This is a genomic window from Massilia sp. TS11, from assembly GCF_022012445.1.
Lineage (GTDB): Bacteria > Pseudomonadota > Gammaproteobacteria > Burkholderiales > Burkholderiaceae_D > Telluria.
In genome coordinates, this window is sequence record NZ_JAKLTS010000013.1 from 56798 (window position 1) to 114468 (window position 57671).

Annotated in this window: 50 protein-coding genes (2 of these 50 running past the window's edge); 31 read left to right on the forward strand and 19 right to left on the reverse strand. The window is 66.3% G+C overall.

From position 1 onward, the window contains the following. From LZ005_RS17590 to LZ005_RS17605, 4 genes are all read right to left on the reverse strand, one after another. Positions 1-625, reverse strand: the 5' portion of a protein-coding gene (locus tag LZ005_RS17590; RefSeq protein WP_237809805.1) for a PKD domain-containing protein. It extends 41 nt beyond the left edge of the window; 625 of the gene's 666 nt are visible here — the first part of the coding sequence; its start codon is at positions 623-625; its stop codon lies off the left edge, out of view. A 73-nt stretch (positions 626-698) separates the two neighbouring features. Continuing rightward, entirely contained in the window at positions 699-2282 is a 1584-nt protein-coding gene (locus LZ005_RS17595; RefSeq protein ID WP_237809806.1) for a hypothetical protein, read from the reverse strand. A gap of 281 nt (positions 2283-2563) precedes the next feature. After that, positions 2564-4000, reverse strand: a complete 1437-nt coding sequence (locus tag LZ005_RS17600) for a hypothetical protein (RefSeq protein WP_237809807.1) — start codon at positions 3998-4000, stop codon at positions 2564-2566. Further along, the gene (locus LZ005_RS17605; RefSeq protein WP_237809808.1) at positions 3997-4986 is read right to left on the reverse strand and encodes a serine protease; all 990 of its coding nucleotides are present in this window, start codon (positions 4984-4986) and stop codon (positions 3997-3999) included. Before LZ005_RS17605 ends, LZ005_RS17600 begins: the two co-directional genes overlap by 4 nt. 297 nt (positions 4987-5283) lie before the next feature. On the opposite strand from LZ005_RS17605, the gene LZ005_RS17610 reads away from it, so the two are divergent. After that, the gene (locus tag LZ005_RS17610) at positions 5284-6165 is read left to right on the forward strand and encodes a hypothetical protein (RefSeq protein ID WP_237809809.1); all 882 of its coding nucleotides are present in this window, start codon (positions 5284-5286) and stop codon (positions 6163-6165) included. A gap of 66 nt (positions 6166-6231) precedes the next feature. Here LZ005_RS17610 and LZ005_RS17615 read toward each other — a convergent pair whose 3' ends face one another. Next, positions 6232-6708 (reverse strand): hypothetical protein, encoded by a 477-nt coding sequence (locus tag LZ005_RS17615; protein ID WP_237809810.1) that lies wholly within the window; start codon positions 6706-6708, stop codon positions 6232-6234. 65 nt (positions 6709-6773) lie between these two features. Between LZ005_RS17615 and LZ005_RS17620 the strand changes: the two genes are divergently transcribed. Then, positions 6774-7466, forward strand: a complete 693-nt coding sequence (locus LZ005_RS17620) for an SGNH/GDSL hydrolase family protein (RefSeq protein ID WP_237809811.1) — start codon at positions 6774-6776, stop codon at positions 7464-7466. 6 nt (positions 7467-7472) lie between these two features. Here LZ005_RS17620 and LZ005_RS17625 read toward each other — a convergent pair whose 3' ends face one another. Together LZ005_RS17625 and LZ005_RS17630 are read right to left on the reverse strand one after the other, a co-directional pair. Then, the gene (locus tag LZ005_RS17625) at positions 7473-9362 is read right to left on the reverse strand and encodes a propionate--CoA ligase (protein ID WP_237809812.1); all 1890 of its coding nucleotides are present in this window, start codon (positions 9360-9362) and stop codon (positions 7473-7475) included. An 82-nt stretch (positions 9363-9444) separates the two neighbouring features. After that, entirely contained in the window at positions 9445-9999 is a 555-nt protein-coding gene (locus LZ005_RS17630) for a DUF695 domain-containing protein (protein WP_237809813.1), read from the reverse strand. Between the two features lie 61 nt (positions 10000-10060). Between LZ005_RS17630 and LZ005_RS17635 the strand changes: the two genes are divergently transcribed. The 3 genes from LZ005_RS17635 to LZ005_RS17645 all read left to right on the forward strand — a co-directional run bounded on the left by LZ005_RS17635 (position 10061) and on the right by LZ005_RS17645 (position 12727). Continuing rightward, positions 10061-10693: a GNAT family N-acetyltransferase gene (locus LZ005_RS17635; protein ID WP_237809814.1), complete on the forward strand. Its 633-nt coding sequence runs from the start codon at positions 10061-10063 to the stop codon at positions 10691-10693. Positions 10694-10757: 64 nt separating this feature from the next. After that, positions 10758-12158, forward strand: a complete 1401-nt coding sequence (locus tag LZ005_RS17640) for an L-cystine transporter (protein WP_237809815.1) — start codon at positions 10758-10760, stop codon at positions 12156-12158. Between the two features lie 89 nt (positions 12159-12247). Next, positions 12248-12727 carry a hypothetical protein gene (locus LZ005_RS17645; RefSeq protein WP_237809816.1) on the forward strand — a complete coding sequence of 160 codons (480 nt, stop codon included), beginning with the start codon at positions 12248-12250 and terminating at the stop codon, positions 12725-12727. A gap of 52 nt (positions 12728-12779) precedes the next feature. Here LZ005_RS17645 and LZ005_RS17650 read toward each other — a convergent pair whose 3' ends face one another. The 3 genes from LZ005_RS17650 to LZ005_RS17660 form a co-directional block, all read right to left on the reverse strand. Next, positions 12780-16025, reverse strand: coding sequence for an efflux RND transporter permease subunit (locus LZ005_RS17650; RefSeq protein WP_237809817.1), 3246 nt, complete (start codon positions 16023-16025; stop codon positions 12780-12782). Between the two features lie 3 nt (positions 16026-16028). Beyond that, positions 16029-17183 (reverse strand): efflux RND transporter periplasmic adaptor subunit, encoded by a 1155-nt coding sequence (locus LZ005_RS17655; RefSeq protein WP_237809818.1) that lies wholly within the window; start codon positions 17181-17183, stop codon positions 16029-16031. A 198-nt stretch (positions 17184-17381) separates the two neighbouring features. Further along, the gene (locus LZ005_RS17660; protein WP_237809819.1) at positions 17382-17792 is read right to left on the reverse strand and encodes a divergent PAP2 family protein; all 411 of its coding nucleotides are present in this window, start codon (positions 17790-17792) and stop codon (positions 17382-17384) included. Positions 17793-17866: 74 nt separating this feature from the next. Here LZ005_RS17660 and LZ005_RS17665 point away from each other — a divergent pair, with 74 nt between their 5' ends. Then, positions 17867-18910: a DUF475 domain-containing protein gene (locus LZ005_RS17665; RefSeq protein ID WP_237809820.1), complete on the forward strand. Its 1044-nt coding sequence runs from the start codon at positions 17867-17869 to the stop codon at positions 18908-18910. 155 nt (positions 18911-19065) lie between these two features. Beyond that, positions 19066-20871 (forward strand): alkaline phosphatase, encoded by a 1806-nt coding sequence (locus tag LZ005_RS17670; RefSeq protein WP_237809821.1) that lies wholly within the window; start codon positions 19066-19068, stop codon positions 20869-20871. 363 nt (positions 20872-21234) lie between these two features. On the opposite strand, the gene LZ005_RS17675 is transcribed toward LZ005_RS17670, so the two are convergent. Together LZ005_RS17675 and LZ005_RS17680 are read right to left on the reverse strand one after the other, a co-directional pair. After that, positions 21235-23577 (reverse strand): hypothetical protein, encoded by a 2343-nt coding sequence (locus tag LZ005_RS17675; RefSeq protein WP_237809822.1) that lies wholly within the window; start codon positions 23575-23577, stop codon positions 21235-21237. A gap of 160 nt (positions 23578-23737) precedes the next feature. Further along, positions 23738-24721, reverse strand: a complete 984-nt coding sequence (locus LZ005_RS17680) for a serine/threonine protein kinase (RefSeq protein ID WP_237809823.1) — start codon at positions 24719-24721, stop codon at positions 23738-23740. A gap of 93 nt (positions 24722-24814) precedes the next feature. Between LZ005_RS17680 and LZ005_RS17685 the strand changes: the two genes are divergently transcribed. Next, entirely contained in the window at positions 24815-24967 is a 153-nt protein-coding gene (locus LZ005_RS17685; protein WP_237809824.1) for a hypothetical protein, read from the forward strand. Between the two features lie 39 nt (positions 24968-25006). Further along, entirely contained in the window at positions 25007-25705 is a 699-nt protein-coding gene (locus tag LZ005_RS17690; protein ID WP_237809825.1) for a UPF0149 family protein, read from the forward strand. Here the strand turns inward: LZ005_RS17690 and LZ005_RS17695 are convergent. After that, positions 25702-26670, reverse strand: a complete 969-nt coding sequence (locus tag LZ005_RS17695) for a hypothetical protein (RefSeq protein ID WP_237809826.1) — start codon at positions 26668-26670, stop codon at positions 25702-25704. The two genes, LZ005_RS17690 and LZ005_RS17695, sit on opposite strands and share 4 nt — an antisense overlap. Before the next feature lie 79 nt (positions 26671-26749). Further along, on the reverse strand, positions 26750-27325 hold the full coding sequence (orn, locus tag LZ005_RS17700) for an oligoribonuclease (RefSeq protein WP_237809827.1): 576 nt from the start codon (positions 27323-27325) through the stop codon (positions 26750-26752). A 49-nt stretch (positions 27326-27374) separates the two neighbouring features. On the opposite strand from orn, the gene LZ005_RS17705 reads away from it, so the two are divergent. From LZ005_RS17705 to LZ005_RS17770, 14 genes are all read left to right on the forward strand, one after another. After that, positions 27375-28640 carry a M48 family metallopeptidase gene (locus LZ005_RS17705; RefSeq protein ID WP_237809828.1) on the forward strand — a complete coding sequence of 422 codons (1266 nt, stop codon included), beginning with the start codon at positions 27375-27377 and terminating at the stop codon, positions 28638-28640. Then, on the forward strand, positions 28637-29533 hold the full coding sequence (rsgA, locus tag LZ005_RS17710) for a ribosome small subunit-dependent GTPase A (RefSeq protein ID WP_237809829.1): 897 nt from the start codon (positions 28637-28639) through the stop codon (positions 29531-29533). The genes LZ005_RS17705 and rsgA overlap by 4 nt, the downstream gene beginning before the upstream one ends. 66 nt (positions 29534-29599) lie before the next feature. Beyond that, complete coding sequence (locus tag LZ005_RS17715) at positions 29600-32431, forward strand: ATP-binding protein (RefSeq protein ID WP_237809860.1); 2832 nt, start codon at positions 29600-29602, stop codon at positions 32429-32431. 118 nt (positions 32432-32549) lie between these two features. Continuing rightward, positions 32550-33581, forward strand: a complete 1032-nt coding sequence (locus LZ005_RS17720) for an ABC transporter substrate-binding protein (RefSeq protein WP_237809830.1) — start codon at positions 32550-32552, stop codon at positions 33579-33581. A 78-nt stretch (positions 33582-33659) separates the two neighbouring features. Further along, entirely contained in the window at positions 33660-34889 is a 1230-nt protein-coding gene (locus LZ005_RS17725; protein ID WP_237809831.1) for a cation:proton antiporter, read from the forward strand. Positions 34890-34937: 48 nt separating this feature from the next. Further along, a complete protein-coding gene (argF, locus tag LZ005_RS17730; protein ID WP_237809832.1) occupies positions 34938-35864 on the forward strand; it encodes an ornithine carbamoyltransferase in 927 nt (308 codons plus the stop codon). An 18-nt stretch (positions 35865-35882) separates the two neighbouring features. Continuing rightward, on the forward strand, positions 35883-37115 hold the full coding sequence (locus LZ005_RS17735; protein WP_237809833.1) for an argininosuccinate synthase: 1233 nt from the start codon (positions 35883-35885) through the stop codon (positions 37113-37115). 185 nt (positions 37116-37300) lie between these two features. After that, complete coding sequence (locus LZ005_RS17740) at positions 37301-39112, forward strand: methyl-accepting chemotaxis protein (protein ID WP_237809834.1); 1812 nt, start codon at positions 37301-37303, stop codon at positions 39110-39112. 4 nt (positions 39113-39116) lie between these two features. After that, entirely contained in the window at positions 39117-39560 is a 444-nt protein-coding gene (locus LZ005_RS17745; protein ID WP_237809835.1) for a chemotaxis protein CheW, read from the forward strand. Beyond that, entirely contained in the window at positions 39557-40750 is a 1194-nt protein-coding gene (locus LZ005_RS17750; protein ID WP_237809836.1) for a protein-glutamate O-methyltransferase CheR, read from the forward strand. Before LZ005_RS17745 ends, LZ005_RS17750 begins: the two co-directional genes overlap by 4 nt. Further along, positions 40747-41394 (forward strand): chemotaxis protein CheW, encoded by a 648-nt coding sequence (locus tag LZ005_RS17755; protein ID WP_237809837.1) that lies wholly within the window; start codon positions 40747-40749, stop codon positions 41392-41394. The genes LZ005_RS17750 and LZ005_RS17755 overlap by 4 nt, the downstream gene beginning before the upstream one ends. Beyond that, positions 41391-43589: a hybrid sensor histidine kinase/response regulator gene (locus LZ005_RS17760; protein WP_237809838.1), complete on the forward strand. Its 2199-nt coding sequence runs from the start codon at positions 41391-41393 to the stop codon at positions 43587-43589. Before LZ005_RS17755 ends, LZ005_RS17760 begins: the two co-directional genes overlap by 4 nt. Then, positions 43586-44599: a chemotaxis-specific protein-glutamate methyltransferase CheB gene (cheB, locus tag LZ005_RS17765; protein ID WP_237809839.1), complete on the forward strand. Its 1014-nt coding sequence runs from the start codon at positions 43586-43588 to the stop codon at positions 44597-44599. The genes LZ005_RS17760 and cheB overlap by 4 nt, the downstream gene beginning before the upstream one ends. Positions 44600-44636: 37 nt before the next feature. Continuing rightward, positions 44637-45653: a diguanylate cyclase domain-containing protein gene (locus tag LZ005_RS17770; protein ID WP_237809840.1), complete on the forward strand. Its 1017-nt coding sequence runs from the start codon at positions 44637-44639 to the stop codon at positions 45651-45653. Here the strand turns inward: LZ005_RS17770 and murB are convergent. Beyond that, entirely contained in the window at positions 45650-46660 is a 1011-nt protein-coding gene (gene murB, locus LZ005_RS17775; RefSeq protein ID WP_237809841.1) for a UDP-N-acetylmuramate dehydrogenase, read from the reverse strand. The genes LZ005_RS17770 and murB overlap by 4 nt on opposite strands. Before the next feature lie 143 nt (positions 46661-46803). Between murB and LZ005_RS17780 the strand changes: the two genes are divergently transcribed. From LZ005_RS17780 to LZ005_RS17790, 3 genes are all read left to right on the forward strand, one after another. Continuing rightward, positions 46804-47289 (forward strand): YajQ family cyclic di-GMP-binding protein, encoded by a 486-nt coding sequence (locus tag LZ005_RS17780; protein ID WP_237809842.1) that lies wholly within the window; start codon positions 46804-46806, stop codon positions 47287-47289. Positions 47290-47303: 14 nt separating this feature from the next. Continuing rightward, positions 47304-48560, forward strand: coding sequence for a nitronate monooxygenase (locus LZ005_RS17785; RefSeq protein ID WP_237809843.1), 1257 nt, complete (start codon positions 47304-47306; stop codon positions 48558-48560). Positions 48561-48632: 72 nt separating this feature from the next. Further along, positions 48633-49511: a GGDEF domain-containing protein gene (locus LZ005_RS17790; protein WP_237809844.1), complete on the forward strand. Its 879-nt coding sequence runs from the start codon at positions 48633-48635 to the stop codon at positions 49509-49511. Positions 49512-49653: 142 nt separating this feature from the next. Here the strand turns inward: LZ005_RS17790 and LZ005_RS17795 are convergent, their stop codons facing one another. Beyond that, positions 49654-50589: an exopolyphosphatase gene (locus tag LZ005_RS17795; protein ID WP_237809845.1), complete on the reverse strand. Its 936-nt coding sequence runs from the start codon at positions 50587-50589 to the stop codon at positions 49654-49656. Between the two features lie 210 nt (positions 50590-50799). Here LZ005_RS17795 and LZ005_RS17800 point away from each other — a divergent pair, with 210 nt between their 5' ends. The 3 genes from LZ005_RS17800 to LZ005_RS17810 all read left to right on the forward strand — a co-directional run bounded on the left by LZ005_RS17800 (position 50800) and on the right by LZ005_RS17810 (position 53787). After that, positions 50800-52059, forward strand: a complete 1260-nt coding sequence (locus LZ005_RS17800; RefSeq protein ID WP_237809846.1) for a sensor histidine kinase — start codon at positions 50800-50802, stop codon at positions 52057-52059. A 26-nt stretch (positions 52060-52085) separates the two neighbouring features. Beyond that, positions 52086-52850: a LytTR family DNA-binding domain-containing protein gene (locus LZ005_RS17805; RefSeq protein WP_237809847.1), complete on the forward strand. Its 765-nt coding sequence runs from the start codon at positions 52086-52088 to the stop codon at positions 52848-52850. Between the two features lie 151 nt (positions 52851-53001). Next, on the forward strand, positions 53002-53787 hold the full coding sequence (locus LZ005_RS17810; RefSeq protein ID WP_237809848.1) for a sensor histidine kinase: 786 nt from the start codon (positions 53002-53004) through the stop codon (positions 53785-53787). On the opposite strand, the gene LZ005_RS17815 is transcribed toward LZ005_RS17810, so the two are convergent. Both LZ005_RS17815 and LZ005_RS17820 read right to left on the reverse strand, forming a co-directional pair. Beyond that, the gene (locus tag LZ005_RS17815; protein ID WP_237809849.1) at positions 53784-54734 is read right to left on the reverse strand and encodes a porin; all 951 of its coding nucleotides are present in this window, start codon (positions 54732-54734) and stop codon (positions 53784-53786) included. The two genes, LZ005_RS17810 and LZ005_RS17815, sit on opposite strands and share 4 nt — an antisense overlap. 119 nt (positions 54735-54853) lie before the next feature. Then, entirely contained in the window at positions 54854-55492 is a 639-nt protein-coding gene (locus LZ005_RS17820) for an NAD(P)-dependent oxidoreductase (protein WP_237809850.1), read from the reverse strand. Positions 55493-55602: 110 nt separating this feature from the next. Between LZ005_RS17820 and LZ005_RS17825 the strand changes: the two genes are divergently transcribed. Further along, positions 55603-56508: a LysR family transcriptional regulator gene (locus LZ005_RS17825; protein ID WP_237809851.1), complete on the forward strand. Its 906-nt coding sequence runs from the start codon at positions 55603-55605 to the stop codon at positions 56506-56508. Here LZ005_RS17825 and LZ005_RS17830 read toward each other — a convergent pair whose 3' ends face one another. Next, positions 56509-57450, reverse strand: a complete 942-nt coding sequence (locus tag LZ005_RS17830; RefSeq protein ID WP_237809852.1) for a CysB family HTH-type transcriptional regulator — start codon at positions 57448-57450, stop codon at positions 56509-56511. 149 nt (positions 57451-57599) lie between these two features. Between LZ005_RS17830 and LZ005_RS17835 the strand changes: the two genes are divergently transcribed. After that, positions 57600-57671: the 5' portion of a nitrite/sulfite reductase gene (locus LZ005_RS17835; RefSeq protein ID WP_237809853.1), read on the forward strand. The gene runs 1617 nt beyond the window's last position; the window shows 72 of its 1689 coding nt (coding positions 1-72); its start codon is at positions 57600-57602; its stop codon lies beyond the right edge, outside the window.

Here is a 57671-nt window from a genome sequence, read left to right on the forward strand (position 1 = left end):
AATCAGGCTCTCCCTTGTGGGCAAGGATTGCATTGAACGTCGTGTTATAAGACTCTAGCGTGCAGTAATTGGGCAGCTTGATTGTCGAGGCGCCACAGACCATGCGATCCGGCGTGCTTTCGAAAAGATAATCAATCAGCCCGTCAGAACATAGACTGGTGGACAGGACGCGAACGTAGACCAGGTGCTGATCGATCGAATACGCCTGAATTTGGTATTGGCACGAGGCCTGTGTGAACTTCTTGACAAAGTCGTCCACAGGAATTTTAGCCGTGACCGTTCTCGATACCGATGGGCTTGTGGCGCTTCCGTCCCGAACTGACAAGGACACGGCATACGTACCCGCGATATCGGCCTTAAAGCTAGTTTGCTTCGATGTGACATCGCTAAGAACGGCAGCGCTGAGGTCTGGCTTGCTTGCTAAAACCCAGGAAAAGGTCAATGCGTCACCGTCCGGATCAGAACTCGCACTCCCATCCATTGTGACGACCGCGCCCGCCAGCACGGTCTGATCACTTCCTGCACTCGCTACAGGCGGATTGTTCTTGCGCGCCATACCGCCGCCGCAGGCAGCGAGGAGCAAGGAGACGAGCACTAAACAAAAGCCAGATGTTGATTTCTTCATGTCTTAACCCGGAAAAACACGCACAGCTTTGGCGGTGGACATCGCAGCGCGCATGTGAACGCAGACGGCGCGCCTAGGGGCGGGCACGCTCGGCCTGCCTGAGCGCGGCCTCCAATGCGGCGCGCGTGCTCACATACGGATTGGCTAGCCCGTTCAGGATACCCTGCCCGTTTGCGCCAAACCGACGCTCGCTGGAAAAATACAGCGTCTGTCCATCGCCGCTGAAGCTGGGCGTGAAATCGAAGCCGGGCCCGCTGAACGGTGCCGGCAGGCGTACCGGCTTGCCCCACTCGCCGTCGATGCGCCGCACGGCGTACAGATCTTCGTCCGCCTCGGCGTCCGCCTTGCACCAGTATATGGCCAGCTGCCCATCGGGCGAGAGTGTGAAGTCGCCTTGTGCCAGGCAGGCATTGAAGGGCGCAGCCAAAGGCACGGGGGCATCGAAGCTGCCGTCCGCACGCAGTCGGGCGCGATACAGTGCCATGCGCGCCGGACCGCCGGGCCGGCTGCTATTGAAGTACAGCCAGCCATCATGCAGTTCCGGCCCCAGTTCATACCCGTCGCTATTGACCTGCTCCAGATGCTCGATCCGCCCCCATCCCTGCGCCAAATTGACACGCCAGAGATCGAAGTCCTTGCGCGGCCCGCCCTCTCCGCTGCTGGGGCGGTCGGAGATGAAGTACATCCATTGGCCGTCCGGCGTCAGCCACGGATCCGAATCGCGATAGCGCGGATCGCTGAAGGGCGCCAATGCGGGCTCGCTCCAGAGCCCGCCGCGCCGGTAGGAGACATAGATTTTGGCCGCCATGAAGTCCGCCTCTGAGCGGGCAAAAACCATCATGTCGCCGGCCGCATTCAAGGACAAGTTGTATTCGTTCTTGTCGGTCGCGATCCAACCGGGCCCCACCAGGACTGCTCCGGCGCCTTCTGGCTTGGGCAAGTGCCGCGCTGCGGCGGCAAGCACGGGCATGTCCGGCGTGGCCTGCGCGCGCGCGACCAGGGCCGAGAATTCACCGCGCCGCACGGCCACACCGGATTTCTCGACGCGGAAAGCCATCGGCCAGACGAGCGCGCCGACCTGACGGTAGTCCAGTTCTCGCGCCACCAATTCGGGGCCGAAGTGATTGCTCATGATTCGGCAGGTGACCGGGTCCAATTCAATCGCAAACGCTTGTTCGCCCGTGGGTTGGACGCGCAGACGCAGCGGCGACTCGGCCACGGTGCTGGTGGACGGGTCCGCAAACAGGCTGAAGAAGTTGTATGCCATGGCTTCACGCACAGCGTCGCCGGCCGAGCCTTCCAGCATACGCAAGCCTTGTTCATCCTGCTCCCAACCCTGCTGACCATCCCACCAGCGCGTGCGGCCATCGCGCTGGATCCGCAACTGACGTGCCTTTGGCCAAAGCCGATAGTCACTGACACTGGTCTTGCCGTCGGCCGCGTGCATGGTCAGACGGTAGTCGAGCTCCGCCACCTGATCCAAGGCGGCGCCACCAAAGGCAGCACGCACCTTGGACCAATCACAGGCGGGACCGGCGGCATACACCAATCCGGATTGAAGGGCGAGTAAGACGGCGAGAAGACGAAGGCGCATGGCGGACCCTAAACAAATCACGGGGCGATCCTGCCATAGCAGCATGCGGAAGACCAGATGCATACGAGTGATTTGGTGGGGCATTCGGACGCCTTCATCCTGCCTTAATCCGCATGCACTACTTCACGCCTTATCGGCTGGAGCGACAGTCCGGATCGGGTCTTGCGATCCCGCTCGATTACGCTGAGATTTGCCTTCCATGTCACGCCGTCAAATTCACGCAAGCCTTGCCCGCGCAAGCACCTCGCAAGAATTCGGAGGACGAATTGCAGAGCCCGGCATGGCTCGCCGGGCTCCACAGAACAGCCGCCGCCGGACCGGCTTTTCGTGGGCCAGCAGCCGGCTTACAGGCGCACGTCCGGATAAGGCTCGGCGAGTCCGGCTTTGCGATAGGCAATGTTGGCCTTGATCTTCAGCGTGGGCAGCTCCGATTCCATCTGTGCGCGATTGCTCTCCTCGGTTTCATGGGCGATTTTGAGAAGCTTGGAATCCACTGCAGCCTTTGCTTCGGCCGCGGCAAGCAGCGCTGCATCAGCGGCGTCCGCCGCCGCCGACTGAAGCGCATCGTGATCTTCTGCCAGCTTTTTCTTAACCACGGCGGCCACATCGGTTTTCGCACCGCCCAACACCTCACCGACAAACTTCAGCAGTTTGTTCCCCGGCGCCGTTTCATTCAGCGTCACGTTCAAATTGAACGGCTGCAGCTCGTCGAGCGCAAAGACTTTGTTTTCATTCTTTGCGGCGGCACGCTTTTCATCCTCTGCAGCCCGCCAATTATCCAGGCGCAGCTTCTCGCGCTCCGCCTCCCAGCGCAGATTCTCATCGGCGATTTTCTTCTGCAATTGACTGACCGCCGCTCGATCCTTCGCAAGCTGCCGGGGACAGGCCTCGTCTTCCTTTTTCTCCTTGCTCAGGGTCGCGCACAAGGCCTCACTCGCGCGCTCCAGCGCACTTTCCAGCGGTCCGGATGGCCGTGCCGGCTTGGGCGCGGACAAGGCCAGATCGTTCGCCTTGCGGCTGGCCGCATATTCGAGCTCGTCCTTGATCAAGGCGTTCGTGCGCTCGGTCGGCGCGGGCAGCGCGAACCAGTGCGAGGCATGGCCGGCCAGATAGGCTTTGCGCAGAATCGTGCCGGGTTCCAGCCCCGGAAAAGCGATGACCGGATCGCCAAAGACCTTGTCCGCCCCGGGCAAGGTGAAGGACATGGCAACACTGACGCCGCGTTCGGCTGAGCGCAAGAACGAGGACGCGATCGGCGCACGATAATCGAGGTACTGGGGCACGATCCGGATATAGGCTCGGTCCGGCGTACGCTCCAGAATCGCTTCCATGTAGAAAGCCGGATGCCCGTTCAGTCCGGTCAGTGCGGCCACCGCGCCGATGCCAAGGTGGCTCCAGCCCTCAGGGGGCCGCTGCGCTTCGTTGCCGAAACTACCGCGCACAAAGACCAGGCAACCCAGCATCCGGTTCATGGCCAGGCGGCCTTCGTCAAAACGGTAGAGGTTGCCTTGCCAGGTCGCCAGGGCTGACTGCACGGTATCGTCCCGGCCAGCTTGCGTCGCCGCCGCTGCAGCGGCATCAATCGCCTTTTCCACCAGAACCGGTGCAATCACTTTGAGGGCGGCGCCCACCAGCGGCGCCACTTCGATCGATGCCGATTGCGTCACCGGACACTTCTGCGCGCCGAACACGCGCATTTCTTCGGCCGACTTCGCGGCAGCCGGCGCGTGGCAGGCGCAGGTCAGCAACGCTGCCCATACACAGAGCGGAATCGTCTTCATGGATGCACTCCTCTGAATTGATCGTTGATCGCTAAAGCGACGTTGCCGTAACCTTGCAAGCTCGGGGCCCGGCACTGGGTGCCATCCGTATCCACGCCTTCGATGTGGATGCCAAGGATAGACAGTGCGCCCGAGTCGGTCAGCGCCGGCCGGATGATCGGCGCGCCGCTGTATCCCCCGCCCGAATTGCAGTTGTGGAAGAGGCAATCGGCTTCGCGCTTCGCCACCGTGCAACCCTTGGGGTCGGCATCGGATAACAAGGCATTGGCGCGTCCGAATTCCGGCGAAGCACCGATCAGCACGACCTGATCGCCAAGCCGGAAGTCGGTCTCAAACCGAATCTTCGGCAAGGGCACATCCGCGAGCCGTGGCACCTTCAGCAGCAGCACGTCGCCGAGCGTCGAGAATGAGGTAATCGCCGCCTTGTCCGTGCAGGGCTGCGCGCCACAACTCAGTTCCGCAATCGCGTAATCCGTCGCTCGGCCCGCCATTCGGAATTGTGTTGTTGCGATGGTCCGCAGCGGGCTGCCCGTCGCGCGCTCAAAGTAGCAATGGCGGGCGGTCGCCACCCAAGTCTGCGAGACACGGAAGGCGGTACAGAAGGCGGCGCCCTTTTCGTTCACGAGCAAACCCAGTACCGACGCGAGGCTCTTTTCAAAGCCATCCACCGTCGTTGCGGCCAGGACGGGCGACCAGTCGCGCATGCATTCGTCTGCAAAACGCGCGCCCGCTTTGCTGTTTGGGTCGAATAGCGATGCGTTGACCACTTCATTGACGAAATTATCGCAATGCGAGACCAGCACTGGCTTTTTGGGATCGAGCTTTTGGGCAAACTCGCCTTTATTGACGAGTTTGTCCGTGTTGTTTCGCCCCAGCTTCAACTCTTTGAGGACCTTCGGTATCGACGGCGGTTCCTGCGCAAGCGCGGCTTGCGCAGCCAATGCGAGGATCAAGCCCAGGCTCATCCGGAGAAATCTGAATTGCATCATTACCTCCAGTTCGTTTTGACCTGCACCAATGATCCACCGTTTTTTTGCGAAAAAATTATTAAATAGTCACCATTTCGTGTATTTAACATTGTAGTTACGTCACAGTTTCATTGCGCCCGAGGGAGACAGGCATGCGTTCTGCTCCGGCCTTTCAATCTGCAGACCTCGAAAAAATTAACGAAATCGCCATAATCCGAGCATTTCTCCGCCTAAGTTTCAGAGCAGAATCTGGAATGTCGCGCCCGCCGCAGAGCGTGCGACGTCGTCGAAATCCTAAAAAAACGGGGGCAGAAAATGGCAGACAAAAAGCTCGCATTGGTCACCATCCACGGGATGGGCAAAACGGACCCGCACTACCAGAAACCGCTTGAAGACAAGCTCCGCAAGAAATTGGGCGCGGCGTTTGGGCAAGGCATTCTTCTCAAGCCGGTGTATTACCAGGGGATTCTTCAACCGAACGAGAATGAAATCTGGCTGCGCACCAAGAAGGCAAATGTCAACTATCAGGCCTTACGTGAATTTATCCTCTTCGGGTTTGGCGATGCCGCCGGCCTCGAGACGAACAAAGAGGAAGACGGGTCAGTCTATGAACTGGCCCAGGCCGCGATCGCTGCGCAATTGCTGAAAGCACGTGATGACTTTGGCGGCGCGAATGCGCCCGTGGTGTTCATCACCCATTCCTTAGGTTGCCAGGTCCTGTCCAACTACATCTACGACGCGCAAGTGGCAAAGAGCGCCGAGAATGGCGAGCATTCCGCGCCGAAGGCTGGCGTCTGGAAGTCGCGCGCCACGATCGAACAGCATATGGGGCGCACATTGAGCGAGGACGACATCCGTTTCCTGCGCGCCGAGACCTGTGCGGGATGGGTCTCCACGGGCTGCAATATTCCGATCTTCGTGGCGGCTCACCAACAGATGCAAATCAAGCCGATCGCTGCACCGACGACGGGCTTCAAATGGCTCAATATCTACGACCCCGACGACGCGCTCGGCTGGCCACTGCGGCCGCTGAAAGGTGGTTACGAAGACCTCGTCAAAGACATTGAAATCAATGCCGGCCAGGGTCTCGACCTGATCATCGATTCCTGGAATCCGCTCGCCCACAACTGCTACTGGGAGGACGACGATGTCGTGGGCGAAATCTGTCACTTGATCGCTGAGATTCTGGCGAATTGAACACCGGCAGCAACACGGCGCGGGCCCGCGACGACGCCAGGGCCTGCACCGCGAGAAAACCTCATCCTAGCCCGTGTAGCAGCTGTAGGACAGGCGCGTCAGCACGCCGCCGGCGCTGACCAAGCGTAGCGCGCCGGCCTCGCTGCCATAGGCGTGCGTCAGGCCCGTGTCGGTCTGCGCGGCCGGGCCGAGCGTGGCGCGCGCCTGCGCCAGCGGCTGGCCGAGGGCAAAAGGCAGCAGGCGGTTCCAGCGCGGATGGCTGATGTCGGCGCTGACGAGCAGCATGCGCGCCGGCTCTGCGGAAAAGCGGATCAGGTTCAGCGTCAAACCATCGAACACCAGCAGTTCGCGATAGGTGCCGGGCTCGTCCTCGGCGCGCGCGTGCCGCTGCAGCTTGCCCAGTGTCGACAGCTGGCGCGCATCGGCGGGCAGCTTCATCCCCTGCGGGCCGCCGACACAGGCAAACGTGGGCAGATACACTGGCTCGGCGCCCGCCGTGCGCAGGCTGAACAGCAGCAGGACCAGGGCGAGCAATGATGGCATTTTTGTCATACTGCCCACTATACCCTGCGCGGCCGTCTGTGGCGATCTCCTCTATACTCGCGGCCATGGAACTGATTGCCAAACTGAGTCTGGGACCGCTGCTGCTGGCGCAGGGGCGGCGCGTGCGGCGCACGGCCACGCGGCTGCCGGAGCCGCCCGGCGCGCGCGCGGGTGAAACGGGCGCGGGTCCGCTGCTGCGCCTGCTGGTGCTCGGTGATTCCTCGGCTGCGGGCGTCGGCGCGCCGCATCAGGATGCCGCGCTGTGCGGCCAGCTGGTCGCGGCCCTGGCCGCGCAGCGGCGCGTGCGCTGGCAGCTGCTGGCGCGCTCCGGGCTCGATGCGGCCGGCATCCGCGCGCTGCTGCCGGCGACGGCCGATGCGGTCGATGTGGTGGTGCTGTGCTGTGGGGTGAATGAGGTGACCAGCGGCGCGAAGGCCGCGCACTCGGTGGCGCAGATGGCGGCCCTGCTCGAGGATCTGCGCATGCGCCTGGGGGCGCCGCAGGTGCTGCTGTCGCCGGTGCCGCCGATGCACCTGTTCCCTGCCCTGCCCCAGCCGCTGCGCTGGTTCCTCGGCCTGCGTGCGCGCAAGCTGGACGCGGCGATCCGGCGCGCCCTGCCGCAGTGGCCGCAGGCGCGCCTGGTCGAGCATGGGGTGGCGCTGAGCGCGCAGACCATCGCCAGCGACGGCTTTCACCCGGGGCCGCAGGGCTACGCGGCCTGGGCCCGGGTGCTGGCGCAGACCATTCTGCGCCCCTAGCCTGGCTTACTTCATCGCCGCGGCGATCTGCTGCAGCGTGCTGGGGTCGTCGATGGTGGTCAGGTCGCCCGGATCGCGTCCTTCGGCCAGGGCCTGGATCGAACGGCGCAGCATCTTGCCCGAGCGCGTCTTGGGCAGGCCGTTGACGAAGTAGATGCGCTTGGGCCGAGCGATCGCGCCCAGCATCTCGTCGACGGTCTTCTTCACTTCCGCTTCCAGCACGGCGCGCGCTTCTTCGGTCGCGATGCGGCTGTTGTCCTTGACCACGGCGAAGGCGACCGGCTCCTGTCCTTTGACGGCGTCGTTCACGCCGACCACGGCCACTTCTGCAATCGCATAGTGGGCCTGCACGGCCTCCTCGATCTCGCGCGTGCCGAGACGGTGGCCGGCGACGTTGATCACGTCGTCGGTGCGGCCGAGGATGTAGTGGTAGCCCTCGTCGTCGCGGATGCCCCAGTCGAAGCTCGAGTAGACGAGCGGCTCCTTGAACAGGCTGAAATAGGTACGTTCGAAGCGCTCGTCGTCGCCCCACACGGTGGCCAGGCAGCCCGGCGGCAGCGGCGGCACGATGCCGACAATGCCCTTCTCATTCGGGCCGCACTCGCTGCCGTCCTCGCGGTAGATGCGCAGGTCGTAGCCATACACGGGGAAGGACGGGGTGCCGAATTTGATCGGCGTGTCCTCGACTCCGCGCACGGTCGACAGCATCGGCCAGCCGGTTTCGGTCTGCCAGTAGTTGTCGATCACGGGCAGCTTGAGTTCACCCATGATCCATTCGTGGGTCGGCTGGTCGAGCGGTTCGCCGGCCAGGAACAGGTGCTTCAGGCTGGACAGGTCGTACTTGTGCAGCCACTCGGGGTCCTGCTTTTTCAGCACGCGGATCGCGGTCGGCGCCGAGAACATCACATTCACCTGGTACTTCTCGACCAGGCGCCACCACACGCCGGCGTCCGGACGGATCGGCGTGCCTTCGTACATGATGGTGCACATGCCGGCGATCAGCGGGCCGTAGATGATGTAGCTGTGGCCGACCACCCAGCCGATGTCGGAGGTCGAGAACATGGTCTCGCCGGCGCCGCCGGTGAAGATATGCTGCATCGACGCGGCCAGCGCCACCGCATAGCCGCCGGTATCGCGCTGCACGCCTTTCGGCTTGCCGGTCGTGCCCGAGGTGTACAGGATGTAGGACGGATCGGTGCTGTCGACCCAGGTGCAGGGCACGTCGGCGTCCATGTGGGCGGCGCGCAGGTGGGCGTAGTCGACGTCGCGGCCGTCCACGCGCTCCCAGTTGTGGTCGATGTGGCGGTCCACCATCAGCACGTGCTGGGGCTTGTATTCGGCCAGGTGGCAGGCTTCGTCGAGCAGGTGCTTGTAGGGCACGGCCTTACCGCCGCGCATGCCGGCCTCGGCCGAGACGATCAGCTTGGGCTGGGCGTCGTCGATGCGGGTAGCGAGGCTGTTGGCCGCAAAGCCGCCGAACACCACCGAGTGGATCGCGCCGATCCGGGCGCAGGCCAGCATGGCGAAGGCGGCTTCGGCGATCATCGGCATGTAGATCAGCACGCGGTCGCCCTTGCCGACGCCAAGCGTCTGCATGATGGCGGCCATGCGCATGACCTCGGTTTTCAGTTCGGCGAAGGTGTAGACCTTCTCTTCGTTCGTCTCGGTCGACACGTACACGAGGGCGCGCGCGTCGGGACGGGTGGCAGCATGGCGGTCAACGGCGTTATGGCAGAGGTTGGTCTTGCCACCGGCGAACCATTTGACGAAGGGCGGGCGGGAGAAATCGCAGATCTGCTGGGGCGGGGTCTGCCAATCGATCAGCTCGGACTGCTCTTTCCAGAATTCGTCGCGCTGATCGATGGAACGACGATAGAAATCCTTGTAACTGGCCACAATGCGTCTCCGTAAGGGGGGAATTGTTTTCTGATGCTTATTCCCCTATTCAAACGCGGCGGCATTACATGAAACTGACAGTCTACTTTTTGGCGCTAACCGCCTCCCACTCCTTGGCGTACCACTTGCGCGTGGCGGCGTTCGGATAGAGATTGACGCGGTAGGTCTGCCAGACGCGGTCCATACGCACGGTCACGTAGCTCTGGCAGTTTGCGCATTTCTCTTTGTAGAAGGCCTCGAGCGCGGGCTTGATCTTGGTCGGGTCCTGGATATAGAAGAACAGGGCCTGCTCGCGGTTGTAGGTGAAGCTGCCCGCGTAAATCGCCTCGCCATTTTTCTTGACCAGGGCCACCGTGTCCTTGGCCAGCTGCTGCAGGCGCTCGACATCCTTGGGCGGCGGCAGGCCATCGGCCTCGCGCGATTTGGCGTAGTGCACGCCGGTGATCAGCAGCACCGGGTAGTCGTCGAGCGGGGCCTTGTCCATCAGAGCGATATTGACTTCGGTAATGCCGGGGCCCTGGTCGTAGCCGGCCTTGTAAGTCCACCAGTTTTCGCGCACGGCGGGTTTGGCGGCAAAGGCGGCACTGGCCAGCAGCAGGCTGGCGGCGGCGATCATAAAGCGGGTGGTGGTCAGCATGGCGTTGGCAGGACGAAAGTGCGAGCCGACATTGTACTGCGGCCAATGCTAGACTGGGGGGATGTCTGTCCCGCTCGCGCTTCTGGAGAATTGGCAGCGCGGCTGGTCGCTCGCGCGCGGCCTGCCTGCGCCCGTGCATGCCGACGGCGGCCTGGTGGTCGAGGTCGGCCAGCCGGGCCAGCTGCGGCGCCACCTGTTCTGCAGTGCCGGCCCTGCCCTGGCGGCCGTGGCCGCCCGTATCGACGCCCCCCATATCTTTTTGAAAGTCTGCGCCGCGCCCGAGGCCGTGCGCGCCGTCCTGCCCGCCCCCTGGGCCTTCGACCAGCCGCGCTTTTTCATGCAGTGCGTGGGACCGATGGCGCCGGGCCCGGCCCTGCCGGCCGGCTACCAGTTCAGCCAGACCCGGCTCGGCCCGCTCACGACGCTGCAGGTGCGCGCGCCCGACGGCAGCGTGGCGGCCAGTGGGCATCTGGTGCGCTTCGGCACGGTGGCCGTGTTCGACCGCATCGAAACAGCCGAGGCGCACCGGCGGCGTGGCCTGGCCAGCGCCCTGATGCGTGCGCTCGACCAAGGCGCCGCCGGCGCCGCGCAGCGTCTGCTGGTGGCCACCGCCGCCGGCCAGGCGCTGTATGCGACGCTGGGCTGGGACACGCTCTCGCCCTACACGACCGCCTTCCTGCCCGAGCCCGGCTGAGGGCGCCGTGCGCGGGGCCGCGAGTCCCGTTAGAATGCTTGCTCCTGATACAAATGAGGTGCCCATGTCGCTCGCCCTGATCGCCAACCTGCTCGCCGCGGCCGCCGGCTGCTTTGTGCTCTACCAGATGCACATCCGCCACGTGTCGTTTACGCGGCGCGTCTTTGCCGGTCTGGGTCTGGGTATCCTGCTCGGCGCCGCCTTGCAGAGCCTGTATGGCAGCGGCGCCCCTGTGCTGGGTCAGACCGCCGCCTATCTGGAAATCGTGGGCGAAGGCTATGTCAAGCTGCTGCAGATGATCATCATGCCGCTGATCATGGTGTCGATCATCTCGGCCATCCTCAAGCTCAAGGACGCCTCCTCGCTCGGCAAGATTTCGGCCCTGACCATCGGCACCCTGATGCTGACCACGGCGATTGCCGCCTGCATCGGCATTGCCATGGCCAAGCTGTATGGTCTGTCGGCCGTGGGCATGGTGAGCGGCACGGCCGAGGCCGCACGCGGCCAATACCTGCTGAATAAGCTCGGCGCAGCCAAGGAGATTTCGCTGCCGGCCATGCTGCTGTCCTTCATCCCCGAGAACCCCTTCCTCGACCTGACCGGCGCGCGCAAGACCTCGACCATCGCCGTGGTGCTGTTCTCGATCTTCATCGGGGTCTCGGCGACCGGCATTGCGGGCAAGAAGCCCGAAGTCTTCAGCAGCTTTGAGCACTTCATGCACGTGGCCCATGTGATCGTGATGCGCATGGTGACCCTGGTGCTGCGCCTGACTCCGTTCGGCGTGTTCGCGCTGATGAGCAAGATGGTCTCGACCGCCAGCCTGGCCGACATCCTCAACCTGATCCGCTTCGTACTCGCCAGCTACAGCGCCCTGATTCTGATGTTCGGCGTGCATCTGCTGCTGATCGCCGCGGTCGGTCTCAATCCGCGCCGTTACGTGCAGAAAGTGATGCCGGTGCTGGCCTTTGCCTTCAGCTCGCGCACCAGCGCCGGCGCCATTCCGATGAGCGTGCAGGCCCAGACCACGCGCCTGGGCACGCCCGAGGGCATCGCCAACTTCGCCGCCTCCTTCGGTTCCACCATCGGCCAGAACGGCTGCGCCGGCATCTACCCGGCCATGCTGGCCGTGATGATCGCGCCGACGGTCGGCATCGATCCGTTCACCGCCGCCTTCCTGCTGCCGCTGGTGGCGATCATCGTGGTCGGTTCGGTCGGCATTGCCGGAGTCGGCGGCGGCGCCACCTTTGCCGCCCTGATCGTGCTGTCGGCGATGGATCTGCCGGTGGCCCTGGCCGGTCTGCTGATTTCCATCGAGCCCCTGATCGACATGGGCCGCACGGCCCTGAACGTATCCGGCTCGATTACGGCCGGCACCGTGAGCAGCCGCCTGCTGGGCCAGACCGATCTGGCCGTCTTCAATGCCGACACCCTGGCCGACCTCGACGACGAGGCCCAGGTGGTTTGATCTGCATCAAATCCTCGATCGGGGCCTGAACTTGGGGATTTAAGCCCCGTCTAAGTTTCAGGCCCATTGATCCGATTGAGGAGGCGATAATGAAATTCCCCCAACATGCATTCTGGGGTGTGCTGGTTCTGACGGCGGCGCTGGCTGGCTGCCACAAGAACGAGCCCACCACGCCCACCACCACGTCACCGGCCACCGGCACCAGCGGCAGCGATGCCACCGGCACCAGTGGCACCAGCGGCACCGGCACCACCGGTAGCGGCAATACCGATACGGGCGCCGCCGGCGGCACCGGTACGGGAACTGGCACGGGCACCGGTACCGGCGGCACAGGTACTGGCACGGGCGGCACCGGCACCGGCACCGGCGGCACCAGCGGCACCGGCACCGGCGGTACGGGTACCAGCGGCACCGGTACTGGCGGCACCGGCACCACCGGCACCACCGGCACCACCGGCGGCGCCACGGGTACCACCGGCACCACGGGCAGCCCGCCGACCACGGGCTCGGACACCACGAGCAACCAGGCCGCCAGCCCGCCGCCGCACGGCAAGAGCAAAAAGCAGTAAGCAGAAACAACAAGGCCCGCTTGCGCGGGCCTTGTCACATCATCGCTACAGCTTACTTGTCCATCACCGGAGCGGGCGCCACCGATTTGCGCGGGCCCGGACCGCCGCGGCCGCCGCGGCCACGGATGAAGGCGATGGCCTTCATGATCATGCGGAACACGAAGCGGACCATCACCAGGGTCAGCAGCGCTTCGACCAGGGTCAGGAAGAAGGCAAAGCCCACATTCCAGCGGTCGGCGCGCAGGTGGAACTTCTTGATCATGCTGTCACGCTTGATCTCGATGCTGTCGTAGAAGGTCGGCACCACCAGCAGGGTCAGCATGGTCGAGGTGATCGTGCCGCCGATGATGGCCACGGCCAGCGGACGGTAGAAGTCACCGCCCTCACCCAGGCCCAGGGCCACCGGCAGCATGCCGGCGATCAGGGCGAAGGTGGTCATCAGAATCGGACGCAGACGCACACGGCCGGCGTGCATCAGCGCGTCTTCACGGCCATAGCCTTCCTCTTCACGCTTGCGGGCGGCGTCGAGCAGCAGAATCGCGTTCTTCGCCACCAGGCCCATCAGCATGATGATACCGATCATCGACATCAGGTTCAGGGTATTGCCCGTCACCGTCAGGCCGGTCACCACGCCGATCAGCGACAGCGGCAGCGACAGCATCACGCCCATCGGCGCCGTGAACGAGCCGAACTGGATCACCAGGATCAGGTACATCATGGCCACGCCCGAGATCAGGGCGATGATCATATTGGTGAACAGTTCCTGCTGGTCCTGGCCAGCGCCACCGAGTTCCAGACCATAGCCGGGCGGGAATTCCATCTTGCGGGCCAGTTCCATGGCTTCCTTGGTGACTTCACCGGCCGAGCGGCCCTGCACGTTGGCCGAAACCGTGATCGTGCGCTTGCCGTTCTTGTGCTCGATGCCCGAGGGGCCCTTGCCCATCGAAATACTGGCGATCTGGTCGAGCGGGACCATCTGGGTCGTGCCCGTGACCGAGATCGGCAGACGCTCGATGTTCTCGGCGGCCACACGGTCAGCCGGATGCAGGCGCACGGCCACGTCGCGGGTTTCGCCGGTCGGGTCGACCCAGTCGCCGACTTCGACGCCGGCGAAGGCCACGCGCAGCGACTGCGCCGCGTCGTTGATGGAAATACCCATCGAGCTGGCCAGGCCGCGGTCGAGCTCGATCTTGAGCTCGTTCTTCGGATCCTGTTCCGACAGGCCGACGTCAACCGCGCCCTTCACCTGGCGCAGCTTCTCCATATACGCCTGGGTCAGTTCGAGCAGCTTGCGCGAATCCGGACCGGTGAACTCGATCTGCACCGGCTTGCGGCCGCCATTGTTCAGGTCGTCCACGACCTCATACTCGGCGCCGACCAGGGGACGGATCTTCTCGCGCAGCTCGGCGGCGATTTCGCGCGCCGAACGCTTGCGCTCCTGACGCTTGCCGATGTCGACCGTGATCCGGCCGCCGCTGGCGCCGACGCGCACATTGGTTTCCTTCACTTCCGGGATCGTGTGAGCGATCTCGGCGGCCTTCATCATCTTCAGGCGCGCATACTCGACGCTCGAGGACGAAGGCGTACGCACGTCCATCGCGATGAAGCCGACGTCGGACTTGGGCAGAAACTCGGTGCCGCCCATCGTCATCTGCAGGGCCAGGGCGCCGACCAGGGTCAGAATGGTCAGCAGGGTCATCCAGATGCGGTGGTGCAGCGCCCATTCGATCACATAGCCGTAGCGGTCGGCCTGGTGGTCGAACCAGTCGTTAAAGCGCTGCAGCAGTTTGCCCAGGCCTTTTTTCGGGGCCGTGTGGTGGTCCGGCGGATCACCCCAGTAGGCCGACAGCATCGGGTCGAGCGTGAACGAGATCGCCAGCGACACCAGCACCGAGCAGGCCACGGTCAGCGCAAACGGACGGAACCATTCGCCGGCGATACCGGGCATGAAGGCCACCGGAATGAACACGGAGATGATCGAGAAGGTCGTGGCCGCCACGGCCAGGCCGATTTCGGCCGTGCCTTCGAGGGCGGCGCGGCGCCGCTCTTTACCCGACTGCATGTGACGCACGATGTTTTCCCGCACCACGATCGCATCGTCGATCAGCACGCCGATCGCCAGCGACAGGCCAAGCAGGGTCATGAAGTTGAGCGTGAAGCCGCACAGCCAGACCGCGATGAAGGCCGCCACCACCGAAGTCGGCAGCGACAGCGCCGTGATCAGGGTCGAGCGCCAGGAATTGAGGAAGGCGTAGACCACGAAGATGGTCAGGCCGGCGCCGAGCACGAGCGACTCGATCACATTGTTCAGGCTGCGCTGGGCCTGGTCGCCGCCGTCGCGCGTGACTTCCAGTTTGGTGCCCTTGGGCAGTTCCTTCTGCACTTCTTCGACCACGGCCTTGACCTTCTTGGCCACCGTCACGGTCGACGCGTCGCGCGAGCGGCTGACCCAGATCCCGACGTTCGGGCGGCCCGAACGGTAGGACAGGCTGGTCACCTCGGCGAAACCGTCCTTGATCTCGGCCAGCTGGCCCAGGCGCACCACTTCGTCGCCGCGGCGCTTGACCACGATCTGCTGGAAGTCGGCCGGCGATTCGATCCGGCCGACGAGACGGATGCTCTTCTCGTCGAGCGAGCTGGTCAGCTTACCGACGGGGGCATTCGTGTTCTGGGTGCGCAGGGCGGCCGTCACATCGGCCACCGAGACATTGTATTCACGCAGCTTGTCAGCGCGCAGCAGCACCGACAGCTCGCGCTTGAGCGAACCGCCGACCTGCACGGTCGACACGCCGTCGACGCCGCGCAGGCGGTCGGCCAGCACGTCTTCGGCAAAGCGCGAAATTTCGGCATGGGTCTGGGTGCTCGAGGACAGGGCCAGACTGATGATCGGGTCGGCCGCCGGGTCGAAGCGCTGCAGGATCGGCTCGCGCATCTCGGTCGGCAGCTTGTAGCGCACGGCCGCAATCGCATTGCGGATCTCGTCCGAGGCCTCGATCAGGTTCTTCGAGAAATTGAACTCGATGAAGAACTGGGCGCCGCCCTCGTTCGCGCTGGCATTCAGGCGCGTCACGCCGGAGATGCTGTTGAGCGACTTCTCGATGCGGTTGACGATCTCGCGCTCGACCGTGTCGGGCGAGGCGCCCGGATACGGAATCGAGACGAAGATGAACGGCACTTCGACGTCCGGGTTCTGGTTGACGCGCAGCTTGTTCAGGGCCAGCAGGCCCATGGCCATCATCGCGATGATCAGAACAATCGTCGCGACTGGCCGCTTGATACTGAAATCAGACAGGAACATGGTTTATTTCCCCTGGGCGGCGGCCGCGGCGGCCGGAGCAGCGCTGGCGACCTTGGTCGTGGCCATCGCCACGGCCTGGCCGTCCTTCAGATTCGAGCGCGGATTGCGGATCACATTGTCGCCAGCGGCCAGGCCGCTGGTGACTTCCCAGTTGCCAGTGCGCGGGTCGCGCACGCCGAGCTTGACCGGCTGCTTGACCAGGGTATTGCCCTTGATCAGCCAGGCATAGCTGGCGTCGCCGGCGCGCACGATGGCCGATTCGGCCAGGGTCAGGGCGGCATTCGATTCGGCTTCGATGCGGCCTTCGGCATACAGGCCCGAGACTTTGGGCGTGTCGCCGCTGAAGGCGACCAGCACTTCGACCTGGCGCGTGACTTCATTGGCCGAGGGGTCGACGCGCTTGATCACGCCGCGGAATTCCTGATTGCCATAGCCATTGATGCGGAAGGACACCGGCTGGCCGACCTTGACGGCGGCGATGCGGTCGGCCGAGACACGGCCTTCGAAGCGCACCGAGCTCGGGTCGATCACCTTCATCAGCTCCTTGCCGACGGCGGCGGTGTCGCCGGCCGACACTTTACGGTCCGACACCACGCCATCGAAGGGGGCGCGCACCAGGGTGCGCTGCAGCTGCTGGCGGGCGGTCGAGACGCGCGACTTGGCGGCCGACAGGTCGCTCTGGGCATTGTTACGGCGCACTTCGGCGTCGTCCAGGGCCTGGGCGCTGGTCATGCCCGATTCGCGCAGGGTCTTCTGGCGGGTCAGATTGCGTTCGGCCTGGTCGAAGGCGCGCGCAGCGGCGCGTTCACCTTCTTCGGCCGACAGCACGGCTTCGCGGATCGCGGTTTCGTCCAGACGGGCCAGGATGTCGCCCTTCTTGACGACATCGCCATTTTCCTTGAGCACCTGGAGCACCACGGCCGAGACTTCCGCGCGCAGGTCGGCGCGGCGTTCCGGCTGGATCGACCCGGTCACGACCGGGCCCGAGGCGATGCTGGCCGACTGGACCGCGGTCACGTCCTCAGCCGCCACCTGCAGCTGGACAGCCTTGGCGTTGGCCGAAGCCGACGCGCTGCCGGACGCTGCCGGGCCGTCTTTCTTGCCGCAGGCTGCGAGGGCCGAGGCGATGGCCAGGACAAAAAGGGTCTTGCGCAACATATGGGTTCTCCCGTGTGTATGGATTTTGTAGAAACTTCAACCCGTACAGTATTCCGAATGGTCTGTACAGCGTCAACGCAGGCAGGACTGAACGCCCGAAAGCGGGGGCTGAACTGCAGAAAAGCGGACCTGAACTGCATTTTCCCCGCGTGAGCGGGGACGTGGCGCACTCTGGTTAAAACAGCAAGATTTCCAGGCTTAGCGCGCGAACAGCATGGCAATCAGATAGCCGCAGGCGATGCCGGTCAGAATGCCGCCGCCGATCTCGACCAAGGTATGGCCCATGCGTTCGCGCAGCTTCTTCTCGTGCGGACGCAGGCTGTTGATGGCAGCGGCCTGGCGCCCCACATGCTGGCGCAGGCTGTTGGCGTCGATCATCACGATAAAGCAGAGCGTGACGGCCACGCCAAAGGCCGGGTGGCCGATGCCCTCGCGCAGCGCGATCAGGGTGGCCATGCTGGTCACCACCGCGCTGTGGTTGGACGGGAAGCCGCCATTGCCCACCAGATCAAAGGCCCAGCGCCGCGTGCGCGCGCTATTGATCAGAAACTTGACGGGGCCGACGGCCAGCCAGGTCAGAACCGGGGTGAGCAAATAAGCAAGATCCATGGGGCATCCTCGAAAGAAGCCGCGATTATGGCATGGCCTGCGGTAAGATGGCAGTTTTGACATTCACGCCGCCCATGAAGTCTTTCCGCCTGTCCATCGTGTTCACCGTGCTGATGCTGGCCGCCGCCGCGCTCTGGGGCTGGCACAAGGGGGGCCAGGGCGGCGCCCTGCAGGCGGCCTGGATCGCCTGCGTGCTCGGCGTGCTCGAAGTGTCTTTGTCTTTTGATAACGCGGTCGTCAATGCCACCGTGCTCAAGCGCTGGGACGCGTTCTGGAAAAAGCTGTTCCTGACCATCGGCATTCTCGTGGCAGTGTTCGGCATGCGCCTGCTCTTTCCCTTGCTAATCGTTGCAATTGCAACTAATTTATCACTCGCCGAAGTCTGGACCATGGCCGCCACCGCGCCGGCCGAGTACGCGCGCCAGTTGTCCGCCCACCACGACGAAGTGGCGGCCTTCGGCGGCGCCTTCCTGCTGCTGGTGTTCCTGAACTTCCTGTTCGACGAAGACAAGGAGCTGCACTGGCTGGGCCGCATCGAGGCCGAACTGGGCGAGCACGGCAATGCCGCCCTGGCCACCACGCTCGCGCTTGGCGCCGCGTTCGGCGGCATGGCCCTGGCCGAGGGCGGACAGGAGCTGCCGGTGTTTGCGGCCGGCGTCGTCGGCGTGCTCGTCTATGTGGCGGTCGACTGGGCCAGCGGCCTGCTCGGCGGCGGCGGCAAGCTGGCCGTCCAGGGCAGCCTCGGCGGCTTTCTGTACCTCGAAGTGCTCGACGCCTCGTTCTCCTTCGACGGCGTGATCGGCGCCTTCGCCATTTCCAACGACGTCGTCATCATCATGCTCGGCCTGGCCATCGGCGCCATGTTTGTGCGCTCGCTGACCGTCTACCTGGTCGAACAGGGCACGCTCGACGAATACGTGTTCCTCGAACACGGGGCCCACTATGCGATCGGCATCCTGGCCCTGATCATGTTCATCTCGATCCGGCACGAGATCCCCGAGTGGATCACCGGCCTGTCCGGCGTGGCCTTCATCGGCGTGTCGCTGTGGTCCTCGGTGCGCTACCGCGCCCGTCGCGCCCACGCCACAGGCGCCCCCGGCGGCGGCGAAGCGGACTAGACTCGCGCTGTCACCGGCCTGTCATCGCTGCCGATTAGGATGGCGTCTCCCGGTGGCGCGAAATCGCAAGCCCCTGGCGTGAAGGCGCAATACCGCCCTGCCCGCCTTGTTTAAGCTCGGCTTTCCCCGCCCACCACAACAACGAGACCAGAGACATGGACCGACGGAAATTCCTCAGCAGCGCGATGTACTTCACCGTGGCCAGCGCCACCGCCACCCTGGCCGCCTGCGGCGGCGGCAGCGACAGCACCCCCGAGATCTTCGGCCCGCCCGCCCCGGCCGGCGGCACCTTCAGCTTCCCGCTCGGCGTGGCCAGCGGCGACCCGAAAGACAGTTCGGTCGTGTTCTGGACGCGCTGCATCAGCAAGAACGGCGGCGACGTGCCGCTGCGCCTCGAGGTATCGCCGAGCAGCGACTTTTCCAGCAATGTCTCGACCGTGGCCCTGACCGCCAGCGACAAATACGACTGGACCGTGCGCGCCAAGCTGACCGGCCTGAGCCCGGCCACGCGCTACTACTACCGCTTCGTCGCCGGCCAGGACATCAGCCCGGTTGGCAGCACCAAGACCGCGCCCGCCCCGAGCGCCAGCCCCAGCCAGCTGAAATTTGCCTGGTTCACCTGCCAGGACTGGAGCGTCAACCACTGGGGCGCGATGGAGCTGATGGCCAATGAAGACATCGACTTCATGGTGCATCTGGGCGATTACATCTATGAAACCGTGGGCGCCAACTTCCAGGCCGGCGCGGCCGAACCCGCGCACGGCAGAATCAGCCTGCCCAACGGCGGCAGCACTGGCGGCGGCAAGGGCGGCCTCTACGCCACCACGCTGGACGACTACCGCACGCTCTACCGCACCTACCGCAGCGACGCGCGCCTGCAGACCCTGCATGCCAAGTTCCCGATGATCGCCATCTGGGACGACCACGAGTTTTCGGACGATTGCTGGCAGGACCACCAGACCTACACCAATGCCAATCTGCAGCAGACGGCGCGCCGGCGCGCGGCCAACCAGGCCTGGGCCGAGTACATGGTGGTCGACTTCGGCGACGTCTCCTTCGACCTCAGCAAGAGCAGCTACGACAACATCAAGATCTACCGCGACTTCAAGTTCGGCAATCTCATGCATCTGGTGATGACCGACGAGCGCCTGTACCGCGACGACCACATGATCGGCGAGGCCGAGCTGGCTTTCCTGCTCGGGCACGACCAGGTCAATGGCGACGATTCCACGGGGGCCCGCTATTTCGTGCCGCGCGCCCTGCTCGAGCAGTTCGAAGGGCTCGACACGGTCGACCTCAAGCGCGTGCCGAGCATGCTGGGCGCCGCCCAGACCCAATGGTGGAAGGACACGATGAAGGGTGCGAGCGCGACCTGGAAAGTGTGGGGTAATGAAGTGACGCTGAACCGCATGTGGGTCGACCTGCGCCAGATGGCGCCGGCGCCGTACAACCAGCAATACGTGGTCAATGCCGACTGCTGGGATGGCTACCCGTCGGCGCGCAAGGATCTGATGAGCTTCCTGAAGGCCCAGAACATTCAGAACGTGGTGGCGATCACGGGCGACCTGCATGCCTTCCAGTGCGGCGTCATCCGTGACAATCCCGATCCGGCCGTCGGCAGCCCGGTGGCCGTCGATTTCGTCGCGGCCGGCATCAGTTCCTCGTCCTTCTACCAGTACATCAAGGCGGGCGCGCAGGGCACCCCGCTGACGGCGCTGGTGGCCTCGCCGGCGACCTTTGACGGTCTCATCCGCGGCAACAATCCCGACTTCGCGTATGTCGACCACGACGCCCAGGGCTATGCGGTCGCGACGGTGACGCCGAGCGCGATGACGGTGCTGTTCAACAAGGTCAAGCCCCTGAACAGCGACGGCACCAAGCCAGCCGCCCCACTGCTGAAGCGCACCCGCATCACGGTCGCCGCCGGCAGCAACAAGCCCATCGTCGAAGACAACGTCTGACAAAATCGGGGTCAGACCCCATTTATCTGTGCGGACACGGCTGTTGCCTGCCAGATAAATCGGGGTCAGACCCCAATTTGTTTGCGCGGATATGGCTGTTGCCTGATGGGTAAATCGGGGTCAGACCCCGATTTGTTTGCGCGGATATGGCTGTTGCCTGATGGATAAATCGGGGTCAGACCCCAATTTGTTTGCGCGGATATGGCTGTTGCCTGGTGGGGAAATCGGGGTCTGACCCCGATTTGTTTGCGCGGATATAGTCGTTGCCTGGTGGGGAAATCGGGGTCTGACCCCGATTTTTCTAGGCGGCTAGGTTTGTTGTGCGGCGGATAAATGGGGGTCTGACCCCATTTTTTCTGGCTTTTATTTCCAGGCGCCGCCCTCGGCGGCTTCGGATAGGGCGGTCAGGCGCTCGAGGACTTCGCGCGCTAAGACTTCGCTCTTCTCCACCAGCGCGGGATCGTCCTCGGGCTGGGTCGCCGCCACCTCGGCCTGCATGGCGGCCAGTGGCGCCTTCTGCGCTGCCAGGCGGCTGGCTTCGCGCTCGAGCAGCAATTGCTTGGCCTTGGCCATGGTCTGGGTCGTCAGCGCGGCCTTCTGCTGGGTCTCGGCGACGGCTTGGGCCGTGGCCAGCAACACGCGCTGGGCATTGCGCTTGTCGATCGCGGCCTGGGCGGCGATCTCTTCGGCCACCTCGCGCTGGCGCGCTGCAATCGCGCGCTCTTCTTCGGCCAGACTGCGTTCGATGGCGGCGGCCACGATCGCCTGCTCGGCTTCGAGCTTCTCGGCCAGCGCGCGGTTGATGCGGGCCTCGGCCTCGCTCTTCTCGCGCAGCGCGCTCAGTTTCTGGGTCATCAGCGCCAGCATGGCGCGCTCGGTGGCGGCGGCCTGCTCGGCTTCTTCCTGCAGTGCGATCTCGGTCATGATCGCGGCTTCGACCTCGGCCAGGCGGGCCTGCTCGGCCGCTTCGCGCGCGGCTTCGGCGTCGAGCAGGGCCTGCTCGCGGGCGATGCGCTCGGCGCGCACGGCGTCGGCGGCGGCGGCCTTGGCCAGCGCGGCGTCGGCGAAGGCCTGGGCGCGCGCCTGTTCGGTCTCGGCCTGCTCGGTCAGGGCCTGTTGGGCGGCCATCTCGGCTTCGATGGCGGCTGCGCGCGCGCGCTCGGCCTCGGCCTGGCGCTCGAGCAGCGCACGCTGGGTTTGTTCGGCGAGGGCGCGCTGCTGGGCGGCGGCGGCGGCCGCGTGGGCCGCTTCGGTGCGTTCGCGCTCGCGCTCGAGGGCGACTTCTTCGGCGGCGGCGCGCTCGCGCTCGGCCTCGGCCAGGGCGGCGGCCTGGCGTGCCTTGGCCTGGGCGTATTCGGTCTGCTTGCGCTGCAGCTCGACCTGCTCTTCGAGGCGGGCGTTGGCTTCGCGCTCGGCCGCTTCGGCGGCGGCCATCAGTTCGGCCTGGGCGCGCTGCAGCAGGGCTTTTTCTTCGGCCAGCGCGCGCGCACGCTCCTGGGCGGCGGCTTCTTCGAGGGCGGCGGCGGCGGCCTTGCGGTCGGCTTCGGCGCGCGCTTCAATCGCCTGCAGCTCCTGCTGCTCGGCCTCGAGGCGGGCCTGCTCCTGTTCGATGGCGTTCTGCTCGGCGTTCAGACGCGCCAGCGCCACTTCGCGCAGCTGGCGGTCGACGGCGATGCGCTGCTCGGTGGCGCTGAGGATCTTCTGCTCGGCGTCGCGGCGCGCCACGGCGGCGGCGGCGGCCGTTTGTTCGAGGCGCTCGCGCTTGACGGCGGCTTCGCGCAGCTCTTTTTCGGCCTGCAGGCGCATGCGCAGCGATTCGGCCATCACGCGCTGCGAGTCGGCCTGGGCCTGGGCGATGGTTTCGCGTTCCTGCTCGAGATGGGCCAGGGCGCGTGCTTCTTCGAGCGCGCGCGCTTCGGCGGTGGCGCGTTTGAAGGCCGCTTCGAGCGCGGCCTGGTCGGCCTGCTCGCGCTGGCGCGTCAGGTCGAGCGCTTCCTGTTCGGCCGCGGCCAGCATTTCGGCGGTGGCGCGCGCGCCCTTGGCGTGGCGTTCGCGTTCGCGCGCCAGCGCGGCCACGCGCGCTTCGGCGCTGGCGATGTGCAGCACTTCGTCGTGCGCGGCCTGGACGGCGGCGACACGTTCGAGCGCCTGCTGGCGTGCCTGTTCGGTCTGGACCAGCAGGGCGTCGGCGGCCTGGGCGGCCTGCTCGGACAGGGCCGCTTCGGCCTTCATCTGGGCTTCGATACGTTCGCGCGCGGCTTCGTCGGCGCGGGTGCGCGCTTCGGCGGCCTGGCGGATCTGGGCTTCGGCTTCGGCGCGAGCGCGCAGTTCGGCCGTCTCCTGGCGCACGGCTTCGAGACGCTCGACGCTGGCCTGGGCGGCAGCGCGCAGCGAGGCGAGGCGGTCGCGGTGGGCTTCGATGGCGGCCTCGGTGGCCTGCGCATGTTCTTCGGCGGCGGCAGCGGCGGCGCTGTCCATTTCAGCGCGTTCGGCGGCCAGCGAACGCACGCGCGTTTCGGCCAGCTGGCGCGCTTCGGCAGCGGCGGCGGCGGCGTTCTGGGCTTCGGCCTGGCTGATCGCCTCGTGGATAGGCAGTAGCTCGGCGCGCACCGGCTGCGGCGTGTTGCACACCACCGGCTCGTTGGCGGCGGCGGGCGGCATGTCGATCAGGATGTAATCGTCAGCGAGGGCTTGGGCGTGTTCCATGGCGTTGACTCACTCGAAAAAGCGCAGAATGCCAGTGATTATCCGGCCCGCCGCGCGCGCACCGGGCCGCGAGCAAAGGGGTGTTTTGCCCCCATTTCGGCCCTTCGGCCCCGATTGACGGGCGGCGCCCAGCGCGTCTGTGATCCGGGCCGCCTGCGACTCAGACCTGCAGAGCCGGCTCGCTCATCAGGGCGATCTGTTCGCGTAGCTCGAGAATGCGCTGCTGCCAGTACTGCGGCGTATTGAACCAGGGGAAGGCAGCCGGAAAGGCCGGATCGTCCCAGCGCCGCGCCAGCCAGGCCGCGTAGTGGATCAGGCGCAGCGTGCGCAGCGCTTCGATCAGATGCAGCTGGCGCGGGTCGAAGGCGCAGAAGTCCTCGTAACCGGCCAGCACGTCGGCCAGCTGGCGCACCATGTCGCGCCGCTCGCCCGACAGCAGCATCCACAGGTCCTGGATGGCCGGGCCGCTGCGGCTGTCGTCAAAATCGACGAAGTGCGGACCGGCCTCGGTCCACAACACATTGCCGCCGTGGCAGTCGCCGTGCAGGCGGATCAGCGGCACCGTGCCGGCGCGCGCATAGCAGGCCGCCACCGCCTCCAGCGCCTGGGCGCTGACGGCGGCGTAGGCCGCTTCGAGCTCGGGCGGCAGCAGGCCGGCCTGCAGCAGGTAGCTGCGCGGCTCGTGGCCGAAACTGTCGATGTCGAGCGCCGGCCGGGCCGCAAACGGGCGCCGGGCGCCGACCGCGTGGATGCGGCCGATGAAGCGCCCCATCCATTCCAGCGTGGCCGGGTCGTCGAGTTCTGGCGCGCGCCCGCCGCGCCGCGGGAACACGGCGAACTGAAAGCCTTCGAAGGGATGCAGGGTGCGGCCGTGCAGGCGCTGCGGCGCCACCACCGGCACCTCGGCCGCGGCCAGCTCCTCGACGAAGGCATGCTCCTCGAGGATGGCGTCGGCGCTCCAGCGCCCGGGGCGGTAGAACTTCAGCACCAGCGGCGGGCCCTCCTCCATATTCACGAGGTAGACGCGGTTTTCATAGCTGTTCAGGGCCAGCAGGCGGCCGTCGCCATACAGGCCGAGCGAAGCGAGCGCGTCGAGCACCATGTCGGGGCCGAGCCGGGCAAACGGGTGGAGAGCATCAGTCATGCGGCCATTGTAAAGGCGCCCGCTACAAATCCCATACAAATTCGATGGCCCAAGACGGTGTATAGTGTTTCCTTCCAATTAACCAGGACTGCCATGAAAACGCTGACCGCCCTCCTCCTGCTCTGTTCCGTCCTCGCTGGCTGCGCCGCCATCCAACCGGCCGATTCGCCCTACGCCACGCGCGCCGAGGCCGCCGCCAACAACGACGACGCCCCGCTGACCGGTTCGCGCCTGCCGCGCAAGTAAGGGCGGTTATACTAGCGGCTTCTTTGAAAGAAGCCCGCTATGCAACTCGACCAGCCCCTGACCGAAAAAGAATTTAACGACCTCGACCAGTTCCTCCTGTCGGACCGGACGCCCGAGGATACGATGACCATGGACACCCTCCATGGTTATCTGACCGCCATCGCCATCGGTCCGGAACCGATCACGCCCGCCGAATGGCTGCCCAAGGTGTGGGGCGAAGACCCGCAACAGGGGCCGAAGTTCAAGAACGCCAAGGAAGAGCAGCGCATCGTCGAGCTCATCATGCGCTTCATGAACGAGGTGATGATCACCTTCGAGGTCGCGCCCAAGGAATTCGAACCGCTGTTCTGCGAACAGGAGGTCGACGGCCAGGCCCTGCTCGACGCCGAGGCCTGGTGCTGGGGCTTCTGGGAAGGCATGGAACTGCGCGAAGGCGCCTGGGACGCCATCTGGCAGTCGGAACAGGCCGCCCTGATGCGCCCCATCTATCTGCTCGGCGCCGACGAAATCGAGGAAGACGAGCTGCCCCTGGTGGAAGACCCGAAGCAGGCGCACGCGCTGGCGCTCGAGATCGAAGCCAATCTGCCGGCCATCGCCAAATTCTGGGTGCCGCTGCGCAAATCCCCGGTCACCACGCTCAAGCGCGAAGAACCCAAGGTCGGCCGCAATGACGACTGTCCCTGCGGCAGCGGCAAGAAATTCAAGAAGTGCTGCGGCGCCAACGCGCCCCAGGCTTAAGGTCCCTTCAGCTCACGCAGGCGCGCGGCGGCCTGGTCGCGCTGGCCGCGCGGCCAGTCGGCCGGGACGCGCAGCGCCTGTTCCAGCGCCTGGATGGCGCGCAGGCGGTCGCCCACGGCCTGGGCGCTGACACTCACGGCACTCCACACCTCGGGGCGCGGCTGGACGGCCAGCGCATTATTGAACAGCGCCAGCGCGGCCGCGTGCTGGCCGCTCGCCTGCTCCACCAGGCCGAGCCCGAAATAGCCGCGCCCCTGGGCCGGAAAGCGGCGCCGCAGCTCGCCGAACACACGGCGCGCATCGGCCGCACGGCCGCCATCGAGATAGGTCTGGCCAAGCGCCCACAGCAGGTCGGCCTGGTCCTGGATCACGGCTTCGGCCCCGGTCAGGTCCAGGGTCAGGGCCAGCTCCTCGGCCTTGGCCTCGCGCCCCTCATCGAGATCGCACCAGGCCTGGATCAGATTGCTGACGTCGGGATTCAGGCGGCCACTGTCGATGGCCTGCGCGCGCGCCCGGCTGGTCCCGCCGCCGAGCAGCCAGGGGCTGTCGAGCTGCAGCCGGGCCAGGCCCACGCGGGCCGGAAACAGGCGGGTGTCGTAGGCAATCGCCTGGGCAAATTCGGACAGGGCCGCGCGCGTGTCGCGCTGGCGCGCCAGCCAGCCGCCGCTGTCGCGCCGCGCCACCAGCACGCGCGCGCGCGCCAGGTGGCATTCGGCATTGCGGGCCTGGGATTGGATGCACAGATCGGCATAGCGCATGGCCTCGGCCACATAGCCGGGCGCGGCCTTGGCCAGCGCCAGCTCGACCGAGGCGGCCAGGGCGGCGGCGTCGCGCGGGTCCTGGGCCAGGCGCTGGCGCAGCGCCTGCTCGACTTCGGCAAAGCGGCGCTCGCTGATCAGACCACTGTACAAATGGGCCGACGCAGGGGCAGCAAGCAGGAACAGGCAGACAAGAAGGACACGCACGGCAGGCACGACAGGGGGATCACTCGTGCCCTACCTTAGCATGGGCAAGCGCGCGCAAAATACGCGCTTTGTCACGCGCTTACAGCTTGATGAAGTGCTCGCGGTAGTAGCGCAGCTCTTCGATCGACTCGACGATGTCGGCCAGGGCCGTGTGCTTCTGGTGTTTCTTGAAACCCGAGGCCAGCTCCGGCTTCCAGCGCTTGCACAATTCCTTCAGCGTCGACACGTCCAGATTGCGGTAGTGGAAGAAGGCTTCGAGCTTGGGCATGCCGCGCGCCATGAAGCGGCGGTCCTGGCAGATGGTGTTGCCGCACATCGGGCTCTTGCCGGCCGGGACAAAGTTCTTCAGGAAGGCGATCAGCGCGGCCTCGGCATCGGCTTCGGTCACGGTCGAGGCCTTGACCCGCTCGATCAGGCCGGAACGGCCATGCGTGCCCTTGTTCCAGGCGTCCATCTTGTCCAGGGTTTCATCGCTCTGGTGGATGGCAAACACCGGCCCTTCGGCCAGCACGTTCAGGTGCATGTCGGTGACCACGACGGCCACTTCGATGATGCGGTCATTGTCCGGGTCCAGGCCCGTCATCTCCATGTCCACCCAGATCAGGTTGTACTCATTGGGACGGTGCGTGGCGAGGGCTTCGGGGGCTTGTGACATAATTCTCTCTTGGCTTGATTCAATTTCCGACATTTTCTCACAGCACAGCATGGATTCACTCGGGTTTTCAATTTTGTTCGTCAGCTTCCTCCTGCTGACCCTGGTCTTGCGCTTCTGGCTGGCCGGGCGCCATCTGCGCCATATCGCCGCCCACCGCGCCGCCGTTCCCGGGGAGTTTGCCGCAACCATTCCACTGGCGGCGCACCAGAAGGCGGCCGACTACACGGCCGCCAAGACGCGCTTCGGCCTGTTCACGGTGTTCTTCAACTATGTGGTGCTGGTCGGCTTCACCCTGCTCGGCGGCTTGCAGGCGCTGTCGGCCGAGGTGCTCAGCCGCACCGGCCCCGGCATGGCCTATCAGCTGGTGCTGCTGGTGGCCTTCTCCGTGATCACCGGCCTGATCGACCTGCCGCTCGAGTACTACCGCCAGTTCAAAATTGAACAGGATTTCGGCTTCAATAAAATGACGCCCGCCCTGTTCATCAAGGACACGCTCAAGGGCACGCTGCTGTCGGCCGTGATCGGCCTGCCCCTGGTCTGGGTCGTGCTCAGCCTGATGGACCGGGCCGGCCACCTGTGGTGGCTGTGGACCTGGGTGGTCTGGAGCGGCTTTCAGCTGCTGCTGATGGTGCTCTACCCGACCGTCATCGCGCCGCTGTTCAACAAGTTCAGCCCGCTCGAGGACGCCAGCCTGAAAGCCCGCATCGAAGGCCTGATGGCGCGCGTCGGCTTTGCCGCCAAGGGCCTGTTCGTGATGGACGGCTCCAAGCGCAGCGCGCACGGCAATGCGTATTTTTCGGGCTTCGGCGCCAACAAGCGCATCGTCTTCTTCGATACCCTGATCGCGCGCCTGGCGCCGCAGGAAATCGAGGCCGTGCTCGCGCACGAACTCGGCCACTTCAAGCTGCGCCATATTCTCAAGCGCATGGTGTTCATGTTTGCGCTCTCGCTCGCCTTCCTCGCCCTGCTCGGCTATCTGAAGGACCAGGCCTGGTTCTACACGGGCCTGGGCGTGGCGCCGATCCTGAACGGCCAGGGCAACGACGCCCTGGCCCTGCTGCTGTTCATGCTGGTGCTGCCGGTGTTTACCTTCGTGCTCAAGCCGCTCAACGCGCTCAGCTTGCGCAAGCACGAGTTCGAGGCCGATGCCTTCGCGGCCAAGCACAGCAACGGCCAGGACCTGGTCACGGCCCTCGTCAAAATGTACGAGGACAATGCCTCGACCCTGACCCCGGACCCGCTGCACTCGGCCTTCTATGACTCGCACCCGCCGGCCGCCGTGCGCATCGCCCACCTGAAGCAGGCTGCCGCATGAGCGGGCCGATGCACGGCGTGATCGTCGCTGCCCATGGGCGCCATTACGTGGCCATGCTCGACGACGACAGCCTGCGCCAGTGCGTCACGCGCGGCAAGAAGACGAATGTGGCGGTCGGCGACGATGTCGACCTGAAAGCGACCTCGGCCGACCAGGCCGTGATCGAGGCCATCGCCGAGCGCCGCACCCTGCTGTACCGCTCGGACCAGTACAAGTCCAAGCTGCTGGCGGCCAATGTCAGCCAGCTGTTCATCGTCATCGCGACCGAGCCGAGCTTCTCCGACGACCTGGTCTCGCGCGCCCTGGTGGCGGCCGAGGCGGCCGGCGTTCAGGCCCATCTGCTGCTGAACAAGACCGATCTCGCGGACGCCCTGCCGCGCGCCCGTGAACGGGCCGAACTCTACCGCACGCTCGGCTACGACCTGCTCGAAGTGGCGGCCACCGGCGATCCGGACGCCACCCGCGCCGCCCTGCTGCCGCGCCTGGCGGGCCAGCGTTCGATCTTCATCGGCCAGTCGGGCATGGGCAAGTCTTCGCTGATCAATCTGCTGGTGCCGGACGCCGACATCGCCGTGCGCGAAATCTCCAGCGCGCTCGACACCGGCAAGCACACGACCACCTTCACCCGCCTGTACCGGCTGCCCGGCGGCGGCGAAGTCATCGACTCGCCCGGCTTCCAGGAATTCGGCCTGTACCACCTGTCCGAGGGCATGCTCGAGCGCGCCTTCCGCGAGTTCGCCCCCCATCTGGGCCACTGCCGCTTCTACAACTGCCACCACCTGCACGAACCGCAGTGCGCGGTGCTGCAGGCGGTCGAGGCCGGCCAGATCGCGCGCCAGCGCCACGCCCTCTACGCCCAGCTCGTGCATGAGTCGGCGCAGGTGCTGTACTGAGCGTGTGATTTTTCACATTTGCAGCTTACAATGGGCCGACACACTGGGCAGGAGCCGAACGTGAATATGTTCACCGTCAACGAGAGCGTGGCACGCTGGGAAACCCAGCTGCTGAGCCTGCGCGGCGAAGAACGCCTGCCGGTACTGCTCGAACTGACCTGGCATCTGCGCCAGCGCGACGCCGAGCGCGCGCTCCAGCTGGCGGCCGAGGCGCGTGCCCTGCACGCCGCCCATCCCGCGCTGCTGGCCCACAGCGCGATCGTGCGGCTCGATCTGGTCGAGGCCGAACTGGCCTGGCTGCGCGGCGAACTCGAGGCCGCGCTGGCGGCGGCCGACCAGCTGCTGGCCCGCTTCAGCGCCCTGGGCGACCTGGCCGGTCAGGCCGATACCCACTGGCTGCTGGCCTGGATCGCCGTCGACCGCGGCGACCATGGGCGCAGCCTGGCCGAATTCGTCGCCACCGCCGACTGCGCGCGCGCCGCCGGCGACCCGCTGCGGACCGGCATCGCCCAGGCCGCCAACGCGCGCTGGGAGGTGCTGCGCGACCGCGTGCGCGCCAAGGCCAACTGGGGCGAGCGCATCACGGCCAGCATGGCCGAGCTGCACCCCTCGCTGGCGACCTGGGTCTACGATTATCTGGCCCTGTCGGCCAGCCACGAGGGCGACTACGGCGGCGCCGCCGATGCCTTCGTGCGCTGCTACGAGTCGGCCCTGGAAACCGGCCAGATCCGCGCCGCCATCACGGCCGCGACCAATATCGGCGAAGACTTCACCATCGTCAACGACCACCAGTCGGCCCTCGAATGGATGCAGTGCGCGCTCGATCTGGCGCGCCCGACCGGCTGGCCGCGCAGCGTCGGCGCCTGCCTGATGCACACGGCCGACACCCTGCGCCGGCTCGGCCAGTTCGACGCCGCCCACGACATGCTGACCGAGGCCCTGCACGTGCTGCAGCCGCTGGCCAATGCGCGCAGCTATGCGATCGCCCTGCAGTACATGGGCGACCTCAAGCTGGCCATGGGCGACTGCGCCGGCGCGCTCGCGGCCTTCGAACAGCTGGAAGCGCGCGGCCACGCGCTCGACCAGGCCGACTTCCGCTCGATCGCCCAGCGCGGCAAGGCCCAGGCTCTGTCGCGCCTGGGGCGCACGGCGGCGGCCCTCGACGCGGCCCAGCAGGCGATCGACCTGGCCGACGGCCAGGGCCACAGCAATAACCACATCTCGGCCCTGCGCGCCATGGCCAGCGTGCACAGCGAGCATCCGGGCCTGCCGACGCCGCCCGGCATGCGCGAGCCCAACGCCGCCCTCCACTATCTGCAGCGCGCCCTGGCCGTCAGCCGCGGCATCGACGGCTACACGGTGCCGGGCGACCTGTACGATGCGATGGGGGTGGCCTATGCCCAGGTCGGCGACTATGCGCGCGCCTACGAGATGGCGGTGGCCGCCAGCGCCGCGCGCGTCAAGACCCACAGCGAAGAAGCCACCAACCGCGCCATCGCGATGCAGGTGCACCACCAGACCGAAGCGGCGCGCGCGGAAAGCCTGCACCACCGCCAGTTGGCCGCCTCCGAGGCGCGCCGCGCCGAGACCCTGGCGCGCACCAACACCATGCTGGAAAAGCTGTCCAAGATCGGCCAGGAGATCACGGCTCACCTGAACGCCGAGGCCATCTTCGCCACCGTCGAGCGCCACATCAATGGCCTGCTGCCGGTCACCACCTTTGCCATCTACCTGTGCGATAGCGAAGGCAGCAATACCCTGCAGCGCGCGTTTGGCATCGAGAACGGGCAGCCGCTGCCGGCCAATGCCATCCAGCTCAATAACCCGCTGTCGAACTCGGTGCGCGCCCTGACCCAGCGCACCGAAATCTTCATCGACGAGTGGCCGGGCGAGGTGCTGGCGCCGATCGTGCCCGGCACCGCAGTGACCGAGAGCGCGATGTTCGCGCCGCTGATCGTGGGCGAGCGCGCGTTCGGCGTGATGACGGTGCAGAGCACGGAAAAGCATGCCTACGGCGAGACCGAGCGCCTGATCTTCCGCTCGCTGTGCGCATACGGCGCGATCGCGCTCGACAATGCCCAGACCTACCAGCGCCTGACCGACGCCCAGAGCCAGCTGGTGGCGCAGGAAAAGCTGGCCGCCCTCGGCGCCCTGATGGCCGGCGTCGCCCACGAGCTGAACACGCCGATCGGCAACAGCCTGCTGATCGCCTCGACCCTGCAGGCCAAGACCGAGGACCTGGTCAAGCTGCTGGCCGGCCCCGGCATCCGCAAGTCCGACCTGACCAACTATGTGAACGACGCACAGAAGGCCGCCACCCTGGTCATGCGCGGCCTGCACAGCGCGGCCCATCTGGTGTCGAGCTTCAAACAGGTGGCGGTCGACCGCACCACCGAGCAGCGCCGCCAGTTCAATCTGCACCAGGTCTGCCATGAGATCGTGGCGACCATGATGAACCGCCTGCGCGCGGCCAAGCACAGCATCACGCTCGACATCCCCGAAACCATTGTGCTCGACAGCTACCCCGGTCCGTTCGGCCAGGTCATCACCAACCTGATCAACAACGCCCTGCTGCATGCCTTCGACGCGCGCGAACAGGGCCGCATGGCCCTCATGGCCGAGGCCGGGCCCGAGGGCCGGGTCCTGGTCCATTTCGAGGACGACGGCGCCGGCATCGACGAGGCCCACCTGGGACGCATCTTCGATCCCTTCTTCACCACCAAGCTGGGGCGCGGCGGCAGCGGCCTTGGCCTGTCGATCAGCTACAACATCGTGACCGGCCTGCTGGGCGGCCAGATCAGCGTGCACAGCCAGCCGGGCCAGGGCACGCGCTTCAGCCTCGACCTGCCGCTGACGGCGCCCGAACACGAGGCGCCGGCGCCGGCCATCATCTATTAAAACCGTTTCGATATTTTCCTCAGAGCAAAGAAAAATATCGACACATAAATACCTGGCGGTCTACAATCCGCGCTAACCGGCTGTTACGGGCCGGCACCCGCACAAGGATTCGACCCGCATGCACGCCTGGCGCTCGCGCAAGCTCGCTCTCTGGCTGGCCAGCGCCCTGGCCGGGACGGCGCTCGCGCTGGCCGCGTGGAGCGCCTGGCAGGCCTGGCGCGCGGCCCAGCAGCCGCCGGCGCGGCCCCTGATCGTGGCGGTCGCCACCCAGCTCGGCAGCGGCGCCCTGTATGTGGCCCAGGAACAGAAACTGTTCGAGCGCTACGGCCTGCGCATCAAGCTGCGCCCCTTCGTGCTGGGGCGCGAAGCCCTGCAGTCTGTCCTGAACGGCAATAGCGACCTGGCCGTGCTGGCCGACACCCCGCTCGCCCTGGCCCTGTTGCGCGGCGAAGCCCTGACCGTGCTGGCCACGCTGTATGAATCGACGACGGCGATGGCGGTGGTGGCGCGCACCGACCGCGGCATCCAGCATGGACAGGACCTGGCCGGCAAGCGGATCGGCACCGCCCATGGCACCAATGGCCAGTATTTTCTCGAACGCTATCTGGACGAACTGGGCCTGGGCCTGAGCGCCGTGCGCGTGGTCGACCTGGCGCCCGAACAATTTCTGACCGCCCTCGAGACCGGGGCCGTCGACGCCGTCACGCTCTGGTATCCGGACCGCGCGCGCCTGGCCCAGCGTCTGCCGCACGCGACCTTCACCCTGCAGCCGCGCCAGCCCTTCGTCTACCGCTTCGTGCTGGCCGGGCGCCCGGCCACCGTGCGCGCCGAGGAGGCCAGCCTGCGCCTGCTGCTGCAGGCCCTGCGCGACGCCAACGAGGCGATCCGCGCCGAACCGGACCAGGCCCAGGCCCAGATCGCCCAGTCCAACGGCCTCGACCCGGCCGCCCTCGGTCCCGCCTTTCAGCCGGGCGACTATGTGCTGAGCATGCAGCCGAGCCTGCTGACGGCGCTCCAAGACCAGGCCGACTGGGCGCGCGCGCGCGGCCTGGTGCCGGAGCGCCCGCGCCCCGATTTCCGCGCCAGCCTGGACCCGCGCCTGCTGGCCAGCGTGGCCCCGGCCGCGGCCAGCCTGCCCCCGCCCCATTGAGCGCAATTACAGTGCTTTTTGGCAGTTTCAGACTATAATCCCCAGAAATGTAGTCAAACAACAAATGGGGACCGCCACATGAGCACGACTGAAATTTTCCTGATCGCCCTGCTGCTGATCTTCAGCGTGCCCTATCTGATCTGGCGCCTCGGGCGCACCGACTACTATGCGCCGCTGGTGGTGGTGCAGATCATCACCGGGATTCTGCTCGGCCCCGGCGTGCTCGGCGCCGCCTTCCCCGACTACTACCAGTTCGTCTTCAACAAGAGCGTGATCACGGCCCTGAACGGCATCGCCTGGTGGGCCGTGATGCTGTTCGTGATGCTGGCCGGGATCGAGCTCGACCTGGCCGCCGCCTGGCGCCACCGGCGCGAAACCGGCATCACGGCCGGCCTGGCGCTGGGCGCGCCGCTGGCGTTCGGGGCTGTGGCCGGCCTGGTGCTGCTCGGCCTGCCCGGCTGGATCGGGCCGCGCGCCAAGGACTGGCAGTTCGTGCTCGGGATCGGCATGGCCTGCGCCGTCACCGCCCTGCCGATCCTGATCCTGCTGATGGAAAAGCTGGCCCTGCTGCGCACCGCGCTCGGCCAGCGCATCCTGCGCTATGCGAGCCTGGACGACATCCTGATCTGGGGCGTGCTGGCCCTGATCCTGCTCGACTGGGAGCGCGTCGGCCGCCAGGGCGCCTTCCTCCTGCTGTTCGGCGTGGCCACCTGGGGCTTTCGCCGGGTGATGACGCGGATTGCGGCGCGCGACCGCTGGTATGCGCTGCTGATCTGGCTGGCCGTGGTCAGCTTCGCGGCCGACTGGGCCGGCCTGCACTTCATGGTCGGCGCCTTCCTCGCGGGCGCCGTGGTCGACGCCCACTGGTTCGACCAGGCCCAGCTCGACGCCCTGCGCGGCCATGTGCTGCTGGTCATCATGCCGGTATTCTTCCTCTCGACCGGCCTGCGCACCACCTGGGAAGTCGGCGGCGTGGCCGTGTTCGCGGCCGCCGCCTTCCTGCTGGCGGCCGCCATCGGCGGCAAGCTGATCGGCGTACACCTGGCCGGGCGCATCCTCGGCTGGGCCCCGGGCGAAGCCAGCATCATCGGCTGGCTGCTGCAGACCAAGGCCCTGATCATGATCATCTTCGCCAATGTCCTGCTCGACAAGGCGATCATCACCAGCGCCAGCTTCACCGCCCTGCTGCTGATGGCGGTCGGCTCGACCATGCTGAGCGTGCCGATGGTGCATCCGATGTTAAACAAATTGAAAGAACAGACGGGGACCGAGGAATCAGCTTTACGCTCTGCAACATCGGTGCGCTAAAACCCTTATAATGGGTCGGCTATACCTCCCGCATGGCCGGTCTTTATCATGTCCAACGCAAAACCGATCAAACACTTTCTCCAGATCTCGGATTTCACCCGCGACGAATACGATTACCTGCTTGAGCGCGCTGCCCTCATCAAGCGCAAGTTCAAGAATTACGAGATCTATCACCCGCTGATCGACCGCACCCTGGTCATGGTGTTCGAGAAAAACTCGACCCGTACGCGCCTGTCCTTCGAGGCCGGCATGCACCAGCTCGGCGGCGCGGCGATCTATCTGAACACGCGCGACTCCCAGCTCGGGCGCGGCGAGCCGGTCGAAGACGCCGGCCAGGTGATGAGCCGCATGTGCGACATCATCATGGTGCGCACCTTCGGCCAGGACATCATCGAGCGCTTCGCCGCCCATTCGCGCGTGCCGGTGATCAATGGCCTGACCAATGAACACCACCCGTGCCAGATTCTGGCCGACATCTTCACCTACTGGGAACACCGCGGCTCGATCACCGGCAAGACCGTGGCCTGGGTGGGTGACGCCAATAATATGCTGTACTCCTGGCTGCAGGCGGCCGAAGTGTTCGGCTTCCACGTCAACGTGGCCACGCCCAAGGGCTATGAAATGGACATGTCGCTGGTCTCGACCGACCGCTACACCCTGTTTGCCAACCCCGGCGATGCCTGCGCCGGCGCCGACCTGGTCAACACCGACGTCTGGACCTCGATGGGCTATGAGGAGGAAAACGCGGCCCGTCTGCAAGCCTTCGCCGGCTACATCGTGGACGGCGCCAAGATGGCGCGCGCCAAGCCCGACGCCCTGTTCATGCACTGCCTGCCCGCCCACCGCGGCGAGGAAGTGGCCGCCGAAGTCATCGACGGCCCGCAGTCGGTGGTCTGGGACGAGGCCGAGAACCGTCTGCACGTGCAAAAGGCCCTGATCGAGTACCTGCTGCTGGGCCGCATCGACACCCAATAAATCACAGAGGAAATCACCATGAGCGATATTAAGAAAGTCGTCCTCGCCTATTCGGGCGGCCTGGACACCTCGGTCATCCTGAAATGGCTGCAGGACCACTACCACTGCGAAATCGTCACCTTCACCGCCGACCTCGGCCAGGGCGAAGAGCTGGAGCCGGCGCGCGCCAAGGCCCTGAAGTTCGGCATCAAGCCGGACAACATCTACATCGACGACGTGCGCGAAGAATTCGTGCGCGACTTCGTCTACCCGATGTTCCGCGCCAACACCATCTACGAAGGCGAATACCTGCTCGGCACCTCGATCGCGCGTCCGCTGATCGCCAAGCGCCTGATCGAGATCGCCAATGCGACCGGGGCCGACGCCATCTCGCACGGCGCCACCGGCAAGGGCAATGACCAGGTGCGCTTCGAGCTCGGCGCCTACGCGCTGAAGCCGGACGTGAAGATCATCGCCCCCTGGCGCGAATGGGATCTGCTGAGCCGCGAGAAGCTGCTCGCCTATGCCGAAGACGCCGGCATCGAGATCGACATGAAGCACAAGAACGGCGGCGCGCCCTATTCGATGGACGCCAACCTGCTGCACATTTCCTACGAAGGCCGGCACCTGGAGAACCCGGAAGCGGAAGCCGAGGAATCGATGTGGCGCTGGACCGTCAGCCCGGAAGCGGCGCCCGACGCGGCCGAATACCTGGACGTCGAATTCGAGCGCGGCGACATCGTCGCCCTCAATGGCCAGCGCATGAGCCCGGCCACGGTGCTGACCGAGCTGAACCGCCTGGGCGGCAAGCACGGCATCGGCCGCCTCGACCTGGTCGAGAACCGCTATGTCGGCATGAAGTCGCGCGGCTGCTATGAAACCCCAGGCGGCACCATCATGCTCAAGGCCCACCGTGCGATCGAATCGATCACCCTCGACCGCGAAGTGGCGCACCTGAAGGACGACCTGATGCCGCGCTACGCCTCGCTGATTTACAACGGCTACTGGTGGTCGCCCGAGCGCGTTGCCCTGCAGACCCTGATCGACCACACCCAGCTCAGCGTTAATGGCTGGGTTCGTCTGAAGCTGTACAAAGGCAATGTCATCGTCGTGGCCCGCGATTCGAAGAGCGATTCGCTGTTCGACAAGACCATCGCCACCTTCGACGAAGACGGCGGCGCCTACAACCAGGCCGACGCCGGCGGCTTCATCAAGCTCAACGCCCTGCGCATGCGCATCGCCGCCAAGGCGCGCGCCGCACGCGGTAAATAAGCGCGGGTTTTCCGCGCCCGCCGATCGGGGTCAGCCCCCGGTTTCTCCCGACGCCAAGTCGAGAAACCGGGGCTGACCCCGATTTGTATTGGCACCCAGGTTTCGTGGACACCAAGTTTGTTTTTTTGAGCAGGGCCGCGCCGGCGGTGCTACATTGACGGTGCGGAGTCTTCGGGAGCTCGTTCATGCTGAACAACACCAGCGTCAAGCGCAAACTGTATGCCGGCTTCGGCCTCGTGATGGCGATCGCCGTCGGCCTGCTCGGCTTTGCCTATGTCAACGCCCAGCGTCTGGTCGCGGCCAGCGACCTGGACCGCCACACCCTCGAGGTGCTGGTCGAAGTCAACCGCATCACCAATGCCGTGCTGCAGATCCAGACCAGCACACGCGGCTTCATGCTGACCGGCGAGGAAAGCCTGGTCGACCCGATCAATGAGGAAGAAAAAAACCTGGCCACCCTGATCGGCCATGTGCGCCGTCTGACGACCGACAATCCGGCCCAGCAGCAGCGCCTGACCCAGCTCGAACCGCTGGCCATAGGCTGGGTCAAGGACGTCATCAATCCCCTGATCATCAAGCGGCGCGAGATGAACAAGAAGCTCGGCGTGTCGCAGCAGGTGGCCTCGCGCGACGATGTGGTCAACGGCGCCGCCACCGTGGCCGCCATCCGTGGCCTGATCAATGACATGAATGGCGAGGAAAACCGCCTGCTCGGCCAGCGTTCGGCCGCGCGCGCCGAGGCCCAGCTGGCCCAGCAGACCCTGCTCGGCGCCGGCCTGATCCTGATGCTGCTGGCCGGGGTCGGCATGGCCATGCTGCTCGGGCGCGCCGTGGTGATGCCGGTCGACGCCCTGCTGCACGCCGTGCACCGGATCGGCGGCGGCGACGCCGGCGCCCGTGCGACCGTGCTGGCCAATGATGAACTGGGCCAGGTCGCCACCGAATTCAACCGCATGGCCCAGAGCCTGCAGGACACGGCCGCGCGCGAAAAGGCCGCCAGCGACAGCCTGCGCAGCGCCGTCGAACGCCTGCAGGCGGTGGTTGCGCGCGCCGCCCGCGGCGACCTGACCGGGCGGATCGACATCAGCGGCGAAGACGTCATCGGCCGCCTCGGCGAAGGGATCGACGCCATGGTGCGCAATCTGCGCCAGCTGATCCACGAAGTGCAGCAGGCCGGGATCCAGGTCACCACCTCGGCCACCGAAATCGCCGCCGCCGCCAAGCAGCAGGAGGCGACCGGCATGGAGCAGGCCCAGACCACGGTGGAAGTGCTGTCGACCACGCGCGAAATCTCGGCCAATACCTCGGAACTGCTGAAGGCGATGGAACAGGCCACCGGCGTGGCCGACTACACGACGCGCGCCACCGCCGAGGCCCAGGCGAATCTGGGGCGGATGGACCTGGGCATGCAGAACATGGTCAGCGCGACCGATGCGATCTCGGGCAAGCTGGCGGCGCTGTCGGAAAAGGCGGCGAATATCAACAGCGTGCTGGTGACGATCACCAAGGTGGCCGACCAGACCAATATCCTCTCGCTCAATGCCGCGATCGAGGCCGAAAAGGCCGGCGACGCCGGGCGCGGCTTTGCCGTGGTGGCGACCGAAATCCGCCGTCTGGCCGACCAGACCGCCGTCTCGACCTGGGACATCGAGCAGATGCTCAAGGAAATGCAGAGCGCCGTCTCGGCCAGCGTGATGGGCATGGACAAGTTTGCCGACGACATCCGCCGCAATGTCGGCGAAATGCGCCAGGTGGCCAGCCAGCTGTCGGGCGTGATCGACCAGGTGCAGAAGCTGCCGTCCCAGTTCGACCTGGTGCTGCAGGGCATGCAGTCGCAGGCCGTCGGCGCCCAGCAGATCACGGAAACCATGACCCAGTTGAACGATGCGACCCAACAGACGGTCGAATCCCTGAAGGCGACCAGCGAGGCCGTGCGCCAGCTGCAGTTCGCCGCCAATGGACTGCAAACCAGTGTGACCCATTTCGCCACCACCTGATGCCATGCGCGCCCTGGTGTTCCTGATTGGGGGCGGGCGCTATGCCCTGGCCCTGAGCGCCCTGCGGCGCGTGCTGCCGGTGATGGCCCTGCAGCCGCTGCCGGCCGCCCCCGAGGGCGTGGCCGGGCTGATGAATCTGCATGGGGCGGTGGTGCCCGTGCTCGACCTCGAGCGCATGGCCGGCCTGCCGCCGGCCGCGCCCTGCTTCGATACGCGCATCCTGCTGGTCGACTATCCGGGCGCCGACGGCCGCCTGCATCTGCTCGGCCTGCGCGCGGCCCATGTGCTGGGCATCGAGGAGGTCGACGGCAGCGCCCCGGCCGGCGTGCAGGCGGCCGCCTTCCTCGGCCCGGTCACCCACGATGACAGCGGGCTGATCCATTGGATCGCCCTGCCCCAGCTGATCAGCCCGCAAGTGCAGGCGGCCCTGTTCGCGGAGGCCGCATGAATCTGCAGGCCCTGCTGCGCGCGCATGCCGGCCTCGATCTGGACGAGGCCGATCTCGAGCGCGCGCTGCGCCAGCGCATGCAGCTGCTCGGCCTGAGCGAGCGCGCCGACTACCTGGCCGGCCTGGCCGGGGCCGAGCTGCAGGCCCTGCTCGAACTGGTGGTGGTGCCCGAGTCCTGGCTGTTCCGCGATCCGGGCGCGTTTGCGCTGCTGGTGCGCCACGTCCAGCAACACGCGGGGCCGGCGCGCCGCCTGCGCCTGCTGAGCCTGCCCTGCGCGAATGGCGAAGAGCCGTATTCGATGGCCATGGCCCTGGTCGACGCGGGCGTGCCGCCGGCCTGGTTCAGCATCGAGGGCGTCGATCTGTCACAGGAGGCGATCGCGCGTGCGCGGCGCGCCGTGTTCCCTGCCTATGCCTTCCGCGGCGGCGACGCCGGCCTGCGCGCGCGCCATTTCGCCGAAGTGGCGGGCGGCTACCAGCTGGCGCCGCAGATCGCCAGTCTCGTCAATTTCCGCCAGGGCAATGTGCTGAACCTGCACAGCGACGTCCCGTATGACGTGATCTTCTGCCGCAATATGCTGATTTATTTCGACGGCGCCAGCACCGCCGCCGCGCTCAGCCGCCTGAGCGCCCTGCTCACGCCCGATGGCCTGCTGTTCGTCGGCCATGCCGAGCTGCCGGCCCTGGTGCGAGCCGGGTTCCAGGCCGTGGCCGAGCGCGCCAGTTTCGCCGTGCGCAAGGGCGGTCCGGCCCCGCTGCCGCCGGCCCCGCCGCCGGCGCCGCTGGCCACACCAGCGCCGGTGCCGCGTCCGGCGCCCGCGCTGGCTACGCCGCTGGCCAGCCCGCCCGTCCCCCATGCGGCCGGAGTGCGCCTGCACCAGGCCCACGACTGCCTGCAGCGCGGCCAGCTGGCCGCCGCCCAGGCCGTGTGCGAAGCGGTGCTGGCCGACGCGCCCGACACGGCCGATGCCCATTTCCTGCTCGGCCTGGTCGCCGACGGCCGCGCCGACCGCAACGCCGCCGAGCAGCACTGGCGCGCCTGCCTGTATCTGGAGCCGGCCCACTACGAGGCCCTGTGCCATCTGGCCCTGCTGGCCAGCCGGCGCGGCGACGCCAGCGCCGCCGCGGCCTGGCAGCGCCGCGCCACCCGCGTGTATGCGCGCAGCCACAGCGGCGGAGGACGGGCATGAGTACCCCGTGCTGGCAAACGGTCGGCGTGCGCGGCGACCATTCCTGCCCCGAGCTGCCCCAGTACGGGCACTGCCAGTACTGCCCGCGCTTTGCCGAGGGCGCGCGCGCCAGCCTGCGCCGCCCGGTCGACGGCGCCTATCTGGCCGCCGCAGCAGCCGAGGCCGCCACGGCGCTGGCGCCGACCGAACATGCGAGCGCCAGCCTGCTGGTCTTCCGGGTCGGCCCCGAATGGCTGGGCCTGGACCCGCTGCGCGTGCGCGCCGTGCTGCCCACGGCGACACCGCAGCGCCTGCCGCACCGGCGCACGCGCGGCCTGCTCGGCGTCGTGCATGGCGACGGCCTGCTGCACCCGGCCGTGTCGCTGGCCGAACTGCTCGGCAGCGGCAGCGGCAGCGCGCGCCCAGGCCGGCACGCCTTTGCGCGCCTGCTGCTGGTCGACGCCGACGGCCTCGACCTGGCCCTGCCGGTCGACGAGGTCGACGGCCTGCTGCGCTATGCGCCGGCGCGCGTGCAGCCGGTGCCGGCCACCGTCGGACATGGCCTGGCACCGCTGCTGGACGGCCTGGTGGCCGATGGCGCGCGCCATATCGGCCGCTTCGACAGCGCGGCCCTGATGCGCCAGTTGCGGGAGCTGCTGCGATGAGCCCGGTGCACGGCGGCGAACTCGGCCAGCTATCGATGCTGGAGCTGTTCCGCATGGAGGCGGAGGCCCAGGCGCGCACCCTGACCGAAGGCCTGCTGCGCCTCGAACAGGGCGCGCCCGGCCAGGAGCTGCTGGCCAGCCTGATGCGCGCGGCCCACTCGATAAAGGGCGCCGCCGCCATCGTCGGGCGCGATCTGGCCGTGCAGATCGCGCACGCGCTCGAAGACGCCTTCGTCGCCGCCCAGCAGGGCCGGGTCGCGCTCGGCGCCGGCGCCATCGATGTGCTGCTGGCCGGGGTCGACCTGCTGCGCCAGTGCGCCCAGCACGACGAGGCCGGGCTGGCCGCCTGGCTCGGCGCCCAGGGCGCGGCCCTGGCCGACGCGCTGCAGGGCCTGCACCAGCTGGCGCGCGGCGATCTGCCGGCCGCGGCGCCGGCGCGGCCGGCCCCGAGCGCCACCCCGGCCCCGACCCCGGCCGCCGCCACCCGCGCCGCGCCCGACCGTCTGCTGGCCCTGGCCGGACAGGCGCGCATCCAGGCCCACCAGTTCACCCCGCTGCTGCAGGACCTGCAGCGCCTCAAGCGCCAGCAGCGCACGCTCGACCAGGCGCTCGACCAGCTGCTGGCCAGCGCCGGCGAGCGCGCCGACAGCGCCCTGCTGGCCCAGGTCAGCCTGGCCATGCAGGCCGCCCTGGCCGTGCGCCAGGGGCTGCCGGCCGCGCTGGCCGAGGCCGAACAGCTCGAACGGCGCCAGCAGCGCCTGGCCGGGCAATGGATGGACGAGGTGCTGCGCCTGCGCATGCGCCGCTTCGGCGACGGCGTGCACGCGCTGCCGCGCATGGTGCGCGACCTCGGCCGCCAGCTCGGCAAGAATGTGCGCCTGAGCATCAGCGGCGAGGCCACGCCGGTCGACCGCGACATGCTGCGCGCGATCGACAGCGTGCTCAGCCAGCTGCTGCGGAATGCCGTCGACCATGGCATGGAAACGCCCGAGCAGCGCCGCGCGGCCGGCAAGCCCGAGCTCGGCGAGATCCGCCTGAGCGCCAGCCACCGCGGCGGCATGCTGGTGATCGAGCTGGCCGACGATGGCTGCGGGGTCGACCAGGCGCGCGTGCGCGAGCGCGTGCTCGAACGCAAGCTGGCCACCGCCGCCATGGCCGCCCAGATGTCGGACAGCGAGCTGCTCGACTTCCTGTTCCTGCCCGCCTTCAGCCTGCGCGACACGGCCACGGCCGTGTCCGGGCGCGGTGTCGGCCTCGACCTCGTGCAGCAGGCCGTGCGCGCCCTGCAGGGCAGCATCGCGCTGCACACGGCGCCCGGCCAGGGCCTGCTGGTGCGCCTGACCCTGCCGCTGACCCAGTCGCTGCTGCGCGCCCTGGTGGTGCGCATCGCCGGCGACCTGTACGCGCTGCCGCTGGCCAAGGTCGAACGCGTGCTCGAGCTCGGACCGGAGGCGATCCGCACGCTCGAAGGCAAGCAGTACATCGCGCATGGCACGGCGGCCGTGGCCCTGGTACCGGCCGCGCCGCTGCTGGGCCTGGGCGCGGCCGCCGCCGGCGAGCGCGTCACCGCCCTGCTGCTCGGCCAGGGCGAGCGCCAGGTGGCGCTGGTGGTCGACGCCGTCGTCGGCGAGCGCAATCTGGTCGTGCAGCCGCTCGAACCGGCGTTTGGCAAACTGCGCGACGTGGCCGCCGGCGCCCTGCTCGAGGACGGCGCCTCGCTGCTGATCCTCGACGTGGCCGACCTGCTCGCCTCGCTGGCGCGCCTGCTCGACGCCGGCAGCCTGGCGCCGCTGGCCGGGCCGCCGCCCGAAGGCGGGGCGCGCCGCATCCTGGTGGTCGACGATTCGCTGACGGTGCGCGAGACCGAACGCCAGCTGCTGCAGGCGCGCGGCTACCTGGTCGACACCGCGGTCGATGGCATCGACGGCTGGAACCGCCTGCGCGAGGGCCAGTTCGACCTGCTGATCACCGACATCGACATGCCGCGCATGGACGGCATCGCCCTCGTCACCCAGGTACGCGCCGACGCCCGCCTGGCGCGCCTGCCGGTGATGGTGGTGTCCTACAAGGACCGCGGCGACGACCGCGCGCGCGGCCTGGCTGCCGGCGCCGACTACTACCTGACCAAGGGCAGCTTCCACGACACCAGCCTGCTCGACGCCGTGCAGGACCTGATCGGCGAGGCCCGCATATGAGAATCGGCATCGTCAACGACCGTCCGATGGCCGCCGAGGCCCTGCGCCGCGTGATCGCCGCCACCGCCGACCACCAGGTCCACTGGATCGCGCGCAGCGGCGAAGAAGCGCTGCGCCTGTGCCTGAGCCAGCGCCCCGACCTGGTGCTGATGGACCTGGTCATGCCCGGCATCGACGGGGTCGAGGCGACGCGCCAGATCATGGCCCAGGCGCCGTGCGCGATCCTGATCGTGACCAGCAATCCGCAGGACCAGGTCGGCCAGGTGTTCCGCGCGCTCGGCGCCGGCGCCCTCGATGTGACGGCCACGCCGGTGCTGGCCGGCGCGCCCGGCGGCGAGGCGGCCCTGCTGGCCAAGATCCGCACGATCGGCAAACTGGTCAAGGCGGCGGCGCCGGCCCGTGCCCCGCTGCCGAGCCGCGCGCCGACTGCGCCGCCGAGCGTGCCGCCCCATCTGCTGGCAGTCGGCGCCTCCACCGGCGGACCGCTGGCGGTGGCGCGCCTGCTGGCCGGCTGGACCCTGCCGGCCAGCGCCTGCGCCGTCGTGGTCCAGCATATCGACGCCCACTTCGCCGACCTGTTCGCCAAGTGGCTGGGCGAACAGATCAGCAGCCCGGTGATCGTGATCGAGCACGACAGCCTGCCGCGCGCCGGCCACGTCCACATCGCCCGCACCAATGACCATCTGGTGCTCGACGGGCGCTGCCACTTCGGCTACACGGTCGAGCCGCGCGACTATCCGTTCCGGCCCTCGGTCGATGTGTTCTTCCAGTCGGTGGCGCGGCATTGGCCGGGCGCCGTCACCGCCGCCGTGCTGACCGGCATGGGACGCGACGGCGCGGCCGGCCTGCTGGCCCTGCGCACGGCCGGCCACACGACCCTGGCCCAGGACCAGGCCAGCAGCGCCGTGTTCGGCATGCCGCGCGCGGCCCAGGATGTGGGCGCGGCTCAACATGTGTTGCCAATTGAATCCATGAGTCAGCTTATCCGCGCTAGAATGGATCTGTTCTAAATCCAGCGTGCATGCTCTCATGCCCCCCTTGAGCCAATTGGAAGCAACTGTCGGTCACACCCTGCACAGCCTGCAAACCCAGCCACGCCGCGCCACCGTGCTGCTGGTCGACGACCAGCTGATCATCGTCGAGGCCGTGCGCCGCCTGCTCGAAGGCGAGCCCGACATCGTATTCCACTACGAGACCGATGGCGGGCGCGCCGCCGCCACCGCCGCGCGCCTGCAGCCGACCGTGATCCTGCAGGACCTGGTGATGCCGAACGCCGACGGACTGGCCCTGATCCAGGCCTACCGCGCCCAGGCCGCCACCGAGGCCACGCCGATCATCGTGCTGTCGGCCAAGGACGACGCGGCGATCAAGGCCCACAGCTTCGCCGCCGGCGCCAACGACTATGTGGTCAAGCTGCCCGACCGGCTCGAACTGCTGGCGCGCCTGCGCTACCACTCGCAGGCCTATCAGCACCGCCTGCAGCGCGACGAGGCCTTCCGCTTCCTGCGCGAGAGCCAGCAGAAACTGGCCGAGGCGAATATCGAACTGCACAAGCTGGCCGCGCTCGACGGCCTGACCGGCATCGCCAACCGGCGCCGTTTCGACGAGGCCCTGCGCAGCGAATGGGCGCGCGCCGCGCGCGAGCAGCAACCGCTGTCGCTGCTGCTGTGCGATGTCGACTGCTTCAAGGCCTATAACGACCACTACGGCCATCCGGCCGGCGACATGGTGTTGAAGAAGGTGGCGGCGATTCTGACCGAGCACCTGAAGCGCCCGGCCGATCTGGCGGCGCGCTATGGCGGCGAAGAGTTTGCGATTCTGCTGCCCGACACCCACAACCCGGGCGCGCTGACGGTGGCCGAATCCTGCCGCGCCCATCTGGCCAGCCTGCGCATGGAGCATGCCAGCGCCAGCCACGGCCGCTATGTCACGCTGTCGATCGGCGTGGCCACCTTCCTGCCCTCGCCCGCCTACACGCCCGAGATGCTGGTCGAAGCGGCCGACCAGGCCCTGTACCAGGCCAAGCAGGCCGGGCGCAATCGCGTGCTGAGCGCCCCGATTTAAAGGAAGACCGGCTCGGCCTCGAGCTGCACGCCGAAGCGCGCCAGCACCTCGGCCTGGATCACGTGGGCCAGGGCCAGCACTTCGCGCCCGCTGGCGCCGCCGCGGTTGACCAGCACCAGGGCCTGCTTTTCATAGACGCCGGCGCGGCCCAGATCGCGCCCCTTCCAGCCGCACTGGTCGATCAGCCAGCCGGCCGCCAGCTTGGCGCTGCCGTCGGCCTGCCAGTGGTGGACCAGGGTCGGAAAGCGCGCCAGCAGGTCCTCGCACTGGGCGCGCGTGACCACCGGATTTTTGAAGAAGCTGCCCGCATTGCCGATCACGGCCGGATCGGGCAGCTTGCGCTGGCGGATCGCCACCACGGCCGCGCTGACAGCCGCCGGCGTCAGCGGCGAGAGGCCTGCCACGGCCTGGGCCAGCTCGGCATAGCGCAGGTTCGGCGTCCACGCGCACGGCAGCGCAAAGCAGACATCGAGGATGATCAGGGCGCGTCCCTCGGCGTGTTTGAACACGCTGTCGCGGTAGCCGAAGCGGCAGGCCGCCGCGTCCAGCGTCACAACCGTGTCGCTGGCCGGGTCATAGGCGCGCAGGCTATGGAACACGTCCTGGATTTCGGCCCCGTAGGCGCCGATGTTCTGGATCGGCGCGGCGCCCACCGTGCCCGGAATCAGCGACAGGTTCTCCAGTCCGCCCAGACCCTGCGCGATGGTCCACTGCACGAACGCATGCCAGACCTCGCCGGCGCCGGCGCGCACCAGTTCGCGCCCGTTCTCCTGGCCCAGCCGTTCGCGTCCGCGGATGGCCATGTGCAGCACCAGGGCCGGCAAGGTGTCGCGCACCAGCAGCACATTGCTGCCGCCGCCCAGCACCACGCGCGGCAGATCGGCCACGGCCGGGTCGGCGCAGGCGGCGCGCAGATCATCGAGGCAGTGGATCTCGGCCAGGGCTTCGGCGGAAGCGGCGATACCAAACGTGTTCAGGGAGGCGAGGCTGGCGTGACGACGGATCATGGGTGCGGTGTTCCTTTTGACGCATTATAGAAGCAAACCCATATAAAACAGGTGGGTAAGGGCGGAACGGGCCGCCTTGTCAGCTAAAATATCGGCATTTTGAAAATCGGGCGCTTGGCGCCCGCGTCCCAGAAGGAGTCCCCATGCCATCTTTCGATGTCGTCTGCGAAGCCAACATGGTCGAGGTGCGCAATGGCGTCGACCAGGCCAGCAAGGAGATCAGCACCCGCTTCGACTTCAAGGGCACCGATGCCCGCGTCGAGCACAAGGAACACGAGATCACCTGCTATGCCGATGCCGACTTCCAGCTGCAGCAGGTGAAGGACGTCCTGACCAATAAACTCGCCAAGCGCAGCGTCGATGTGCGCTTCCTCGATGAAGGCAAGGTCGAGAAGGTCGGCGGCGACAAAGTCAAGCAAGTCATCAAGATCCGCAACGGCATCCAGACCGAGGACGCCAAGCGCATCGTCAAACTGATCAAGGAATCGAAGATGAAGGTCCAGGCTTCGATTCAGGGCGACGCCGTGCGCGTCAGCGGCGCCAAGCGCGACGATCTGCAGGCGGCCATCGCCCTGCTGCGTAAGGACGTCAGCGACCTGCCCCTCGAATTCAATAACTTCCGCGATTAAGGCTGTGCCCCGAAATGAAATGTGTTGATGATTTCCGCCTGCGCTTCGGCACCGAGGAATATGTGCCGATCATGATCGGCGGGATGGGGGTCGATATCTCGACTTCCGAACTGGCGCTCGAGGCGGCGCGCCTCGGCGGCATCGGTCATATCTCGGACGCCATGGTGCACGACGTGGCCGACCGCAAATTCGATACGTCCTTCATCAAGGACAAGACCCGGCAGTACAAGTACAACATCAATAACATGGACAAGGCCGTCGTCCAGTTCGATCTGGACAAGCTGGCCGAGGCCACCCGACTGCACGTGGCCAGCACCATGCAGGCCAAGCAAGGCAAGGGCCTGATCTTCGTGAACTGCATGGAAAAGCTGTCCATGAACGCGCCCAAGGAAACCCTGCGCGTGCGCCTGGCGGCCGCCCTCGACGCCGGGATCGACGGCATCACCCTGTCGGCCGGCCTGCACCTGGGTTCCTTCGCCCTGATGGCCGACCACCCGCGCTTTCGCGAAGCCAAGCTCGGCATCATCGTGTCCTCGGTGCGCGCGCTGCAGCTGTTCCTGCGCAAGAACGCCAAGCTCAACCGCCTGCCCGACTATGTGATCGTCGAAGGTCCGCTCGCTGGCGGCCACCTCGGCTTCGGCCTCGATGACTGGCAGGAGTACGACCTGCACACCATCATGGACGAAGTGATCGCCTATGTGCGCGAGGAAGGCCTGAACATCCCCGTGATCGCCGCCGGCGGCGTGTTTACGGGCAGCGATGCCGTCAGCTTCCTCGAAAAAGGCGCGGCCGGCGTGCAGGTGGCGACCCGCTTCACCGTCACCAAGGAATGCGGCCTGCCGGACGACGTCAAGCAGGAATACTTCAAGGCCTCCGAGCAGGACATCGAAGTCAATGGCGTCTCGCCGACCGGCTACCCGATGCGCATGCTGAAGAACACCCCGGCCATCGGTTCCGGCATCCGCCCCGGCTGCGAAAGCTATGGCTATCTGCTCGACGCCAGCGGCCAGTGCTCCTACATCAATGCCTACAACCGCGAAATCACCCTGCATCCGGACGCCAAGGACATCAAGGTGATGGACAAGACCTGCCTGTGCACGCACATGCGCAACTTCAATTGCTGGACCTGCGGCCACTACACCTACCGCCTGAAGGACACGACCCACAAGAAAGCCGACGGCAGCTACCAGCTGTTGACGGCCGAGCACGTGTTCAAGGACTACCAGTTCAGCAAGAACAATGAAATCGCCCTGCCCGCGCGCGAAGACTGAAGCCGCCCGGTCTGGCCAGGACGGCGCCTGCGGGCGCCGTTTTTCTTGGCGAATCGCTTATCATCGGACACCATGTTCAAACCCCTGCGCCATCTGATCCAGTCCTTCGAGCGCCTGCCCTATGCGGTGCGGCTGCTGGCCCTCGTCCTCGGCGTGGTGGTGCTCGGCGTGGTCGACCTGGCCCTGCCGCCGTATGTGATTCTGTCGGGCTTCTACTATCTGCCGATTTTTCTGGCCGCCTTCACCTGCTCGCGCCAGGCCGCCTACCTGGTGGCCCTGCTGGCCTGGGCCATCAATGCGGTCGCGCTCGAGCCCAACTACCCCGAGCATGCGAGTGCGCTCGAGCACCTGGTCTCGACCCTGTCGCTGGGCCTGAGTTTCCTCGCCTTTGTGGCCGTGTCCGACTGGACGCGCCAGCTGGTCAGCCAGCTGATCGAGGAGAACATGTTCGACTTCACCAGCGGCGCCTACAACCAGCGCGCGCTCGAACGGGCGCTGCGGCGCGAGACGGCGCGCTTTCGCCACAGCCAGGTGGCGTTCGGCCTGGCCGTGCTCGACATCGACCATTTCGCCCGCCTGAATTTCCAGTACGGCCAGCGTTTCGGCGACATCGCCCTGAGCGACATCGCGCGCGCCATCCAGCGCGGCCTGCGCGACATCGATGTCCTGACGCGGCTGCGCGACAACCGCTTCGTGATGGTGCTGCCGCATGCCGACCTGGCCGTGCTCGACAGCGTGCTGGCGCGCGTGCGCGCGCAGGTGGTGCAGGCCATGGCCATCCACGACCCGCAGGTCACGGCCAGTATCGGCGCCGTGCTGGTCGACCAGCTCGACGACGGCGACGACGAACCGACCCTGCTGCGCCTGGCCGAGGACCGCCTGGCCCAGGCCAAGCGCCAGGGCAAGAACTGCTGTGTCAGTCTCAGCCTGCGCGCCCTGCGCCACGCCTGAGCCAAACTTTCCCACCAAACAAATCGGGGTCAGACCCCATTTATCCACCCAGAAAAATGGGATCAGACCCCATTTTTCTTTCGAGATAAATGGGGTCTGACCCCGATTTTTCTTTGGCGCCTTTTTTGGCGGGCGGGTTGCCTCAGCCTTCGGTGGTGATGCGCTGGATCAGCGCGCCCAGCACATCGTCGGCCATCTCATTGTCGACCTGGCAGGTGCCGGCATTCTCGTGGCCGCCGCCGCCGTATTCGAGCATCAAGGCGCCGATATTCGTCTTCGACGTGCGGTTCAGAATCGACTTGCCGGTGGCGAAGACGGTGTTCTGGTTTTTCAGGCCCCACAGCACGTGGATCGAAATATTCTGCTCGGGGAACAGCGCATAGATGATGAAGCGGTTGCCGGCAAAGATGGTTTCCTCCTTGCGCAGATCGAGCACCACCAGATTCTTGTGCACGGTGGCGCAGCGGCGGATCTGCTCCTTGCATTTCTCGGCGTGATCGAAATACAGGTCCATGCGCTCCTTCACGTCCGGCAGGCGCATGATCTCCTCGATCGTGTGGTTCTTGCAGTAGTCGATGAGGTCCATCATCAACTGGTAGTTCGAGATGCGGAAGTCGCGGAAGCGGCCCAGGCCGGTACGCGCATCCATCAGGAAGTTCAACAGGTCCCAGCCCTTGGGATCGAGCACTTCCTCGCGCGAGAAGCGCGCCGAGTCGCCCTTGTCGACGGCCGCCATCATGTCGTGCCAGGAAGCGGGGAACTTGTCGGCGCCGTAGTGCTTGTAGACCACCCGCGCAGCCGAGGGCGCATCGGGCTGGATGATGTGGTTGCTGCGCTCGCCCGTATTGCGGATCGTCTCGGACAGGTGGTGGTCAAACGCCAGATGCACCCCGGCCACATAGGGCAGATTGGTCGTGATGTCCTGGTCCGTGATCGCGATCTTACCGTCCTGCATGTCTTTCGGATGCACGAACAGGATGTCATCGATCATGTCCAGGTGCTTGAGCAGCACCGCGCACACCAGGCCGTCGAAGTCGGAACGGGTCACCAGGCGGAATTTTTTGGCTTCAGCAGACATCGCAACACCCTTCAAGGAAAGAATGACAAGACCGTTGCCGGACTGGCATGTCCGGACGGACAATCATACCAAGCCCGCGCCCCCCTGCACAGTGGCAAATCCTTGCAGTCCAGTCGGCTTTTTGTGCAGCCCATCGCAAACGCCGCCCAGGGGCGCGCGCAGGCCCTATACTGGCAACCTCGCACCCACCGTAGAGAGAGAAGAGCCCCGATGGAAGCCCGGCGATCGCCCCAAGCAATGCTTTCGACCAGCCTTGGATGGCTGCATCGCGCCTTTGACGCCACAGCCGACTGGGTGACCCAGCTATCGTGGTGGAAATTCCTGATCTTCGCGGCCGTGTCCCTGATCGCGGCCAGCATCGTCCAGGAGGAATTGTTCTCGGGCGCCGACGAGGAAGTGGTCCAGCAGACCAGCAAGAAGCCGAAGCGCGGGCGCGGCGAGGCCAATATCCAGATCGACGACAGCGGCATCCACTTCATCCCGCGCAATGCCAGCGCGCCGCCGGTGCTCAATCCGCCCTCGGCGCCGTCGGTGCCGGAGGCGCCCAAGGGCCGCGAGCTGTCGCCCGCGCATACGGAAAACGGCTCCGAAGTCCACATCGAGCTGCCGCCCCAGATCTCCGAGGAATTGTCGAACGCCATCGAAGTGGCCGTCGAGGACGCGGCCGAGCAAAAGTCCAACCGCTACCACAAGCAGGCCTCGACCTGGTTCAAGAGCTTCGTCTCGCTGCTGATCCTGGCCCTGTTCGGCACCAAGGCCCTGATGGGCGGGAAAAAGCGCGCCGAGGCCGAAATGGCCAGCGCCACCGCCGCCGCCGAGCGCGAATCGATGCACCGCCAGCTGTCCGAGGCGCGCATGCAGATGATGCAGGCCCAGGTCGAGCCCCACTTCCTGTTCAATACCCTGGCCTCGGTCGAATACCTGATCGAAACCGACCCGCCGCGCGCCTCGGCCATGCAGCGCGCCCTGATCCAGTACCTGCGCGCCGTGTTGCCGCAGATGCGCGAAGCCTCGCCCGAAAGCAATCTCGGGCGCGAGGCGGAGATGGTCAAAGCCTATCTGAAGCTGCTGAAAATGCGCATGGAGGACCGCCTGACGGTCGACTTCGACGTGCCCGACGGCCTGCGCTCGGCCGCCTTCCCGCCGATGATGCTGCAGACCCTGGTGGAAAACGCGATCAAGCATGGGCTCGAATGCAAACCCGAGGGCGGCACCCTGAGCGTGCAGGCCGAGGTGGCCGACAGCAAGCTGCGCGTGATGGTCAAGGACGATGGCGTCGGTTTCGGCGTCAATCCGAGCAAGGGTACCGGCCTGGGCCTGACCAATACGCGCGAGCGCCTCAAGCTTTTGCATGGCGAGCGCGCCAGTCTGTCCATCACGCCCAATGTACCGAGCGGCGTGATCGCCACCATCGAGGTGCCCTACCAGCTCGCCTCCGTTGATAAAAACGCCAAACCCATGAATAATTGAGCGCGCCTATCCACCACGACACCACCATGACCACTGCCATCATTGCCGACGACGAAAGACTGATGCGCGAACAGCTGCGCATGCGCCTAGCCCAGGTCTGGCCCGAGCTCGAGATTCTCGGCGAAGCCACCAATGGCGAGGAAGCCGTTGCCCTGGTCGACGAGCTCAAGCCCGACCTGACCTTTCTCGACATCCGCATGCCCGGCAAGACCGGCATGGAAGCTGCCGCCGAGATCGGCGACGCCAGCATGATCGTGTTCGTCACCGCCTATGACCAGTACGCGGTGGAAGCCTTCGAAAAGGGCGCGATCGACTACATCCTCAAGCCGACCGAGCCCGAGCGCCTGCAGCTGACGGTCGAGCGCCTCAAGCAGCGCCTGGCCAAGCCGGCCGCAGGCGGGGCGATCAACGAGAGCGTGACGGCGATGCTGTCCCAGCTGGCCGAAAAGATCACCAAAAAGCCGAACTACCTGCAGTGGATCCAGGCCAGCATTGGCCAGGACCTGCGCATGATTCCGGTCGAGGACATCCTGTTCTTCCGTTCCGACGAAAAATACACGTGCGTGCAGACCGAGAAATTCGAAGCCCTGATCCGCAAGCCCGTGCGCGATCTGGCCGAGGAGCTCGATCCGCAGCTGTTCTGGCAGATCCACCGCGCCACCCTGGTCAATGTCAACGCGATTGAAGGCGTGACGCGCGACATCCGCGGACGCCACCTGGTGATGATCAAAGGCCGCCCCGAGCGCCTCGAAGTCAGCCGCTCCTTCTTGCACCTGTTCAAACAGATGTAAGCCAGAAAAATCGGGGTCAGACCCCATTTTTCCGTCCGGATAAATGGGGTCTGACCCCGATTTGTTTGGGCGGAAAGACGCTGGGGCGGCGCGCGTAAACATTGAGGAATATCAAGCCGGACATCCGGAACACGCGCTAGGCTGCGGCCCTATGGCCCTGTTTTCTCGTTTCGGCGCGTGGCTGCGGCGCCAGTTGCTGGCGCCCGCTCCGCGCTCCCGGGTGGGGCGGCGCGCCACGGACTGGCCGGCAGCCGGTCTGCGCCCTCACCCGCTCACCCACCGTCTGCGGCGCTCCTCGTCCCGCCTGCGTGAATTGTCGAATGCCCTGATCAGCATTCGCGAAGAGGAACGCACGCGCATCGCCCGCGAATTGCATGATGATCTTGGGCAGCTGCTGGCCGCCCTGCGCATGGACGTGGCCCTGCTGCGCGAACAGCCGCAGCGCGCGGCCGAATTGGCCCATGGCATGGATGAACATCTGCTGGCCGCGATCACCTCGCTGCGCCGCATCGCGGCCGGCCTGCGCCCGCGCGCCCTCGACGAGGGCGGCCTGTTCTTCGCCCTGCAGGGCCTGCGCAAGGAATTCGAGACGCGCCATGGCATCGCCTGCCGTCTGTACGCGGAGGAAACCGATCTGCCGCAGGATGAACGCCGCAGCACCGCCATCTACCGCCTGGTGCAGGAGGCGCTGACGAATATCGCGCGCCACGCGGGCGCCCAGCATGTTCTGGTGAATGTCGACCGGATCGACCATCAGCTGCTGCTGACGATCCAGGATGATGGCCGCGGCATCACTGCCGCGGACCTGGAGAAGCCGGGCTCGCTCGGACTGGTCGGCATGCGCGAACGGGTCTGGGCGCTCAACGGCGATCTGCACATCGCAGGGGGCGATGCGCGCGGGACGCGCATCGATATCACCCTGCCTGTGTCAGATTAGAAGCGGTGCGTCATGCCGATCTGGATGACGTTCTGCGATTTCACCTGCTCGCGGCCGTACTGGGCGTACAGGTCGCTGCGCTTGGACAGGTGGTACTCGTAGCCGGCGTTGATGGTTTTCACCATGTCCTTGTCGCTGTACTTGTTGTTGCTGTTTTTCTGACGCAGGATCGACAGCTTCAGGTCGCCCTGGCCCAGCGTGTAGTTGGCGCCGAACTGGTTGGCCTTGTACTCGCCGGTGGCCGCCACGTGGGTGTCGCCCGAAGCGTGGGCCGCCGACAGACGCAGGTCGCCGAACTTGTAGGCACCGCCGAACATCCACATCGACGGTTGATCGGTCGTGGTGGCGGCTGCCTGGACGGCTTTCTCGTAGCCGGCGTGCAGGTAGACCGGGCCGTCTTCGTACTGGACCAGCAGGTCGTAGCCGGCCTTGGCGCCCGACACTTCCGACGCCACGTACTGGGCCGAGAAGGTCACGCCGGCCGTTTTCGGGGCGACATAGGTCAGCGCGTTCGACACGCGCGAGGACGACACGCCGACGCGGAAGGCGGCTTCATTGATCTTGCCGAGGTAGCCGTCAGCACCGAAGGGCTCGATTTTGCCCTGGGCGCCGTCGACGATATTCTTGGTGCGGCCCAGGTAGACGGTACCGAAGTCACCCTTCAGGCCGACCCAGGATTGACGGTCGAACAGGTTGCCCTTCTGGGCGCCGGTGTCGGCCAGGATTTCCTGTTCCAGGTTGAACACGGCCGACAGGCCGCCACCCAGGTCTTCGGTGCCGCGGAAGCCGAGGCGCGAGGGGTGATTTTCACGCTCGATCAGCGACTGGCCGCTGATTTTGGCAAAGCCGAGGTCGACCAGACCGTAGATCTGGACATTGGTGCTTTGGGCCTGGGCCGAAGCGGCGAAGGCGGACAGGATCAGGGCTGCGAGAGTAATCTTTTTCACTTGAATGCTCATGGTTTGTTGAAGAGGAACTACTGGCCGCGCATTCTGAACAGAAATTGCTTCAACAATGTGACATGTTGCACTGCAAGGAAGATTACCCTCACAAGCCTTGGGGAATATCAATACGCGACGCTGAAGCGTTGGCGCAGGTGGCGGCCCTGCTCCAGTTCGTCGACCATGGCGGCCGCGTAGTCGGCCACCGAGACCTGGCTCTCGCCCTTGGCGTCGACCAGCAGCTGATCACCGCCGAGGCGGAACTGGCCAGTGCGCGGACCGGGCACGAGGTGGGCGGCCGGGCTCAGCATGGTCCAGTCGAGCGCCGTTTGCGCCTGCAGCAGGGTCAGCGCCGTGCGCGCGCCCTCGGCCGTGCCCTTCCATTCGGCCGGGAAGGCGGGCGTGTCGACCAGTTGCAGGCCGGGCGCCACTTCGAGACTGCCGGCCCCGCCGACGACCAGCAGGCGGCGCAGGCCGGCCGCGCGGGTGGCATCGATGATGGCGCGGATGCCGCGCACGTAGTAGCCGTAGACATCGGCCTGGGCATGGCCGGAGAAGGCGCTGATCACCGCGTCGTGCCCGGCCAGCTGGGCCGCCAGCGCCGCGCTGTCGAGCACATCGGTTTTGAGGGCCGTCAGGCCGGGCTGCGCCGCCAGGCGCTCGGGACGGGTGACCAGGGCCGTCACCGCGTGGCCACGGTGCAGCAGCTCATCGCGCAGCGCGCTGCCAACAAAGCCGGTGGCGCCAATCAGGGCAATTTTCATGATCTTTCCTTTCAAGGTGGTCAATAGATGACGCCATCTTGCCGAAAACGATTGATTAGATAAACGATAGAACACATAATTCATTCATCTGTTTTTCTTAATAATTACCCATGTCCCTGCCCGGCCGCCCCGACCTCAACGACTTGGCCGTCTTCGCTGCCGTGGCCGACAGCGGCGGTTTTGCGGCCGCGGCCCAGCGCCTTGGCGTGGCACCGGCCAAGGTCAGCGTCGAAGTAGCGCGTCTGGAAAAGCAACTGGGGCTGGCCCTGTTCACGCGCACCACGCGCAAGGTGGTGCTGACCGAGGCCGGCGCCGCCCTGTATGCCGAGGCGGCGCCCTTGCTGAGCCGCCTGTGGGACGCGATGGAGGCCGCCCCGGGCGCGCCGGGCGTGCTGCGCGGCAGCCTGCGCATCGCCACCTCGGTCGAGCATGCGGCGCAGTCGCTGGCCCCGGCCGTGGCCGCGTTCGCGCGCCTGCACCCGGAGCTGCAGATCGATCTGCGCTCGAGCGACCGGGTAGTCGATCTGGTGGAGGAAGGCATCGACGTGGCGATCCGCATGGGCTGGCTGCGCGATTCGAGCCTGCGCGCCGTGCGCCTGCGCGACTTTGAACAGTATGTGGTGGCCGCGCCCGCCTATCTGCAGGGACGGCCGCTGCCGCAGCGCCCCGAGGACCTGCTGGCCCTCGACTGGCTGGCCCTGAGCCTGCTGCGCACGCCGCTCAGCTGGACCTTCAGCGCGCCCGATGGCAGCAGCCAGGTGCTGCACCTGCGCTCGCGCCTGCGCGTCGATTCGCCGTCGACGCTGCGCGCCCTGCTGGCGGCCGGCGCCGGTGTCAGTGTGCTGGAGGAATTCAGCCTGAAGGCGGCCTTGGCCTCGGGCGAGCTGGTGCGCCTGCTGCCCGCCTGGCGCCTGCCGACCGGCGGGGTGTTCGCCGTGTTCCCGCCCGGGCGCCAGCTGCCGCGCAAGGTACAGGCCTTCGTCGACTTCTACCGCGCCTGGCTGGCCCAGGCCTGATCAGAGTTCGTAGTTGTCTTTGCTGCCGTGCATGGCCGACTCGACCATCTTGCGGTTCAGCGTCGGGGCCAGCAGTTCGATGAAGGTGTAGACATAGCTGCGCAGATAGGCGCCCTGCTTGATGGCCACGCGCGAGACATTCATGCCCAGCAGATGGCCGACCGGAATCGCGCGCAGATTGCGGTCGCGCTCGGGATCGAAGGCCATGCCGGCGATCATGCCGATCCCCATGCCGAGTTCGACATAAGTCTTGATCACGTCGGCGTCGATGGCTTCGAGCAGGATATCGGGCTTGAGCCCGCGCAGCTGGAAGGCGTGGTCGATCTTGTTGCGCCCGGCAAAGGCGGCGTCATAGGTGATGATCGGATAACTGGCGATGTCTTCCAGGCTCAGCAGCTTGGCGCGCAGCAGCGGATGCTCAGGCGGAACAATCACCACATGCTCCCACTGGTAACATGGCAGGGTCACCAGGCCGTCGACGCTGGCGATCGACTCGGTGGCGATGGCCAGATCGGCCTGGTCGCGCAGCACCATCTCGGCGATCTGCTTGGGGTTGCCCTGCAACAGAGACAGGCGCACCTTGGGAAAGCGCTGCATGAAGGCCTGGACCACGCGCGGCAAGGTGTAGCGCGCCTGGGTGTGGGTGGTGGCGATGGTGAAGCTGCCGCTGTCCTGGGCCGCGTATTCCTTGCCGATGCGCTTGAGCGAGTCGATCTCTTGCATGATCAGCTCGACCGACTGCAAGACCAGCCGGCCCGGCTCGGTCAGGCCGCGGATGCGCTTGCCGTGGCGCGTAAAGATGTCCACGCCCAGCTCTTCTTCGAGCTCGATAATGGCCTTGGACACCCCGGGCTGCGAAGTGAACAGGGCCTTGGCCGCATCGGTCAGGTTGAAATTCTGGCGCACGGCCTCGCGCACGAAACGCAGCTGATGGAGATTCATTGCAATCTATTCAATAGTTACCCGCGATTTTGCTTATGCCAAATGCGCATATAAGCAAATGAATACTAAGTCGTAGGGAATAAAGGAAGAGTTTATTACTATTTCGGGAAATGTGGGGCATTGCCCCTGTGTCCAATCGGAAATCACGCATGTATCGCTACGACCAATACGACCATCTCATCGTCAAACAGCGCATTGCGCAGTACCGCGACCAGGTACGC

Coding starts and splice junctions, on each gene's coding strand:
- LZ005_RS17820 (WP_237809850.1), bottom strand. CDS start 55,492: ATGAAAATTGCCCTGATTGGCGCCACCGGCTTTGTTGGCAGCGCGCTG.
- LZ005_RS17645 (WP_237809816.1), top strand. CDS start 12,248: ATGAAATTCCCCCAACATGCATTCTGGGGTGTGCTGGTTCTGACGGCG.
- LZ005_RS17795 (WP_237809845.1), bottom strand. CDS start 50,589: ATGTCTGCTGAAGCCAAAAAATTCCGCCTGGTGACCCGTTCCGACTTC.
- LZ005_RS17715 (WP_237809860.1), top strand. CDS start 29,600: ATGTTCACCGTCAACGAGAGCGTGGCACGCTGGGAAACCCAGCTGCTG.
- LZ005_RS17685 (WP_237809824.1), top strand. CDS start 24,815: ATGAAAACGCTGACCGCCCTCCTCCTGCTCTGTTCCGTCCTCGCTGGC.
- LZ005_RS17830 (WP_237809852.1), bottom strand. CDS start 57,450: ATGAATCTCCATCAGCTGCGTTTCGTGCGCGAGGCCGTGCGCCAGAAT.
- LZ005_RS17605 (WP_237809808.1), bottom strand. CDS start 4,986: ATGCAATTCAGATTTCTCCGGATGAGCCTGGGCTTGATCCTCGCATTG.
- LZ005_RS17735 (WP_237809833.1), top strand. CDS start 35,883: ATGAGCGATATTAAGAAAGTCGTCCTCGCCTATTCGGGCGGCCTGGAC.
- LZ005_RS17650 (WP_237809817.1), bottom strand. CDS start 16,025: ATGTTCCTGTCTGATTTCAGTATCAAGCGGCCAGTCGCGACGATTGTT.
- LZ005_RS17635 (WP_237809814.1), top strand. CDS start 10,061: ATGTCTGTCCCGCTCGCGCTTCTGGAGAATTGGCAGCGCGGCTGGTCG.
- LZ005_RS17670 (WP_237809821.1), top strand. CDS start 19,066: ATGGACCGACGGAAATTCCTCAGCAGCGCGATGTACTTCACCGTGGCC.
- LZ005_RS17600 (WP_237809807.1), bottom strand. CDS start 4,000: ATGAAGACGATTCCGCTCTGTGTATGGGCAGCGTTGCTGACCTGCGCC.
- LZ005_RS17675 (WP_237809822.1), bottom strand. CDS start 23,577: ATGGAACACGCCCAAGCCCTCGCTGACGATTACATCCTGATCGACATG.
- LZ005_RS17620 (WP_237809811.1), top strand. CDS start 6,774: ATGGAACTGATTGCCAAACTGAGTCTGGGACCGCTGCTGCTGGCGCAG.
- LZ005_RS17760 (WP_237809838.1), top strand. CDS start 41,391: ATGAGCCCGGTGCACGGCGGCGAACTCGGCCAGCTATCGATGCTGGAG.
- cheB (WP_237809839.1), top strand. CDS start 43,586: ATGAGAATCGGCATCGTCAACGACCGTCCGATGGCCGCCGAGGCCCTG.
- LZ005_RS17595 (WP_237809806.1), bottom strand. CDS start 2,282: ATGCATCTGGTCTTCCGCATGCTGCTATGGCAGGATCGCCCCGTGATT.
- LZ005_RS17630 (WP_237809813.1), bottom strand. CDS start 9,999: ATGCTGACCACCACCCGCTTTATGATCGCCGCCGCCAGCCTGCTGCTG.
- LZ005_RS17690 (WP_237809825.1), top strand. CDS start 25,007: ATGCAACTCGACCAGCCCCTGACCGAAAAAGAATTTAACGACCTCGAC.
- LZ005_RS17755 (WP_237809837.1), top strand. CDS start 40,747: ATGAGTACCCCGTGCTGGCAAACGGTCGGCGTGCGCGGCGACCATTCC.
- LZ005_RS17705 (WP_237809828.1), top strand. CDS start 27,375: ATGGATTCACTCGGGTTTTCAATTTTGTTCGTCAGCTTCCTCCTGCTG.
- LZ005_RS17740 (WP_237809834.1), top strand. CDS start 37,301: ATGCTGAACAACACCAGCGTCAAGCGCAAACTGTATGCCGGCTTCGGC.
- LZ005_RS17785 (WP_237809843.1), top strand. CDS start 47,304: ATGAAATGTGTTGATGATTTCCGCCTGCGCTTCGGCACCGAGGAATAT.
- LZ005_RS17780 (WP_237809842.1), top strand. CDS start 46,804: ATGCCATCTTTCGATGTCGTCTGCGAAGCCAACATGGTCGAGGTGCGC.
- LZ005_RS17790 (WP_237809844.1), top strand. CDS start 48,633: ATGTTCAAACCCCTGCGCCATCTGATCCAGTCCTTCGAGCGCCTGCCC.
- argF (WP_237809832.1), top strand. CDS start 34,938: ATGTCCAACGCAAAACCGATCAAACACTTTCTCCAGATCTCGGATTTC.
- LZ005_RS17610 (WP_237809809.1), top strand. CDS start 5,284: ATGGCAGACAAAAAGCTCGCATTGGTCACCATCCACGGGATGGGCAAA.
- LZ005_RS17720 (WP_237809830.1), top strand. CDS start 32,550: ATGCACGCCTGGCGCTCGCGCAAGCTCGCTCTCTGGCTGGCCAGCGCC.
- LZ005_RS17805 (WP_237809847.1), top strand. CDS start 52,086: ATGACCACTGCCATCATTGCCGACGACGAAAGACTGATGCGCGAACAG.
- orn (WP_237809827.1), bottom strand. CDS start 27,325: ATGTCACAAGCCCCCGAAGCCCTCGCCACGCACCGTCCCAATGAGTAC.
- LZ005_RS17725 (WP_237809831.1), top strand. CDS start 33,660: ATGAGCACGACTGAAATTTTCCTGATCGCCCTGCTGCTGATCTTCAGC.
- LZ005_RS17825 (WP_237809851.1), top strand. CDS start 55,603: ATGTCCCTGCCCGGCCGCCCCGACCTCAACGACTTGGCCGTCTTCGCT.
- LZ005_RS17665 (WP_237809820.1), top strand. CDS start 17,867: ATGAAGTCTTTCCGCCTGTCCATCGTGTTCACCGTGCTGATGCTGGCC.
- LZ005_RS17810 (WP_237809848.1), top strand. CDS start 53,002: ATGGCCCTGTTTTCTCGTTTCGGCGCGTGGCTGCGGCGCCAGTTGCTG.
- LZ005_RS17615 (WP_237809810.1), bottom strand. CDS start 6,708: ATGCCATCATTGCTCGCCCTGGTCCTGCTGCTGTTCAGCCTGCGCACG.
- LZ005_RS17745 (WP_237809835.1), top strand. CDS start 39,117: ATGCGCGCCCTGGTGTTCCTGATTGGGGGCGGGCGCTATGCCCTGGCC.
- LZ005_RS17655 (WP_237809818.1), bottom strand. CDS start 17,183: ATGTTGCGCAAGACCCTTTTTGTCCTGGCCATCGCCTCGGCCCTCGCA.
- LZ005_RS17750 (WP_237809836.1), top strand. CDS start 39,557: ATGAATCTGCAGGCCCTGCTGCGCGCGCATGCCGGCCTCGATCTGGAC.
- LZ005_RS17680 (WP_237809823.1), bottom strand. CDS start 24,721: ATGACTGATGCTCTCCACCCGTTTGCCCGGCTCGGCCCCGACATGGTG.
- LZ005_RS17640 (WP_237809815.1), top strand. CDS start 10,758: ATGTCGCTCGCCCTGATCGCCAACCTGCTCGCCGCGGCCGCCGGCTGC.
- LZ005_RS17660 (WP_237809819.1), bottom strand. CDS start 17,792: ATGGATCTTGCTTATTTGCTCACCCCGGTTCTGACCTGGCTGGCCGTC.
- rsgA (WP_237809829.1), top strand. CDS start 28,637: ATGAGCGGGCCGATGCACGGCGTGATCGTCGCTGCCCATGGGCGCCAT.
- LZ005_RS17800 (WP_237809846.1), top strand. CDS start 50,800: ATGGAAGCCCGGCGATCGCCCCAAGCAATGCTTTCGACCAGCCTTGGA.
- murB (WP_237809841.1), bottom strand. CDS start 46,660: ATGATCCGTCGTCACGCCAGCCTCGCCTCCCTGAACACGTTTGGTATC.